This window comes from Mesorhizobium sp. ZC-5 (genome assembly GCF_025753855.1).
GTDB lineage: Bacteria > Pseudomonadota > Alphaproteobacteria > Rhizobiales > Rhizobiaceae > Neomesorhizobium.
The window spans coordinates 56,052-111,522 of sequence record NZ_JAOWPT010000012.1 but is presented as its reverse complement, the minus strand read 5'-3'; the positions used below and the strand labels follow the sequence as shown (position 1 = coordinate 111,522).

The 55,471-nt window shown below is 63.2% G+C and carries 55 protein-coding genes (2 of these 55 only partly in view); 32 read left to right on the top strand and 23 right to left on the bottom strand.

Annotated elements, in window-relative coordinates:
* A protein-coding gene (locus OHD58_RS24530; RefSeq protein ID WP_263806239.1) for a winged helix-turn-helix transcriptional regulator crosses the window boundary here: on the bottom strand, positions 1-333 show its beginning. Its footprint begins 348 nt before the window's first position; 333 of the gene's 681 nt are visible here — the first part of the coding sequence; the start codon lies at positions 331-333; the stop codon falls past the left edge of the window.
* A 70-nt stretch (positions 334-403) separates the two neighbouring features.
* Here OHD58_RS24530 and OHD58_RS24525 point away from each other — a divergent pair, with 70 nt between their 5' ends.
* On the top strand, positions 404-811 hold the full coding sequence (locus tag OHD58_RS24525) for a VOC family protein (RefSeq protein ID WP_263806238.1): 408 nt from the start codon (positions 404-406) through the stop codon (positions 809-811).
* 179 nt (positions 812-990) lie between these two features.
* Here the strand turns inward: OHD58_RS24525 and rpoD are convergent, their stop codons facing one another.
* From rpoD to OHD58_RS24510, 3 genes are all read right to left on the bottom strand, one after another.
* Positions 991-3,021 (bottom strand): RNA polymerase sigma factor RpoD, encoded by a 2,031-nt coding sequence (gene rpoD / locus OHD58_RS24520; protein ID WP_263806237.1) that lies wholly within the window; start codon positions 3,019-3,021, stop codon positions 991-993.
* 308 nt (positions 3,022-3,329) lie between these two features.
* Positions 3,330-5,246 carry a DNA primase gene (gene dnaG, locus OHD58_RS24515; RefSeq protein WP_263806236.1) on the bottom strand — a complete coding sequence of 639 codons (1,917 nt, stop codon included), beginning with the start codon at positions 5,244-5,246 and terminating at the stop codon, positions 3,330-3,332.
* Between the two features lie 137 nt (positions 5,247-5,383).
* A complete protein-coding gene (locus OHD58_RS24510; protein ID WP_263806235.1) occupies positions 5,384-5,788 on the bottom strand; it encodes an RcnB family protein in 405 nt (134 codons plus the stop codon).
* A 412-nt stretch (positions 5,789-6,200) separates the two neighbouring features.
* On the opposite strand from OHD58_RS24510, the gene OHD58_RS24505 reads away from it, so the two are divergent.
* On the top strand, positions 6,201-7,865 hold the full coding sequence (locus tag OHD58_RS24505) for a Na/Pi cotransporter family protein (protein WP_263806234.1): 1,665 nt from the start codon (positions 6,201-6,203) through the stop codon (positions 7,863-7,865).
* 64 nt (positions 7,866-7,929) lie between these two features.
* Here the strand turns inward: OHD58_RS24505 and OHD58_RS24500 are convergent, their stop codons facing one another.
* A complete protein-coding gene (locus tag OHD58_RS24500) occupies positions 7,930-9,480 on the bottom strand; it encodes a DUF1254 domain-containing protein (RefSeq protein WP_263806233.1) in 1,551 nt (516 codons plus the stop codon).
* 409 nt (positions 9,481-9,889) lie between these two features.
* Here OHD58_RS24500 and OHD58_RS24495 point away from each other — a divergent pair, with 409 nt between their 5' ends.
* The 3 genes from OHD58_RS24495 (at position 9,890) to OHD58_RS24485 (ending at position 13,807) form a co-directional block, all read left to right on the top strand.
* A complete protein-coding gene (locus tag OHD58_RS24495) occupies positions 9,890-10,672 on the top strand; it encodes an AraC family transcriptional regulator (RefSeq protein ID WP_263806231.1) in 783 nt (260 codons plus the stop codon).
* Between the two features lie 172 nt (positions 10,673-10,844).
* Positions 10,845-12,467, top strand: a complete 1,623-nt coding sequence (locus tag OHD58_RS24490; protein WP_263806230.1) for an ABC-F family ATP-binding cassette domain-containing protein — start codon at positions 10,845-10,847, stop codon at positions 12,465-12,467.
* Between the two features lie 152 nt (positions 12,468-12,619).
* On the top strand, positions 12,620-13,807 hold the full coding sequence (locus OHD58_RS24485; RefSeq protein WP_263806228.1) for an MFS transporter: 1,188 nt from the start codon (positions 12,620-12,622) through the stop codon (positions 13,805-13,807).
* Between the two features lie 3 nt (positions 13,808-13,810).
* On the opposite strand, the gene OHD58_RS24480 is transcribed toward OHD58_RS24485, so the two are convergent.
* Both OHD58_RS24480 and OHD58_RS24475 read right to left on the bottom strand, forming a co-directional pair.
* Positions 13,811-14,371, bottom strand: a complete 561-nt coding sequence (locus tag OHD58_RS24480; protein WP_263806227.1) for a GNAT family N-acetyltransferase — start codon at positions 14,369-14,371, stop codon at positions 13,811-13,813.
* Between the two features lie 149 nt (positions 14,372-14,520).
* Positions 14,521-15,123 (bottom strand): TetR/AcrR family transcriptional regulator, encoded by a 603-nt coding sequence (locus OHD58_RS24475; protein WP_263806225.1) that lies wholly within the window; start codon positions 15,121-15,123, stop codon positions 14,521-14,523.
* Between the two features lie 101 nt (positions 15,124-15,224).
* On the opposite strand from OHD58_RS24475, the gene OHD58_RS24470 reads away from it, so the two are divergent.
* The gene (locus OHD58_RS24470; protein WP_263806223.1) at positions 15,225-15,608 is read left to right on the top strand and encodes a hypothetical protein; all 384 of its coding nucleotides are present in this window, start codon (positions 15,225-15,227) and stop codon (positions 15,606-15,608) included.
* Between the two features lie 83 nt (positions 15,609-15,691).
* Here the strand turns inward: OHD58_RS24470 and OHD58_RS24465 are convergent, their stop codons facing one another.
* Complete coding sequence (locus OHD58_RS24465) at positions 15,692-16,141, bottom strand: GatB/YqeY domain-containing protein (RefSeq protein ID WP_263806221.1); 450 nt, start codon at positions 16,139-16,141, stop codon at positions 15,692-15,694.
* Positions 16,142-16,215: 74 nt separating this feature from the next.
* Between OHD58_RS24465 and OHD58_RS24460 the strand changes: the two genes are divergently transcribed.
* The 3 genes from OHD58_RS24460 (at position 16,216) to OHD58_RS24450 (ending at position 18,523) form a co-directional block, all read left to right on the top strand.
* The gene (locus OHD58_RS24460; RefSeq protein ID WP_263806219.1) at positions 16,216-16,731 is read left to right on the top strand and encodes a hypothetical protein; all 516 of its coding nucleotides are present in this window, start codon (positions 16,216-16,218) and stop codon (positions 16,729-16,731) included.
* A 146-nt stretch (positions 16,732-16,877) separates the two neighbouring features.
* The gene (carA, locus tag OHD58_RS24455) at positions 16,878-18,077 is read left to right on the top strand and encodes a glutamine-hydrolyzing carbamoyl-phosphate synthase small subunit (RefSeq protein ID WP_263806218.1); all 1,200 of its coding nucleotides are present in this window, start codon (positions 16,878-16,880) and stop codon (positions 18,075-18,077) included.
* Between the two features lie 107 nt (positions 18,078-18,184).
* Positions 18,185-18,523 carry an ArsR/SmtB family transcription factor gene (locus tag OHD58_RS24450; RefSeq protein WP_263806217.1) on the top strand — a complete coding sequence of 113 codons (339 nt, stop codon included), beginning with the start codon at positions 18,185-18,187 and terminating at the stop codon, positions 18,521-18,523.
* 18 nt (positions 18,524-18,541) lie between these two features.
* Here the strand turns inward: OHD58_RS24450 and OHD58_RS24445 are convergent, their stop codons facing one another.
* Positions 18,542-19,801: a TCR/Tet family MFS transporter gene (locus tag OHD58_RS24445; RefSeq protein ID WP_263806216.1), complete on the bottom strand. Its 1,260-nt coding sequence runs from the start codon at positions 19,799-19,801 to the stop codon at positions 18,542-18,544.
* A gap of 183 nt (positions 19,802-19,984) precedes the next feature.
* Positions 19,985-20,902: a neutral zinc metallopeptidase gene (locus tag OHD58_RS24440; RefSeq protein WP_263806215.1), complete on the bottom strand. Its 918-nt coding sequence runs from the start codon at positions 20,900-20,902 to the stop codon at positions 19,985-19,987.
* Between the two features lie 209 nt (positions 20,903-21,111).
* On the opposite strand from OHD58_RS24440, the gene OHD58_RS24435 reads away from it, so the two are divergent.
* The 7 genes from OHD58_RS24435 to hisC all read left to right on the top strand — a co-directional run bounded on the left by OHD58_RS24435 (position 21,112) and on the right by hisC (position 26,767).
* Entirely contained in the window at positions 21,112-21,435 is a 324-nt protein-coding gene (locus OHD58_RS24435; RefSeq protein ID WP_263806214.1) for an ArsR/SmtB family transcription factor, read from the top strand.
* Positions 21,432-21,842 carry an SRPBCC family protein gene (locus OHD58_RS24430; RefSeq protein ID WP_263806213.1) on the top strand — a complete coding sequence of 137 codons (411 nt, stop codon included), beginning with the start codon at positions 21,432-21,434 and terminating at the stop codon, positions 21,840-21,842. The genes OHD58_RS24435 and OHD58_RS24430 overlap by 4 nt, the downstream gene beginning before the upstream one ends.
* 69 nt (positions 21,843-21,911) lie before the next feature.
* Positions 21,912-22,301, top strand: coding sequence for a VOC family protein (locus tag OHD58_RS24425; RefSeq protein ID WP_263806211.1), 390 nt, complete (start codon positions 21,912-21,914; stop codon positions 22,299-22,301).
* A gap of 46 nt (positions 22,302-22,347) precedes the next feature.
* Entirely contained in the window at positions 22,348-22,713 is a 366-nt protein-coding gene (locus tag OHD58_RS24420; RefSeq protein WP_263806210.1) for a DoxX family protein, read from the top strand.
* Positions 22,714-22,724: 11 nt separating this feature from the next.
* Positions 22,725-23,255 (top strand): DUF1801 domain-containing protein, encoded by a 531-nt coding sequence (locus tag OHD58_RS24415; RefSeq protein WP_263806209.1) that lies wholly within the window; start codon positions 22,725-22,727, stop codon positions 23,253-23,255.
* Positions 23,256-23,480: 225 nt separating this feature from the next.
* Positions 23,481-25,424 carry an RES domain-containing protein gene (locus tag OHD58_RS24410; protein ID WP_263806208.1) on the top strand — a complete coding sequence of 648 codons (1,944 nt, stop codon included), beginning with the start codon at positions 23,481-23,483 and terminating at the stop codon, positions 25,422-25,424.
* Positions 25,425-25,714: 290 nt separating this feature from the next.
* Positions 25,715-26,767, top strand: a complete 1,053-nt coding sequence (gene hisC, locus OHD58_RS24405; RefSeq protein WP_263806207.1) for a histidinol-phosphate transaminase — start codon at positions 25,715-25,717, stop codon at positions 26,765-26,767.
* Between the two features lie 20 nt (positions 26,768-26,787).
* Here the strand turns inward: hisC and OHD58_RS24400 are convergent, their stop codons facing one another.
* Entirely contained in the window at positions 26,788-27,660 is an 873-nt protein-coding gene (locus OHD58_RS24400; RefSeq protein ID WP_263806206.1) for an oxidoreductase, read from the bottom strand.
* A gap of 81 nt (positions 27,661-27,741) precedes the next feature.
* Between OHD58_RS24400 and OHD58_RS24395 the strand changes: the two genes are divergently transcribed.
* Positions 27,742-28,662: a LysR family transcriptional regulator gene (locus OHD58_RS24395; protein WP_412177288.1), complete on the top strand. Its 921-nt coding sequence runs from the start codon at positions 27,742-27,744 to the stop codon at positions 28,660-28,662.
* Between the two features lie 35 nt (positions 28,663-28,697).
* A complete protein-coding gene (locus OHD58_RS24390; RefSeq protein ID WP_412177286.1) occupies positions 28,698-29,096 on the top strand; it encodes a DUF1801 domain-containing protein in 399 nt (132 codons plus the stop codon).
* Between the two features lies 1 nt (position 29,097).
* Here the strand turns inward: OHD58_RS24390 and OHD58_RS24385 are convergent, their stop codons facing one another.
* The 5 genes from OHD58_RS24385 to OHD58_RS24365 form a co-directional block, all read right to left on the bottom strand.
* On the bottom strand, positions 29,098-31,761 hold the full coding sequence (locus tag OHD58_RS24385; protein ID WP_263806204.1) for an EAL domain-containing protein: 2,664 nt from the start codon (positions 31,759-31,761) through the stop codon (positions 29,098-29,100).
* A 121-nt stretch (positions 31,762-31,882) separates the two neighbouring features.
* Complete coding sequence (locus tag OHD58_RS24380; protein ID WP_263806343.1) at positions 31,883-32,068, bottom strand: hypothetical protein; 186 nt, start codon at positions 32,066-32,068, stop codon at positions 31,883-31,885.
* A gap of 76 nt (positions 32,069-32,144) precedes the next feature.
* Positions 32,145-32,978, bottom strand: coding sequence for an AraC family transcriptional regulator (locus OHD58_RS24375; RefSeq protein WP_263806203.1), 834 nt, complete (start codon positions 32,976-32,978; stop codon positions 32,145-32,147).
* A 156-nt stretch (positions 32,979-33,134) separates the two neighbouring features.
* Entirely contained in the window at positions 33,135-34,349 is a 1,215-nt protein-coding gene (locus tag OHD58_RS24370) for an MFS transporter (RefSeq protein WP_263806201.1), read from the bottom strand.
* A 113-nt stretch (positions 34,350-34,462) separates the two neighbouring features.
* Complete coding sequence (locus tag OHD58_RS24365) at positions 34,463-34,873, bottom strand: DUF2000 family protein (protein ID WP_263806200.1); 411 nt, start codon at positions 34,871-34,873, stop codon at positions 34,463-34,465.
* Between OHD58_RS24365 and OHD58_RS24360 the strand changes: the two genes are divergently transcribed.
* The 7 genes from OHD58_RS24360 to OHD58_RS24330 all read left to right on the top strand — a co-directional run bounded on the left by OHD58_RS24360 (position 34,848) and on the right by OHD58_RS24330 (position 42,018).
* The gene (locus tag OHD58_RS24360) at positions 34,848-35,726 is read left to right on the top strand and encodes an AraC family transcriptional regulator (protein ID WP_263806199.1); all 879 of its coding nucleotides are present in this window, start codon (positions 34,848-34,850) and stop codon (positions 35,724-35,726) included. The genes OHD58_RS24365 and OHD58_RS24360 overlap by 26 nt on opposite strands.
* 290 nt (positions 35,727-36,016) lie before the next feature.
* The gene (locus tag OHD58_RS24355) at positions 36,017-37,546 is read left to right on the top strand and encodes an ABC-F family ATP-binding cassette domain-containing protein (protein ID WP_263806198.1); all 1,530 of its coding nucleotides are present in this window, start codon (positions 36,017-36,019) and stop codon (positions 37,544-37,546) included.
* A gap of 71 nt (positions 37,547-37,617) precedes the next feature.
* Positions 37,618-38,601, top strand: a complete 984-nt coding sequence (locus OHD58_RS24350; RefSeq protein ID WP_263806197.1) for a hypothetical protein — start codon at positions 37,618-37,620, stop codon at positions 38,599-38,601.
* Complete coding sequence (locus OHD58_RS24345; protein WP_263806196.1) at positions 38,601-39,257, top strand: NADAR family protein; 657 nt, start codon at positions 38,601-38,603, stop codon at positions 39,255-39,257. Before OHD58_RS24350 ends, OHD58_RS24345 begins: the two co-directional genes overlap by 1 nt.
* A gap of 124 nt (positions 39,258-39,381) precedes the next feature.
* The gene (locus tag OHD58_RS24340; protein ID WP_263806195.1) at positions 39,382-40,269 is read left to right on the top strand and encodes an AraC family transcriptional regulator; all 888 of its coding nucleotides are present in this window, start codon (positions 39,382-39,384) and stop codon (positions 40,267-40,269) included.
* Between the two features lie 10 nt (positions 40,270-40,279).
* Positions 40,280-41,149: a protein-L-isoaspartate O-methyltransferase family protein gene (locus OHD58_RS24335; protein WP_263806194.1), complete on the top strand. Its 870-nt coding sequence runs from the start codon at positions 40,280-40,282 to the stop codon at positions 41,147-41,149.
* Positions 41,150-41,244: 95 nt separating this feature from the next.
* Complete coding sequence (locus OHD58_RS24330; protein ID WP_263806193.1) at positions 41,245-42,018, top strand: metallophosphoesterase family protein; 774 nt, start codon at positions 41,245-41,247, stop codon at positions 42,016-42,018.
* Positions 42,019-42,025: 7 nt separating this feature from the next.
* On the opposite strand, the gene OHD58_RS24325 is transcribed toward OHD58_RS24330, so the two are convergent.
* Entirely contained in the window at positions 42,026-43,204 is a 1,179-nt protein-coding gene (locus OHD58_RS24325; protein ID WP_263806191.1) for an MFS transporter, read from the bottom strand.
* 283 nt (positions 43,205-43,487) lie between these two features.
* Positions 43,488-44,099 carry a CGNR zinc finger domain-containing protein gene (locus tag OHD58_RS24320; protein WP_263806189.1) on the bottom strand — a complete coding sequence of 204 codons (612 nt, stop codon included), beginning with the start codon at positions 44,097-44,099 and terminating at the stop codon, positions 43,488-43,490.
* A 325-nt stretch (positions 44,100-44,424) separates the two neighbouring features.
* Here OHD58_RS24320 and OHD58_RS24315 point away from each other — a divergent pair, with 325 nt between their 5' ends.
* From OHD58_RS24315 to OHD58_RS24305, 3 genes are read left to right on the top strand one after another with little or no spacing between them, the layout of a single operon-like run.
* Positions 44,425-45,264, top strand: a complete 840-nt coding sequence (locus OHD58_RS24315) for an alpha/beta fold hydrolase (protein WP_263806188.1) — start codon at positions 44,425-44,427, stop codon at positions 45,262-45,264.
* A 14-nt stretch (positions 45,265-45,278) separates the two neighbouring features.
* Positions 45,279-45,491, top strand: coding sequence for a hypothetical protein (locus OHD58_RS24310; protein WP_263806186.1), 213 nt, complete (start codon positions 45,279-45,281; stop codon positions 45,489-45,491).
* Positions 45,484-46,059, top strand: a complete 576-nt coding sequence (locus OHD58_RS24305; protein WP_263806184.1) for a TMEM175 family protein — start codon at positions 45,484-45,486, stop codon at positions 46,057-46,059. Before OHD58_RS24310 ends, OHD58_RS24305 begins: the two co-directional genes overlap by 8 nt.
* Before the next feature lie 40 nt (positions 46,060-46,099).
* Here the strand turns inward: OHD58_RS24305 and OHD58_RS24300 are convergent, their stop codons facing one another.
* Complete coding sequence (locus tag OHD58_RS24300; protein ID WP_263806182.1) at positions 46,100-46,717, bottom strand: TetR/AcrR family transcriptional regulator; 618 nt, start codon at positions 46,715-46,717, stop codon at positions 46,100-46,102.
* Positions 46,718-46,822: 105 nt separating this feature from the next.
* Between OHD58_RS24300 and OHD58_RS24295 the strand changes: the two genes are divergently transcribed.
* The gene (locus tag OHD58_RS24295) at positions 46,823-47,833 is read left to right on the top strand and encodes an NADP-dependent oxidoreductase (RefSeq protein ID WP_263806181.1); all 1,011 of its coding nucleotides are present in this window, start codon (positions 46,823-46,825) and stop codon (positions 47,831-47,833) included.
* Here OHD58_RS24295 and OHD58_RS24290 read toward each other — a convergent pair.
* Entirely contained in the window at positions 47,830-47,997 is a 168-nt protein-coding gene (locus OHD58_RS24290) for a hypothetical protein (protein ID WP_263806179.1), read from the bottom strand. The two genes, OHD58_RS24295 and OHD58_RS24290, sit on opposite strands and share 4 nt — an antisense overlap.
* Positions 47,998-48,177: 180 nt before the next feature.
* Between OHD58_RS24290 and OHD58_RS24285 the strand changes: the two genes are divergently transcribed.
* Both OHD58_RS24285 and OHD58_RS24280 read left to right on the top strand, forming a co-directional pair.
* Positions 48,178-48,402, top strand: coding sequence for a hypothetical protein (locus tag OHD58_RS24285; protein ID WP_263806178.1), 225 nt, complete (start codon positions 48,178-48,180; stop codon positions 48,400-48,402).
* Between the two features lie 362 nt (positions 48,403-48,764).
* On the top strand, positions 48,765-49,427 hold the full coding sequence (locus tag OHD58_RS24280) for a dihydrofolate reductase family protein (RefSeq protein WP_263806177.1): 663 nt from the start codon (positions 48,765-48,767) through the stop codon (positions 49,425-49,427).
* Positions 49,428-49,674: 247 nt separating this feature from the next.
* Here OHD58_RS24280 and OHD58_RS24275 read toward each other — a convergent pair whose 3' ends face one another.
* Positions 49,675-50,289 carry a hypothetical protein gene (locus OHD58_RS24275; protein WP_263806176.1) on the bottom strand — a complete coding sequence of 205 codons (615 nt, stop codon included), beginning with the start codon at positions 50,287-50,289 and terminating at the stop codon, positions 49,675-49,677.
* Positions 50,290-50,535: 246 nt separating this feature from the next.
* Here OHD58_RS24275 and carB point away from each other — a divergent pair, with 246 nt between their 5' ends.
* Positions 50,536-54,024 carry a carbamoyl-phosphate synthase large subunit gene (gene carB / locus OHD58_RS24270; protein ID WP_263806175.1) on the top strand — a complete coding sequence of 1,163 codons (3,489 nt, stop codon included), beginning with the start codon at positions 50,536-50,538 and terminating at the stop codon, positions 54,022-54,024.
* Between the two features lie 667 nt (positions 54,025-54,691).
* Here carB and OHD58_RS24265 read toward each other — a convergent pair.
* Positions 54,692-55,444: a hypothetical protein gene (locus OHD58_RS24265; RefSeq protein ID WP_263806174.1), complete on the bottom strand. Its 753-nt coding sequence runs from the start codon at positions 55,442-55,444 to the stop codon at positions 54,692-54,694.
* Positions 55,441-55,471, bottom strand: partial view of a winged helix-turn-helix domain-containing protein gene (locus OHD58_RS24260; protein ID WP_263806173.1) — the end only. It continues 578 nt past the right edge of the window; the window shows 31 of its 609 coding nt (coding positions 579-609); its start codon lies off the right edge, out of view; it ends in the stop codon at positions 55,441-55,443. Before OHD58_RS24260 ends, OHD58_RS24265 begins: the two co-directional genes overlap by 4 nt.

Here is a 55,471-nt window from a genome sequence, read left to right as displayed (position 1 = left end):
CGAGCGCACAGCCCATTTGCCCAGGGACAGCAGGATAGGCTCGGCCTCCAGACCCCATTCGGTCAATTCGTAGACCTGGACGGAAGCGGGCGGCGGCAGCTTTCGCCTGCGTACCACGCCCGCACCTTCCAGCCCTTCGAGCCGCTGCGTCAGGACATTGGCGCTGATGGCGGGCAAGCTGGCGCGGAGATCGCCAAAGCGGCGCGGGCCGAGCATGAGTTCGCGCATGACGAGCAGCGCCCATCGTTCGCCCAGAAGGTCGAGCGCGTGAGCCGTTGCGCAAGCGTCTTCATAACTGCGCGGCGATTTTCCGGTTATTTTTTCTAACTTCATAGTTGTCAACTATAACTTTGTATGCGAAGCTTTGCAAGTCGATGAGGGAAATCAGCCAAAGGAGAATGCCATGAAAGTGCTCGCCAATATCGATTTCGACGGAGAGTGCCGCGAGGCTTTTACGAACTACGCCGCGATTCTGGGCGGCAAGATACGCGCAATGATCAGCCACCGCGACGCGCCCGACATGGGGCCTCCGGTGCCGGAGGAGAAAATGGACCGCATCCTCCATGCCTGGATCGACATCGGTAACCAGGCCCTGATGGGTCAGGACATGCAGGATTTCGACGGCCGCAAGGGCATGAGCGTGATGGTGCAAGCCGACTCCGCCGGCGAAGCCCAGCGTATTTTCGGCGAACTCGGCAAGGGCGGCGAGATCGGCATCCCCTTCGGCGAGCAGCCATGGTCCAAGGGATTCGGGACGGTCACCGACCGCTGGGGCGTGTCTTGGGTGATCGATACCGCAGAAGAGGCATAGCGCAAAGTTAGCGAATGACCCGAGAAGGCCCGGCCCGTGCCGGGTCTTCATTTACCCTGCTTGACCTGTCGGGCCGCATGGTGATCGGTGGATTCGAGTCGGTGCATCAGGCTGAAGCGCCGCTCCACCTGGAGGCCGCAACCAACAAAAAACCCGGCAACTTGCCGGGTTTTTGTTTGTTAGCTGTCCAGGAAGCTCCTGAGCTTGCGGCTGCGGCTCGGGTGCTTGAGTTTCCGCAGCGCCTTGGCTTCGATCTGGCGGATACGTTCGCGGGTGACCGAGAACTGCTGGCCGACTTCTTCCAGCGTATGGTCGGTGTTCATGCCGATGCCGAAGCGCATGCGCAGCACGCGCTCTTCGCGCGGGGTGAGCGAGGCGAGAACCCGCGTCGTGGTCTCGCGCAGGTTCGCCTGGATCGCCGCGTCGATCGGCAGGATGGCGTTCTTGTCCTCGATGAAGTCGCCGAGATGCGAATCCTCCTCGTCGCCGACCGGCGTTTCGAGCGAGATCGGCTCCTTGGCGATCTTCAAGACCTTGCGCACTTTTTCCAGCGGCATGGCGAGCTTTTCGGCCAGTTCCTCCGGCGTCGGTTCGCGGCCGATCTCGTGCAGCATCTGGCGCGAGGTCCGCACGATCTTGTTGATCGTCTCGATCATGTGGACCGGAATGCGGATGGTGCGCGCCTGGTCGGCGATCGAGCGGGTGATCGCCTGCCGGATCCACCATGTCGCGTAGGTGGAGAACTTGTAGCCGCGGCGATACTCGAACTTGTCGACCGCCTTCATCAGGCCGATGTTGCCTTCCTGGATCAGGTCGAGGAACTGCAGGCCTCGGTTGGTGTATTTCTTGGCGATGGAGATGACGAGCCGCAGATTGGCCTCGACCATTTCCTTCTTGGCGATCGCGGCTTCGCGCTCGCCCTTCTGCACCTGGTTGACGATCTTGCGGAATTCCAGGATCGAGATCGCCGTTTCGGTGGCGAGGTTCTGAATCTCGGAGCGGATATCCTTGATCGCTTCCTTCTCGTTCCTGGTGAACTCCTTCCAGCCGCGGCTGGTAAGATTGGCGATCGACTTCATCCAGTTCGGATCGAGTTCGGACCCTTGGTATTCCCTCAGGAACTCCTCGCGGCGCACGCCGTAGCTTTCGGCGAGCCGCAGCAGCCGGCCTTCATTCTGCACCAGCCGCTTGTTGATGTCATAGAGCTGCTCGACCAGTGCCTCGATGCGGTTCTGGTTGAGCGACAGCGACTTCACCGCCTTGATAAGCTGGTCCTTCAGCTCCTTCAGGCGGCGGTCCTGGCTGGGCGACAACGTGCCCGCGGCGGCAAGCCGGTTCTCGACCTGCTGGTCCTGCAGCTTCCTGAGCTTCTTGTAGATGTCGGCGATGGAATCCAGCGTCTCCATCACTTGCGGGCGAAGCTCTGCTTCCATCGCCGCAAGCGAAAGGCTCGCCTCGTCCTCGTCGTCCTCTTCCTCTTCGGCGCGCGATTCGCCGCCGACATTGGTGATGTCGTCGTCCTCGCGCGGCCCGCTCGAACGGCGGCCACGCTCGTCGAGCTTCGGCTTCTCGGCTTCCTCGACGCGCTCCACCACCGGCGCCTGCTTGGCTTCCGGCCCGGCATAGGTGGTTTCGAGATCGATGATCTCGCGCAGCAGGATTTTCGCTTCGTTCAGTTCGTCGCGCCAGATGATGATGGCCTGGAAGGTCAGCGGGCTTTCGCAGAGGCCCGCGATCATCGTCTCGCGGCCGGCCTCGATACGCTTGGCGATGGCGATTTCGCCTTCACGCGACAGCAGTTCGACCGAGCCCATCTCGCGCAGATACATGCGCACCGGATCGTCCGTGCGATCGGTCGGCTCTTTTTTGGTCGTGGTGGCGGCAACCGCGGTGCCGGTCTGCTCGGCAAGCTCGTTGGCGTCTTCCTCGGCGTCGGCGGCCGTAGGTTCACCTTCGGTCTCTTCGCCGGTCTCGTCGTCCTCGACGACGTTGATGCCCATGTCGGACAGCATCGCATTGATGTCTTCGATGCGGTCGGGGTCGGTTTCATCCGAAGGAAGCACCGCGTTCAACTCGTCGATGGTCACATAGCCGCGCTTCTTGGCGGCCTTGATCATCTTCTTGACAGCATCATCGGAAAGGTCGAGCAACGGGCCATCGGTTGTGGCTTCGCGTTCAGTCTCGACCTCTTCCTTTTCCTTTGTCGCCATTCGTAACTTTCTCCAAGGGCCGGAGTTTCGAGCGGAGCCGGTGCTCCTGGTCAGTCAGGCAAGCCAAGCGAATTCATATGTACCTGCGCCATCAGACGCGAGTACTCGCCGTGCGTTAAAGCCCGATTAACCCTGATATCTGTGGCGGGCTCCCCACCCGTCCAGTATTCAGGCTCCGTCCCGTCATTGTTGGGTGCGGGCAGTCCCGCAGGTTAACCTTTTCGAATCGTCCTGATTCCGTCATTCCGACGGAAGGTCAAGCGGCTCTCGCACGATTCGCAACAAAAAAGCGAATCAATTGCTCAGAATCACCGACTTGCCCGTCCGGAGGGTATGCCGAAGCCTTCGATCAGCGCTTCCGTGGCCTGCGCGTCGCGAAACTGCGCCTGTATTTCCAGCATGTGACGGTAATTTTCGTCTGTCGGGTCGGTTGCCAGTGCCACTTCAGCCGCTTTCAGCTCCTTATGTAGAGTGCGCGCGCTGCGGTGCAAGTGGAGCGCCTGGGCGAAAGCCTCGCGCGCGTCCTCGAGTGCTGCGTCTTCCAGTGCCGGCCACATGCGAGCGCGGCGGATCAGCGTCACCGCCCGCTCCCACACCTCCAGCAGGCCCGCAGTCTCCAGCGCCTGAACCACCGCCGAGCGGTCGTGCGCAAGGTCGTGCGCCAGGGCGTCGATCAGCGCTGCGTGCAATTGCCGCAAGTCGGGATGCACCAGATCGAGGCTTTCGACGACGTCGAAATTCTCGTCCATCAGCGCCGGATGGTTGACCAGCGCGACCATGATCACGGTTTCGCGCAACGGCATGATGCCGCCGGCGCGCTTCACCAGTGCCGAGCGGGCCAGGCTGTCGGACACCGCCAGCCGGCCTGCGGCCACACCCGGCCTGCCGCCACGGCCCGGGCGCTGATCGCGGTCGCCCTGTCGCTGCGGACGGCTCCGCGTCGTGCCGAAGAAGGCGAGCACCCGTTCACGCATCTCCTGCTGGTAATGGTAGCGCACGCTCTCGTCGCGGATGCGGCTCACCAGTTCGCGCAGCGTCTTTTCCAGTTCGGCGCGCTTTTCCGGCGTGTCGAAGACACCGCCGGAGGTTTCGCGCAGCCACAGGAGATCGGCCAGCGGCCGCGCCTCGGCCAGCACCTGCCGGAACGCTTCCGGGCCTGACTCCTTCACCAGATCGTCGGGGTCCTTGCCTTCGGGCAAAAGCGCGAAGCGCACGGTGCGGCCGGCCTGGATCAGCGGCAGCGCCATGTCGGCGGCACGCCAGGCGGCTTTCAGCCCGGCCTTGTCGCCGTCGAAGCAGAGCACCGGCTCGCCGGTCATCCGCCACAGCAGTTCCAGTTGGTTCTCGGTCAGCGCCGTGCCGAGCGGCGCCACGGCGTTCTCGAAGCCGGCCTGCGCCAGCGCGATGACGTCCATGTAGCCCTCGACGGCAATCACCGTGCCGTCCTTCTGCTGCGCCTTGCGGGCGCGCACGAAATTGTAGAGCACATTGCCCTTGTGGAAGAGCTCGGTCTCGGGCGAGTTCATGTATTTGGCGAGCGCGTCCGCCGCCAGCGCACGACCGCCGAAGGCGATGATGCGGCCGCGCGAATCCGGGATCGGGTACATGATGCGGTCGCGGAACCAGTCGTAGGAGACCGGAATGTCATCGCCGTGGCGGACCAGCCCGCACGCCTCGATATCGGCTTTCGGCACACCCTTGCCGGCGAGAAATTCCTTCAGTGCATTGCGGCTCTCAGGCGCGTAGCCCAGCCGGAAGGCCTGCTGCGTCGCCGGCGTCAGCCCGCGCTCGCGCAGGTAGGAGCGCGCCTTGGCGCCGGCCGCCGACTGCAACTGCTCCTGGAAGAATTTTGTCGCCAGTTCCATCACGTCGTGCAGTGTGGCGCGTTCCTTCTCGCGCCGTTCCGCCTGTTCGTCGCGGGCCGGCATTGGAACTCCAGCCATGCCGGCGATCTTCTCCACCGCCTCGGGAAAACCCATGCCGTCGAGTTCGGTCAGGAACTTGAAGTGATCGCCCGAAACGCCGCAGCCGAAGCAGTGGTAGCGGCCTTTTTTGTCCTCGCAGTGGAACGACGGCGACTTCTCGCCGTGGAACGGGCAGCAGGCCCAGTAGTCGCCGCGCGAGGTGTTGGTCTTGCGCTTGTCCCACGAGACGCGCGCGCCGATCACCGATGAAATCGGCACGCGGTCGCGTATCTCGTCGAGAAAGGAGGGCGGAAAGCGCATGAATGAAGCTCGTTTGCCTTCCATATAAACATGCGCGGCAGTGGAGACGACACCTAATGCGGAGAGTGCCCGGTTTTCACAGGCAAACAAAAAAGGCGGCCCTCGCGAGCCGCCTCCGTTCCTTCCCGCCGGGCCGCTTAGCGGGCGGCGATCATGCCGGCGATGACGCCCGAGGCGAAGCTGACCAGCAGGTAGTCGTTGCCGACGCGGATCCATTCCTGGCCGCGACCCGGACGGTGCAGGCCGTAGTGGCGGTAGTCGCGAACCGGGCGATGCTGCCGCCAGCCTGGATACTTCTGGCCGCGCTTCCAGTGCGACTTGTGCACCACGACCTTCTTGTGCACGACCCGCTTGTTGACGCCGTACCGCTTCTTGACGACGTGCTTCTTCACCACCACGCGCTCCTTGACGACGTGTTTCTGGGCGACGAGTTGCACATTGGCCTGCGGCGCAAGCGGTGCGTTGAGCGGCGCCGCCTTAGCCTGCATGGCCGGGACGGCAAGCATGGAAAACGCAATTGCGCTGAGGACGAGACGTTTCATCGGGGTTTACTCCTTGGTTGTCGATGCCCATGAAGTAGCGCCCGGCCCATGAACCGAAACTGAATGGTGCCATTACATTTTTGTAATGCTTTCATACGTTTACAGAGGTTAATTCACAGCCGGGGTGCGGGCCGGGAAGTTCGCTGCCGGCGGTCGCATCATCCCCGGGCCACTCCTTCCCACCGCACCTGGTCCTGTCGCCACCAGTCCCAATTCACTTTGACTTCCGATCCAATTCCGACACACTGCGTCGGCATGAAACGCTTATGACGCATGGACGAAAATTATTATCCGGCTAAGATAAAACGCATGGAAAAATGGCTTTGATTCGCTTCTGGCATACCGTTGCCGGGGATGGCGCCGCGGCGCTGGTCTCGGCATGCGGCGCTTATGATCCTTCCGGAACCCGCGGATGAGCGGCTCGGTCGTCCTGCTGCATCTGGCCGGGGCTGTCGCTTTGCTCCTGTGGGCGACGCGCATGGTGCGCACCGGCGTCGAGCGCGCTTATGGCGATGTGCTGCGCCAGAAACTGCGCGCCACGATGCGCAACCCGGTGATGGCGGTGCTGACCGGGGCGGCGCTGTCCATCGCGCTGCAAAGTTCGACCGCCGTGACGCTGCTCGTCGGTTCCTTCGCCGGGTCCGGCATCGTCAGCGGCATTTCCGGGCAGCTTGCGGTGCGTGGCGCCGAGATCGGCTCGGCGCTGGTGGTCAAGCTTTTGTCCTTCGACCTCAGCCTGCTGGTGCCGATCTGCCTGGCCGCCGGAACGGTGATGTTCATGGCCACCGAGCGGCGCGCCTGGCGCCAGTTCGGCCGCATCCTGGTCGGCGTCGGCCTGCTGATCCTGTCGCTCGAGATGATCGGCGAGGCCTCCGAGCCGCTGCGCGAAAGTCGCCTGCTTCCCGTCATCGTCGATTATTTCTCCACCGACCCGGTCACCGCGTACCTGCTCGCCGCGCTGGTCACCTGGCTTTTCCACTCCAGCATCGCCGCCGTGCTGCTGCTGGTTACCCTTGCCGGCCGTGGCTTCATCCCGCCGGAACTTGGCGTCGTGCTGGTGCTCGGCGTCAATCTCGGCAGCTCCGTCATAGCGCCGCTGCTGACGCGCCATGCCGAGCCTGGCGTGCGCGTCGTGCCGATCGGCAACCTCCTGATGCGCGGCGCCGGTTCCCTGATCCTGATGATCGCCTTCCATTGGCTGAAGCCGCCGGTCGCCTACCTTGGCGCCACGGTGCCAGACCAGATCATCAACGCGCACATCCTGTTCAATTGCCTCATCCTCGTCGCCGGCATCCCGCTTGCCGGCCTCGTCTATCGCGCGTCCGAAAAGATCGTGGCGCTCGGCACGCCGGCCAAGCCGGCCGAGTCGCTCGCCAACGCCGAACTCAGCGCCCTCAACGAAAGCGCGCTCGACACGCCAGGCCAGGCGCTCGCCAACGCCACCCGCGAAGTGGTGCGCGTCTGCGAAACCGTCGAGATCATGCTGAAGCGCATCATCGAGCTTTACGAGAAGGCCGACGCCGACAAGATCGCGGCACTTGCGGCGTTGGACGATCGCGTCGACAGGAAACACGCGGCGATCAAGCTCTATCTGGCCAAGGTCAGCGCCCGCCAGCTCACCGAGGCCGAGGCGCTGCGCCATCAGGAACTGATCGGCGCCTGCGTCAAGCTGGAACAGGTCGGCGACATCATCGTGCGCAACATGCTGGCGCATGTGCAGAAGAAGCTCGACCGCGGCCTGGAGTTCACCGAGGAGGGCTGGCGCGAACTCGCCAGCTTCCATTCTTCGGTGCTGACCAATGCGCGGCTCGCCTTCAACGTGCTGGTCTCGCGCGATCCCGAAACCGCTCGCCAGCTGGTCGAGGAAAAAGACCGGCTGCGGGCACTGGAAAAGGAAGCGAGCCAGAGCCATTTCCAGCGGCTGCGCGAGGGTACCGCAAAAAGCGTCGAGACCAGTTCCATCCACCTCGACACCATCCGCGACCTCAAGCAGATCAACTCCCTGCTCGCCTCCATCGCCTATCCGGTGCTCGAGGAACAGGGCCTTTTGCGCGGATCGCGGCTGAAGGCGAGCTGAGCGCATTCCGAAATCGCATGGGCGCGGGTTCGCAATGAACTCCCGCGCCCCTACGCTCCGACCGTTACGGCACCAGTGTTATCTCGCCCGGCCGCCAGGTCTTTTCGAACCATGGCTCCAACGGGCCGTAGAGCCGGAAGATCGCGAACCAGCTCTTGCCGGGGCGGGTTTCGATCCAGTTGGCTTCCTTTCCTTCCGGCGCCTTCGGTCCGAAATAGAGGTCGACCGATCCATCGGCGTTAACGGCCATGTCGGTGTTGCGCTTGCTGTTCTTGCTCGGGAACGGCTGGCCCGTTTGCAGCTCGGAACGGGTCTGCGGATCATAGACTACGACTGACCAGAAGTCCTTGGCCGGAACGTTTGCAGGCACGTTGAGCTGATAGGTCTTGGCGCCGTCGAGCGCGTTGCTGCTCTGGTCCAGATAGGTCATCGCGTATTGGGAGCCCTTGCCGGGAATCTTCATCGCCATCGCGGGCGTGTTGACCGTGGCCAGGTAGAAGAAGTTGGTGCGTGCGTCCTTGCCGCGCCCGGAAACGCCGTCGACATCCAGCCATCTGTAGTCGGCGCCAACGAAGCCGGTCTTCCACTGGGAGCCCTCGTATATTTCGGCGCGAGGATCACGATTGCGGAACCCGATCGCGCGCGCGGTTGCGTTTGCGACCGCGACGGCTTCGGTTAGCGTCTTCGTCATCCTCTCGTCGGGCGCAAATGGCGCGCCCTTGCGGATGCCTATAGCCGCGGCGAGGCCAAGCAGTTCGGGGTCGAAAAGATCGACAGGCTCCTTCTGAATGACGTGATCCAGCTCCTTGTAGAACTCGAAATTGTTGGCGTGGATCGTGTTGTAGGGCACTTTCGAGCCGTTGAAGAACTCCATCGCCGGCGGGTTGTCTTTCTTGCCGAGCGAATAAACTTTCAGGCCCTCGCGGAACATTTTGGAGGCAGCGTCCGGCTTGCCGTCGACGAGGAAGCCGCGAAGCACCAGGAGATTCACGTAAGACGGCGAGCGGGCGATGAAGTACTCGCCGCCGTCTTTCACGTCCTTCGGCAATTCGCCGGTGTAGTCGGCGGGAACGATGAGGTATTTGCCGCCCTTGCCCTGGTCCGGGCCTGGGCTGCCCATATCGACGACGAAGCGGAAGAACGCGTCATCCACCGTGCCCGGACCCGAGCCCGGTGGAACCTCGACGACCGTCGGGCCGTCGGTTTCGAGATCCAACATAGCGAGGCAGTAGACAGTGTCGGTGTTTCCAGTGAGAAGCAGCGGGTTCGAATCCAGCAACTGGTCGAAGATGACAGCCTGGTTGCTCTTCTTCGCACCCAATTCGGCGTTGCCCAGACGAGCCGCTTCGATCGAGGCAGCCGGGACGAAGTTGAGGAAAACCTCGACCCCACGCAGGAAATCGAGATTGTCGTAGACCAGCTGCGCGGTTTCGACGGTCGGAATGCCGTCGACGAAATTCAACGTGCCGAGCCGGGTCTCGACCTTGTCGGGCGTCATGATCTGGTCGGGTATCTTCTGGTTGAAGCCGGGTGTGTTCTGCGCGTGCGCCGTCGCGATCGCGAGCACGCTGACGAAGGCCGTCGAGATGATAAATCGTTTGTCGAAAAGGTTCATGGCTGCGTTCCCTGGTGCGTGCCCTTCCGTAGCGGCATGGAGAGATGGATACGCGCCGGCCGAAAGGGTCGCTATCGGAATCCTGCAAGAGCGCACGCGCCTCGCAAGGCCTCGCGGGAACAACTATTGTCGAGTGGCCGTCGATTTCTGCGAAGCCATTTGATACTGTTGCCGCGGTCGTTGCGCTGGAGGGGTGCCGTGACGAGTTTACAGGGGAACTACGGCCGCCAGGTGGAAATTCTCGCCGCCTTCGAGTCCCGCTATTCGGACTTCGACATGATGGCCGACAGCGTGATCGCTTGGGACCAGAAATACGATCACATCGGCCGCGGTCCTTTCGAGGGCCGTTTGAGCCAGGTGGTGCTGAACACCCTTCAGGGTCGGTCGCGTCCGATGGAAGCCCGGCATCATGCAGCGTGGCAGCGCGCCGACGCACTCCTGGGTCATCGCTTTTCCGACCGCCGCCGAAGGATCGCTACATGTGCGCGGACAGCAGGTCGGCCAGGGCCAGCCGATCCTGGTCGGGCCATGCGAGGACATTGCGTTCATCGCCAACGGGTCGACCGAGCTCGCGCTTGCTGCCATTCCCGTCGGACAGATCGAGCATTGGATGCAGGTCCGCAGAGGTGCGCCCGGGCTTGACCGGAAATATCTCAACCGGCCGTGGGCGATCCGCAAGCGCGAGGTTGTCCAGCGAGGATTCAAACTGGCGAAGCTGTTGAAGGCGCTGATGAGCAGAGCCGACGGCGATGCCTCGCCGGACATGCTCGCGGCGATCGAAAGCCAGGTTGTCGACGTCGTCCTGGGGATTGTGCCGGCAACCGATGTGGCTGAACCCCTCCACAGGCGTGCGCGCGTCGCCATGAAACTGCGCGACATTCTGATGGGCAGTGTCGAGACGCCGCCGAACATAAGCGCCATGTGCGAAGCGCTCGGCGTGAGGGAGCGGACACTTTTTCTGACCTGCACCGAGGCGTTCGGCCGGCCACCCAAGGCGTTGCTGCTGGAACTGCGTCTCAACGCCGTGCGCCGCGCGCTCGCTCATCCCTCGGGCGAACGGACCGTGACGGGCGTCGCGTCGCGCTTCGGTTTCTGGCATTTCGGCGAGTTCTCGGCCGAGTACAAGCGCCAATTCGGCGAACTGCCGTCCGCGACCCTGTCGAAGGCGCTCGGAACGTCTCTCCGGAACTAGCGGAAGCCTGTGGGGGCTCTGCGGCGGCTTCCTGAGCCATCCGGACCGGCTTGGGATGCGAAGATCGAGGCATTTCCGCTTGCGTCGGTATAGGACGATGATTTAGGGGACCCACTCTTTCGCGACCGCCGGTCGTGTCGCAGCCCCCAAAAATCTCCCAAGTTGAAAAAGCATGATCCGTCTCGAAAATATCGGCAAGCAGAACGGCAAGCAGATCGTCTTCATCGAGGCTTCGGCGACGATCCAGCGCGGCGAGAAGGTCGGCCTCGTCGGCCCCAACGGCGCCGGCAAGACCACGCTCTTCCGCATGATCACCGGCGAGGAACAGCCCGACGAGGGCCAGGTCTCGATCGATCGCGGCGTCACAATCGGCTATTTCAGCCAGGATGTCGGCGACATGTCCGGCCGTAGCGCGGTCGCCGAGGTCATGGACGGCATCGGCCCGGTGAGCGCGCTCGCGGCTGAAATGGCCGACCTCGAAGCCGCCATGGGCGATCCGGACCAGGCCGACCGGATGGACGACATCATCGCCCGCTATGGCGAGGTGCAGCACAAGTTCGACGAGTTGGACGGCTACGCGCTGGACGGCCGCGCCCGCGAGGTGCTCGACGGGCTGGGTTTCAGCCAGGAAATGATGGGCGGCGATGTCGGCAAGCTCTCGGGCGGCTGGAAGATGCGTGTGGCGCTGGCGAAGATCCTGCTGATGCGGCCCGACTTCATGCTGCTCGACGAGCCGTCGAACCATCTCGACCTCGAAAGCCTGATCTGGCTTGAAAACTTCCTCAAGGGTTTCGACGGCGCGATCCTGATGACCTCGCACGACCGCGAGTTCATGAACCGCATCGTCGGCAAGATCGTCGAGATCGACGCCGGCGCGCTCACCTCTTATTCGGGCGACTACGAATTCTACCGCCAGCAGCGCGCCATCGCCGAAGTGCAGCAGCAGGCGCAGTTCGAGCGCCAGCAGGCGATGCTCGCCAAGGAGATCGCCTTCATCGAGCGGTTCAAGGCGCGCGCCAGCCACGCCGCGCAGGTGCAGAGCCGCGTCAAGAAGCTGGACAAGATCGACAAGGTCGAGCCGCCGAAGCGCCAGCAGACGGTGCGCTTCGAGTTCCAGCCGGCCCCCCGCTCGGGCGAGGACGTCGCCACGCTGAAAGGCGTCCACAAGAGTTATGGCACGCGCCGCATCTATGATGCGCTCGACTTCCAGATCCGCCGGCGCGAGCGCTGGTGCGTCATGGGCGTCAACGGCGCGGGCAAGTCCACCCTGCTGAAGTTGGTCGCCGGAGCCGCGGAACCCGACGACGGCACCGTTGCGCGCGGCCCCAGTGTCAAGATGGGCTATTTCGCGCAGCACGCCATGGAACTGCTCGACGGCGAACGCACCGTGCTGCAGTCGCTCGAGGATTCGTTCCCGCAGGCAGGCCAGGCGCCCTTGCGCGCGCTCGCCGGCTGCTTCGGCTTCTCCGGCGACGAGATCGAGAAGAAATGCCGCGTGCTCTCGGGCGGCGAGAAGGCGCGGCTGGTGATGGCCAAGATGCTGTTCGACCCGCCGAATTTCCTCGTGCTGGACGAGCCGACCAACCATCTCGACATCGCCACCAAGCAGATGCTGATCGAGGCGCTGTCGCGCTACGAGGGCGCCATGCTGTTCGTCAGCCACGACCGGCATTTCCTTGCAGCACTCTCGAACCGCGTGCTGGAACTCACGGAAGACGGCATGCAGGCGTATGGCGGCGGCTATACGGAATATGTCGAGCGCACCGGTCAGGAAGCTCCCGGCCTGCGCAGCTGATCATTCATTTCGGTGGGCGCCCTGGCTGCACCGCCCGTGTGAGCAGCATCCTTCCCTGCAGAAAAACTAAAGCCTGGCCCAAGATTTATGGATTGCCCGGCAGCGGCGTGCATGGTCTGTGGCCAGTCTGCCACCATCCGGCTCGAAAGATCATGTCGCTTCCGCTGATAGCCTTGTTCATTGCCGCTTTCGCCTTCGGCACCACGGAGTTCGTCATCGCCGGCGTGCTGCCGCAGGTGGCGGAAGGGCTGGGCGTCAGCGTGCCGACCGCCGGCTACCTTGTTTCCGGCTACGCCCTCGGCATCGCCATCGGCGGGCCGTTGCTGACGCTCGCCACCGCGAGAGTGCCGCGCAAGACGCTGCTGCTCTGCCTGATGGTGGTGTTCTGCGCCGGCCAGGCCGCCTGCGCGCTGGCGCCCGATTTCGCGGCCATGCTGTCGATCCGCATCGCCGTCGCGGTCGCGCACGGCGCCTATTTCGGCGTTGCCATGGTGGTGGCGGTCTCCCTGGTGCGCGAAGACCAGCGCGGCATGGCGGTTGCGCTCATCCTGGCTGGCCTCACCGTTTCCGGCATCGTCGGCGTTCCGGCCGGCACCGCGATCGGCAATGTCTGGGGCTGGCGCGCGACCTTCTGGGCGATGTTCGTGCTGGGCATCGTCGCAGCACTGGCGATGATCGCCTTGTTGCCGCGCACCGCCGGCAGTTCCAGGCCGCCGGCCGGATTGCGGAGCGAGGTGCGGGTCTTGGGCCGCCAGCAGGTGTGGACGTCGCTTATCCTGATGCTGATGCTGATGCTCTGCCAGTTCGTGCCTTACACCTATATCGCGCCGCTGTTGCAGCAGGTGACCGGTCTCGACGCGGCGTTCGTGCCGTGGGTGTTGCTGCTCAACGGCATCGGCGCCACGCTCGGCGTCTTCATCGGCGGCAAGCTCTCCGACCACAGGCTGATGCCGTCGCTCATCACCATGCTGGCCTTGCAAGGCGTGGTGCTGGCAACGATCTACCTGGTCAGCCCCTACCCGCTGCCCATGGTGGCGGCGCTGACGCTGTGGGGCGGCCTCAACTTCGCGGTCGGCACGCCGATCCAGACCCGTATCCTGAGCTGGACCGCCGACGCTCCGAATCTCGCGTCCTCGCTCATTCCGTCCGGCTTCAACGTCGGCATCGCGCTTGCCGCCTTCGTCGGCGCGATGATGCTCAACGCCGGCTATTCCTACCGCAGCCTGCCGCTGCTCGGGGTCGCCGCGATGGTCGTCGCGACAGTCGTCGCGCTTTCGTCCTGGATCGCCGAGCAGCGCCGCGGCCTCACCCCGCCCCAGCCTGTGGGTGCGGCGGAATAAGCGTCAGAGCGTAATCCGGAACCGCAGGCTTTCGCCGCCGCCATAAACCGGCAGCTTGTGAAAGCGTTCGACCAGAACGCCGGCATTGGCGGTGACCACCTTCTGCGACGGCAGGTTGTCGGCCTCGGTGGTGATCTCGACATAATCCAGTCCCACCGCCCTCGCCTCCGGCAGCAGCAGGCCGAGCGCCCTTGTTGCGTAGCCGAGCCGGTGTTTCCATGGCACCACGGTGTAGCCGATATGGCCGAGCACGTGCGGCGGCAGTTCCGACGTGCCGTTCTGCCAGCGCAGCTGGATCGAACCGCTGAATTCGCCGTCCCACATCCAGCGGATGAAACCCGGCAGCCGCGGCACCTGCGTGCCGTCCGGCAGCGTGATCGGCTTGCCGCTCGCCTGCGGATCGTCGAGGCTGTCTACGAACGCGGCCGCATCATCGGCGATCGCATCCCGATGCTCCCGCGCGATCTCCGCGCTGCGGATGCTCGCGGGCGACCAACCGCGCTGGAGGGCGTCGACATAGGACGGCAGGTATTCGGCGGCGGGTTTGACGAGCTGCATCGGCATGAATTCGAGCGAGGGTTACGGGTGGGCTTTTTGCTAAAACCGTCATCGTGGACAATATCCAGAAGCGGGAAGCGAACGAGCCAGGTCGACCCGCCGGACCGTCATTGCAGCAGGCCTTTCACCAAGGCCGCCGGCTTTGCCGATATCCGTCAGCTCTCCAACCCTTCGAGCAGCGTGAGGAGAGCGGCGTCCAGGGGATTCGGTCCGACCTTTTCGAGCCGAAACAAACCTTCCATGGTCAACATCGTGATGCCATGGACTTGCGCCCAACAGGCTCCCGCGCGACCCCGCACTTCGCGCTTGCGCAGCACGCCCTCGGCCTCGCCCCGCTCCAGCAATGCGATCACCACGCCAAGCGGCGCGAGCGCCCTTTCGCTCAAATGCACGTCGGCTGCGTTGCCGGCCTCCGCGCTGAACATAAGCCGGTAGAGACCCGGATTTGACGTTCCAAACCGAACATAGGCCCGGCTGACGGCGAGAAATTCGTCGCGCCAGGAATTTGCCCCCCTTGGCTTCGCCGTTGCCATCGCCTTATGCAGTCTGTCGAATCCCAGTAGCGCCATTTCGGAAAGCAGGGCGGCTTTGTCCGGAAAGTGCTTGTAAGGAGCCGCATGGCTGACGCCGGCGCGGCGGGCTACCTCCCTCAGAGTGAACTGCCAGCCCTTCTCCTCGAGCAGCATTGCCATGGCGGTCTCGATGATCGCGTGCCTCAGATTTCCGTGATGATACGGGCGATCGGTGGCTTCCTGCATGTTGCCTCACAAAGTTGTCATCAGAAACATTGTTGACATCGCCTACTTCCAAGCCTATGTCAATGCGCGGAAGTTAACACTGTCAACATTGGAACAAGGCCATGAAATACTTCAATCGGAGCGCCACGGCGCGCAACTTCATCGGTGGTCTCGCGGCCATCTATCTGACCACAACTCCCCTGCATGCCGGCGAACTGTCGGCCATGGCGGGCGAAAGCATTGACCTCGGCCGTTTTCACGGCGTCGTCTACTTTACCAGCGAAAATGACGGCTTTCGGGTAGTCGCGACGATCGCGGACGGAGAGGCCGGCTTGCCGATGCGCTTCTCGGCCACACTCGCCGACAATCACACGACCACGATATCCGTGCCGGGCGAATTGGGCGAAGCTGCCCACAGCCTCGAAATCTCACGCTCCGGCGACAAGCTTACCGTCAAGGAGGTCGGCTTCGCCTCCAGCCCCGAAATGCAGGCCACTGCCGAATAAGGGCCTGGTCAGGTCCGTTTCAGAATCGCAGACGCCGACATGGAGTTCTACCCATGTTGGCGCCGGCGTTATCCCGGAACGCCCTACTGCAGCAGGCTTTTCACCACGCCGCTGGCCTTGCCGAAATCCATCTGGCCGACATATTTTTCCCTGAGCGCCGCCATCACGCGGCCCATGTCCCTGACACCGGCAGCACCCGTCTCGGCGATGACGTCGCGGATCGCCTGCTGGGTCGCGGCGTCGTCCATCTGGGTCGGCAGGAAGCCGCGGATGATCTCGATCTCGGACCGCTCCTTGGCCGCGAGTTCCGGGCGGTTGCCGTCGTCGAAAGCCTTTGCCGATTCCTCGCGCTGCTTCACCATCTTGGCCAGGATCTGCATCACCTCGTCGTCGGTGGCGGCAGGCTTGCCGGTGCCGCGATTGGCAATGTCGCGATCCTGGATCGCCGCGTTGACGAGCCGCAACGTGCCGCTGCGTTCCCGGTCGCCGCTCTTCAGCGCCGTCTTGAGGGCATCGGTGATCTTGTCGCGCATCGGTTTTGTCCTGAATGGTGCGTTCCTGCAGGTCCTGATAAACCACTGCCGGCAAACCTCAAAGAGGGCACGGCATGTACGTCCTGAAGCGCGGCATCAAGAAAGACCCTCAGAGACGCTGGAACCTGCCCGACCGCATTTTCTTTGGTTACGGCGCCTGCCATATCCTCGCGGGCGCCTTCCTCGAACGCCCGCCCCTCGCCGGCTTCCACGCCGAGCGCATCGTTCCAGGCGAAGGCTTCTCCGGGAACCATATCTATGTCACCGACGGCGCCGTCGCCTTCGACTATCACGGCTACTCCAGCCGCGAGCGGCTGCTGGAGCATCATCGAAAGGGATGGTCGGGTCTCCATGAGGGATGGAATTGCGCTATAGAGCGCGTCGATTTCCATTTGCTGGACACGACCGAACTGAACCGGCGAAAGATGCTGGGGCCTGACCAATACCTGCATGATCCCGTCGCGCGCGCACTCCGGTTCATCGAGCGCATGGACCACGCGGAAGCCGCGGCGAGAGCACTGCGAACGACCTTGGTGGCCGAATTCCATGGAGGCTGGAAAGCCGAGTTCAAATCGGCCGCCGCCGATTGACCGTTCCGGCGGCTTACCCTATGTGGAGGCCTTGCATGAACTGGATTCTGCTTGTGCACGGAGGTCGCGAAATGCCGTCCCGTGCCTTTTGCCGCGCACCCGCCAGCGGGAAACGTTCACGCACGCACGTTTGATGGAGAGCCGCCATGGCCGCGACGACTGCCCCCTGGACGACCGAAATCCCCACCGCCCTGCTCGTGCTGGCTGACGGCACCGTCATCGAGGGGCGCGGACTGGGCGCTGCCGGCACCGCAGTTGCCGAGGTGTGCTTCAACACCGCGCTCACCGGCTACCAGGAAATACTCACCGATCCCTCCTACGCCGGCCAGATCGTCACCTTCACCTTTCCGCACATCGGCAATGTCGGCACCAACGACGAGGATATCGAGGACCTGACCCCGGCGGCTCGCGCCGGCGCCGTCGGCGCCGTGTTCAAGGCCGACGTCACCAACCCGTCGAACTATCGCGCCGCCGGCCACCTCGACCAGTGGCTGAAGCGGCGCGGCATCGTCGCCATGTCGGGCATCGACACCCGCGCGCTGACCGCGCTGATCCGCGAGAAGGGCATGCCGAACGCCGTCATCGCTCACGCGCCCGACGGCAAGTTCGACATCGACGACCTGAAACGCCAGGCCAGGGCCTGGACGGGCCTTGTCGGCCTCGACCTCGCCAAGGAGGTCACCTCCGGCCAGAGCTCGACCTGGCATGAGACGCCGTGGGTCTGGGACGAAGGCTATGGAACCCAGGGCGAGCCCACCATGCAGGTGGTGGCGATCGACTACGGGGTGAAGCGCAACATCCTGCGGCTTTTGACCGGGCTCGGCGCCGAGGTCACCATCGTGCCGGCGACAACGGCCGCCGAAGACATCGTCGCCATGAAGCCGGATGGTGTCTTCCTGTCGAACGGCCCCGGCGACCCGGCCGCCACCGGCGAATATGCCGTGCCGGTGATCCAGGACCTCTTGAAGACAGGCCTGCCGATGTTCGGCATCTGCCTCGGCCACCAGATGCTGGCGCTCGCCGTCGGCGGCAAGACCGAGAAGATGCACCAGGGCCACCACGGCGCCAACCACCCGGTCAAGGATCACACCACCGGCAAGGTCGAGATCGTCTCGATGAACCACGGCTTCGCGGTCGACTCCAAGTCGCTGCCCGACGGTGTTGAAGAGACTCACGTTTCGCTGTTCGACGGCTCGAACTGCGGCATCGCCCTGACGGGCAAGCCGGTGTTCTCGGTCCAGCACCACCCGGAAGCCTCGCCCGGCCCGCAGGATTCGCACTATCTCTTCCGCCGCTTCGTCAATTTGATCCGCGAAAAGAAGGGCGAGCCGGCACTGGCGGAATGACTGCCTGCGGAAAAGTTTGCCGCTGGCGCGCCCCTTCTTAGTTCAAATTTTGCTGAACAATGGCGCCGGCCATTGATCCGGCTTTCGAATTTCCATAGATCGGGAGCATGAAATTGCTGCATCCCGATCCCGGGCAGATCGAGTTACCGCTGGTGCTTGCAGCGCTCAGCGATCCCACCCGCCTGTCGATCATCCGCCAACTTGCCGAGGACGGCGAATCCATGTGCCGGCGGCTCGACTTCGCTTCGAAATCCAATCTGAGCTACCATTTCGCCAAGCTGCGCGAGGCGGGTATAACCCGCACGAGGATCGAAGGCACCGCCCGTTACATCTCGCTCCGGCGCGACGACCTTGACGCTCGCTTCCCCGGCCTGCTGGATTCGGTCATCACGGCCGCCGCTGCCTATCCAAGGATCATGGAAGCCGAGCCGGTCAACGGTAAATGACGCCACAACCGGCCACGCTCAGTGCATCGCCTCCGGCGCATGCATGCGTTCGACCTCCTTGGGCGTCGGCCGGGCGACCATGGTGACGAAGACCACCAGCGACAGCACCAGGAAGACGCCACCCAGCAGATAGGGCGCGCCCCCGAAGACCACCGGCGCGGCCGGCCCTGTGAACCAGGAGAAGATCGCCGTGTAGAGCAGCGGCGTGATAATCGACGTGAGCGAGAAGATCGACGTCATCGCCCCCTGCAACTCGCCTTGCGCCGACGGCGGCACCTTGGCGGCGGCAAGGCTGCGCAGCGGCGGATCGGCCAGCGCCTCCAGGCAGCCGGCAACGATGACCGCATAGATCATCCAGCCCTGCCAGGCGAAGGCATAGCCAAATGCGCTGGCTGCCGTGAAGGTCAGTCCGATGGCCGCGGTTCGCCACTCGCCGATCCCCGGGATGACCCGCGGCAGCACCACCGCCATGACGATGGCGCCGCACAGGCCGAATGCGCCAAGCGAAAAGCCGATCTGCTGCTCGCTCCAGCCATAGCGGTAGCTGCTCACGAACGACCAGACCGCCGGATACATCATGTGGCCGAGCGTCATCAGGAAGAATACCGCCAGTATGCTGCCGATGCCCGGGTAGTTGCGCATCTGCTTCAGCGAGCCGAGCGGATTGGCGCGGCGCCAGTCGAAGGCGCGTCGGTGATGTTTTTCCAGCGTTTCCGGCAGCAGGAAATAACCGACGACGAAGTTCAGGAACGCCAGGCCCGCGGCGAAATAGAACGGCACCCGCGGCCCGAAAGTGCCGAGCAGCCCGCCCAGGACCGGGCCGATGACGAAGCCGATGCCGAAGGCGATGCCCAGCAGGCCGAAATTCTTGGCCCGGTTCTCGTCGGTGCTGACGTCGGCGATGAAGGCCGACGCGGTGGAGTAGCTGGCGCCGCTGATGCCGGCCAGGATGCGGCCGATGAACAGCATCGGGTACGACCACGCGATCGCGCAGATCAGGTTGTCGATCGCGAAGGTGAACACCGACGCCAAAAGGACGGGCCGGCGGCCGAAGCGGTCGGACAGGCCGCCGATAACGGGCGCGAACACGAATTGCATCGCCGCGTAGGCGAAAAACAGCCAGCCGCCCTCGATCGCAGCGCCGCTGATGCTGACGCCGCTCAGTTCCTGCAGATAAGCCGGCAGCACCGGCATGATGATGCCGAAGCCTATGACGTCGAGCAGCAGCGTCGTGAAAACGAGCGCAAGGCCCCGTTTGGCGGTTTTTTCGTCGACCATGGAAAAACTCTGGTTGTTGCGGCCGCCCGGGGCAAAGCGGAAGTCGCTTATAGACGAGTCATCCCACAGGAACAATGCATGAACGCCGCAAAGCGGTTGTACCAGCGCCTATCCGCAATTTCGGACACTTGCCACGAGAGCTGCGCCCGCCGCGGGCAGCACAGCTCCGCGGTGTGCGCGGCCTCAGATCGGGTTGTTGAACGTATCGCAGTCCGACAGCTTGCCGCTCTTGAAGCCCCGCGCGAACCAGGTCTGGCGCTGCTCAGAGGTGCCGTGATTGAAGCTTTCCGGCACCACATAACCTTGCGTGCGCCGCTGCAGCGTGTCGTCGCCGATCTGTTGCGCCGCGTTCAGCGCTTCCTCGATGTCGCCCTCCTCAAGGATGCCCTTCTGCGCGGTGAAGTGACCCCACACGCCGGCAAAGCAGTCCGCCTGCAACTCGACGCGCATCGACATCTGGTTGGCTTCGCCCTCGCTCATCGACTGCCGCATCTGGTTGAACTTGGGCAGCACGCCGATCAGGTTCTGCACGTGATGGCCTACCTCGTGGGCGATCACGTAAGCCTGCGCGAAGTCGCCCGAGGCGCCGAACTGCCGGTCGAGTTGGTCGAAGAAGGAGGTGTCGAGATAGACCTTCTGGTCGCCCGGGCAATAGAACGGCCCGGATGCCGAAGACGCAAAGCCGCAGGCCGACCGGATCTGTCCGGAAAACATCGTCAGCGTCGGTTCCTTGTAGGTTTCGCCCTCGGCCTGGAAGACGCCTTTCCAGACGTCCTCGGTCTCGGCCAGCACCGTCGAGACGAACTGCTTCATCTCGTCCGAGGCAGGCGCATTCGTCTCCGTCACGTTGCCGCCGCCGCCCGGAGCCTGCGCGGAGGGGTCGCCGCCGGCGAGTATCTGCATCGGGTCGATGCCGCAGGCCTTCAGCACGAAGAACAGGACGACCAGGATGATGATGCCGGACAGCCCGCCACCGCCGCGCACACCAGGCCCTATGCGGATGCGGCCCGGTCCGCCGCGCCCGAAACCGCCGGGAAGCCCGCCGCCTTGTCCGCGCGCGTCCTCGACATTGTCACTTTGACGGCGGCCTCTCCAAAGCATCGTGAACCTCTTGGCGCGGTTTTCCGGGTCCGCCGGGCTGAACCACTCAATCCGGCGGACCGAAACCAATAACTAGCCCAACGGTTGCATCAAGTCACAGGGTTTTTCGACGGGCCGCTGCGTTGGCAAAACCGTTCCGCATGCCCGCTTGACCAATCCATATCCCGTCGGTTATACGTCAATCAATAGCCAGCGGGTTATCAATCCGAATGCCGAATACTCACGACGCGCTCTTCAGAACACTCGCCGATCCGACCAGGCGGGCTCTCTTCGAGCGATTGTGCCGCGAAGGCGAGCAGACGGTCGGCGCGCTGACGGCGCGGGCCGGGGTCTCGCAACCGGCCGTGTCGAAGCATCTCGGCGTTCTCAAGCAGGCCGGGCTGGTGCGCGACCGCCACGCAGGCCGCCAGACGCACTACAGCGCGCAGCTCGGTGCGCTGGCTCCGCTGGTCGACTGGACAAAAGAAATGGCCGGGTTTTGGGAAACCCGGTTCGACGACCTCGAAAACCTGCTGAACAGAATGGACCAATGAACGAAACGCCGCCCGAAACCCTCTCCGTCATCGTCGAACGGGAGATACCGCATCCGCCGGAAAAGATCTGGCGCGCGCTCACGCAATCACACCTGATCGAGGAGTGGATGATGAGGAACGACTTCAAGCCGGAGACGGGAAGCCGCTTCAATTTCAGCGCAAACTGGGGCGGCGTCGACGGTCAGGTCCAGACGGTCGAGCAGAACAAAACGCTGAGCTACACATGGGACACCAAGGATTTGAAGAGTGTCATCACCTGGACGCTCACCCCAACGAGCACGGGGACCCATCTGCGCATGGAACAGTCCGGGTTCCGGCCTGATCAGCGGTCTTTCTACCGGGGCGCCACGGCCGGGTGGCCGCAGTTCCTTGCCGCCCTGGAGCAGGTGCTGGCCCGGATGGACTGAGGCCGGCGCAATTCAAGGCGGTGCCCTGCCGGGGCGGACCGCGAACATCAGAAAATGGAGTGAGTACCGATGAAGATCAAACTGACCAGCGTCTATGTGGACGACCAGGACAAGGCCCTGCGCTTCTACACCGAAGTGCTGGGCCTCGCCAAAAAAACCGATGTCAGCCAGGGGCAATACCGCTGGCTCACCGTGGCCTCGGCGGAAGACCCGGACGGACCGCAGCTGCAGCTTGCGCTCGACGACAACCCGGCGGCCAAGGCCTACCAGCAGGCCATGTTCAGCCAAGGCCAGCCTACGCTCATGCTCCACACAGACGACGTCAGGCGCGACCACGAGCGCATGAAAACGGCCGGCGCCGAGTTCGCCATGCCGCCGACCGACGTGACCGGCGCGACCATCGCGCAGGTCAACGACGGCTGCGGCAACCTCGTCCAGATCATCCAGCCGGCCTGGTAGGCGGGCGCTTCAGCGCCGATCGGCCAAATCAACCAGGGACGTCACCATGAACATTGTCTTGTGGGTTCTCCAAAGCCTTCTCGCCGCGCATACCGCCATAGGCGCGGTCTGGAAGTTTTCCAATTCCGAGCAAACCGTGCCTTCGCTGAGCGCAATTCCCCACGCCGTCTGGCTGGGCATGAGCGTCGTTGAACTGCTTTGCGCCGTGGCCCTGGTCCTCCCGGCGCTCTATAAGCCGATGGGTTTCGCGGTCCCGATCGCAGCGGCCATCATAGCCGCGGAAATGCTGCTCTTTTGCGTGTTGCATATCTTTTCCGGCGACCCGAACTACGGTCCCATGATTTATTGGCTCGTCGTGGCTGCCATATGCGCGTTCATCGCCTACGGCAGGCTTGTGCTGAAACCTCTTTAGGAGCCGTTGAAATGGCCGGTAAGACCAGTCCAGGGAAGGCCGAGCGCCCATCGCGCGCCGTCCACAAACAACCCGCCCCTGCCAGGCAGAAGGGAGGCAAAGGCAAGCAGTCCACGACATCCGGGAGCAAGGAGGGCAAAGCACAGCCGGTCCTCCTGTCCGGCGGCAACCCGCAGATCACCAAGGGCTACGGCGACGCCCCGGTGCAGGCCTACATCGCGGCCATGCCGGGCTGGAAAAGCGAGGTCGGGCGCCGCCTCGACGCGCTGATCGAGCGCGCCGTGCCCGGCGTGCGCAAGGCGGTCAAGTGGAACTCGCCTTTCTATGGCGTCGAGGACGACCTCTGGTTCCTCAGCCTGCATTGCTTCACGAAATACGTGAAGGTGACCTTCTTCCGCGGCACGTCGCTTGATCCCGTCCCGCCGGGCACATCAAAGCATCCGGAAGTGCGCTACCTCGATATCCACGAGGGCCAACTCGACGAAGCCCGGTTCGCCGCCTGGGTGAAGCAGGCGAGCAAACTGCCTGGCGAGAAGATGTGAGCGGGTGCGTGAGCGGCGTGGCGCGAATAGGCGCCATAATCAGCCCGTAAGCCAAGAAAGGCCGCTGCCTGTCATACTTCCTGAATTAACAGCCAAAAAAGTGGCGTGCAAAGCAGCGATTGATTAGTTTTCATTCGGGATCGTCACCATCTGAACGCGGTTTGCATTGGTGCACCACTGGCGTGATATAGATGGTGCTGTCTTCTTTCTGCGGCGGGGGGCCGGGTGAATATCTGCTACAAGTGCATCGGTGACACTGCCCTCAGCGCCGAGATGCGCTCGGAAGGCAACCGTGCAGTTTGCGAATTTTGTAGCAGACGTCGCAAGTCCATCACTCTTAATGATCTTGCCTGCCGCGTCCGCGAAGTCATAGACGAGCACTACCAGCATCACCAGGATGAGTGGGGTGCAGATGATGGCCAGCCCGTAGTCTACCTTATCGCCGACCTGCTCAATTGCGAGAAAGAGGTCGCGGAAGCCGTTCGCGATAAAATCTCTGACGATACCGCGTGGGAGGCCCATGAAGGGGGATACTCAGATCCATTTGGCAGTGAGGCTTGCTATATCGAAAAGGCTGCCGACATCTATGATTTCCAAGAAACATGGGAGTTCTTCATTCGCGAAATCCGAACACGAGCGCGGTATTTCAGTAAGGAAGGACAGAGCGCGCTAGAGCAAATTTTTGGCGATCTCACTGAGCTTAAGACGTGGTCCGGTGAGCCTGTCATCAAAATGATCAGTTCCGGTACGGACGAGGCGTTCCTTTACCGAGGGCGCATCGCCTTTTCTGAGGCTGAACTCGAAGAGATGCTGAGATCGCCAGTCAGGGAACTAGGACCACCGCCGTCGAGATTCGCAAGACCGGGGCGGATGAACGCCAAGGGCATCTCAATGTTCTACGGCGCTCAGGAGAAGGACACATGTATTGCGGAAGTCCGAGCGCCGGTAGGAAGTCACGTTGTCATAGGCCGCTTCGAGATAATACGAGAACTACGGCTCCTTGATCTTGATAAGCTAAACAGCATCTATGCGCAGATCAGCGTCTTCGATGCTCGCTATCGCACCGTCGTCGGACGCATCCGATTCTTCCGACGGTTGGTGGAAGAGATCAGCAAGCCGATCATGCCGCGCGATGAGGAAGATGAGTACCTTATCACACAGACCGTCGCGGAATTTCTGGCGACCAACGTCACGCCCACGCTGGATGGCATCCTCTTCTCCTCTGCACAAATGGGAGGTGATGGACGTAACGCAGTGCTCTTCCATCATGCCAGCGGTGTGGAGCCCTACTCGCTGCCAACTGGAACGAAAATTACAGCCAACATGGGTTGGATCACAGACGAGGACGCAGACGACAGCATTGCGATCTGGGAAACGACACCGCGTCCTCCTTTGGTAGTCGCTAAGAAGAAGGAAAGAAAGAAGCGGCCCTCAGTGTTCGACTTTGGCTCATCAATCATTGACCGGGAAACATATTCAGAGATCGAGGACCTCGTTCCTCCCAATCCGCGCTTAAGACTTCTCGTGAGCGACATAGAAGTCGTACGAATCCGGGGGGTGCGTTATGACGCTATCCAGCGCCGCGTAAATAGATACCGAAGTGCCGAAGGCGACGATGAAATCTTAGGCATTCCAGACACATTCACGTATTTCGCGTACGGCTCCAACATGAGTACAGATCGGCTTCGTTATCGAATTTCACGTTGCCGGGCGAAGGGTATCGCATCGTTGGTCGGGCACGAACTCCGGTTCCACAAAGCCAGCAAGGACGGCTCCGCAAAATGCGACGCTTTTGAAACCAGCGATCTCGCCTCGGTCGTGGTCGGCGTGCTTTTTGACGTACCTCTTTCCGATAAGACTGTCTTGGATAAGGCCGAGGGCCTTGGCAGCGGTTACGATGACGCCAAGGTAACCGTTATCGATGCTGATGGGCTTCCTGTCGAAGCGATCACGTATGTTGCCAGCCCGAAATCCATCACCACCGGCCTCAAGCCCTACGACTGGTACAAGGACTTCGTTGTACAAGGCGCGGTCGAACACGATCTGCCGGAAGCGTACGTGAACCGCTACATCCGTTCAGTTGCAGCTATCGCCGATCCCGATCAAGACCGTACTCAAAAGCGCGTCGCTGAGGTCGCAAAGGAACCCAAGTTCAGGTCAGACCTGTGAGGTGGCAGCATGATAACCGAGTCGTTCCGCCGACAACAAACCACGAAGAGGCTACAAGAAGACCGGTTCGACGGAAGCAACCACAGGCCCTCCCTCCCAACTTATCGATGCGAGGATCAGGAAGCCGGCGACTGGCGGGGCGAGACGCTCGCCCGGGTCAAGGAAGCCGACGTGCAAGAAGCAGGCCAGCAAATTGCCCGGCGAGAAGATGTGAGCGGTGCGTGAGCGGACTTTCGTCGTCGGCCCGGCATATCTTACTGTGACCGGATCCGCCGTTTGAGTCCCGCATCATGAGCCGCTTCTGGAGTTCCGTTGTCCATGGCCTGACGCCCTACGTGCCCGGCGAGCAGCCCAGGCTGGATGGCCTCGTCAAGCTCAACACCAACGAGAACCCTTACGCACCGTCGCCCCGCGTTCTTGCCGCGATCGCCTCTGCTACGGATCGCCTGCGCCTCTACCCCGATCCCCGCGCGACCGCGCTGCGCGAGGCGATCGCGGCCCGCTACGATGTCGCGCCGGAGGAGGTGTTCGTCGGCAATGGCTCGGACGAGGTTCTGGCCCATATCTTCCAGGCGCTGCTGAAGCATGATGCGCCGTTGCTGTTCCCCGACATCACCTACAGTTTCTACCCGGTCTACTGCGGCCTGTACGCAATCCGCTACGAAGAGGTGCCGCTCGATGCCGCGATGCGGGTGCGGATCGCCGACTTCCAGCGGCCATGCAGCGCCATCCTCCTGCCCAATCCGAACGCCCCCACCGGGATTGCGCTTCCGCGCGAGGCGATCGAGGCGCTGGTGACCGAACATCCGGACCAGCTGGTGGTTGTCGACGAGGCTTACGTCGACTTCGGCGCCGAGAGCGCCGTGTCGCTGGTCGCGCGCCACGACAATTTGCTGATCGTCCAGACCCTCTCCAAGTCGCGGGCGCTCGCCGGACTGCGCGTGGGCTTCGCCATCGGCCAACGGCCTTTGATCGAGGCCCTGGAACGGGTGAAGGACAGCTTCAACTCCTACCCTCTCGATTGCCTGGCCATCGCGGGCGCGGTCGCGGCCATGGAGGACGATGCATGGTTTGAGGAAACGCGCGCACGCATCATTGCGAACCGCCAATCGCTGGTCCAGTCCCTCTCCGAGCTGGGCTTCGAGGTTCTGCCATCCATGGCGAACTTCGTCTTCGCGCACCATGCCAGCCACCGCGGCGCTGATCTCGCCGCCCGACTTCGCGAGCACGGCGTTCTGGTGCGGCATTTTCAGAAGCCTCGGATCGAAGACTTCCTGCGCATCACGGTCGGGACGGAGGATCAGTGCAAGCGCTTGATTGCGGTGGCGCGTGATTTGATCTGATCCCCGCGCCTGTTTCTCCGTCAATGCAGGCTGGCGATGGCGTCCAGCCTGGTCTTGTGCGCCGCCGCGAGCGTCAGTCCCGCGGCCGAAACGTTCTCGTGCAGGTGCGCACGCCGGGAGGTTCCGGGAATGAGCAGGATGTTCGGACTGCGCTGCAACAGCCATGCGAGGGCGACAACCTGCGGCGATTTCCCGATTGCGCCAGCGACCGCGTTCAACTCCTCGGTCTGCAGCGGCGTGAAGCCGCCCAGCGGGAAATATGGCACATAGGCGATGCCGTCCCCGGCCAGCGCCCCGATCATCGCGTCGTCGTGGCGGTGGATCAGATTGTACTGGTTCTGCACGCAGACGACCGGGGCAATATCGCGCGCGACGCGCAACTGCGCCATGTCGACCGTGCTGATGCCGATATGGTCGAGCAGTCCCTCCTCCTGCATCCGCCGCATCGCACGCATCGGCTCGGCGATGTCGTCCTCGGGGCCACCCATGCGCAGATTGACGATCGCCATCCGCTCGAGGCCGAGCCTTTCGAGATTGTCTTCGACGGATCGGCGTAGGAAATCGGCACTGCGGTCGAGGATCCAGTCGCCTTTGTCGTCGCGCCGCGCGCCGATCTTGGTGACGAACGTCAGATGCCTGGGATAAGGGAACAGCGCCTCGCGGATCAGGCGGTTCGTGACATACGGACCGTAGTAGTCGCTCGTATCGATGTGGTCGATGCCGAGCGCCAAAGCCTCGCGCAAGACGGCGCGGGCCTCGTCCGGATCCCGGGGTTCGCCGAACACATGCGGGCCGGCCAGTTGCATGGCGCCATAACCCATCCGGTTCACCGAGATCGAGGTACCGGGGAAGGTGAAACGGCCGGCTGCGGCCGCGGGGATCTGATTGTTCATGCGTGGATGTCTCCTTTCCGCTCAATATGGCTGATCGGCTGAACCTTGATAAGCGCGGTCATCGCGAATAGCTTGTTCGCCGTGCCGAACAATCACGCCTTTCCCTCGTTGGACGATCTGTCGGTCTTTCTTGCCGTGTCGACGGCGGTCTCCAGGCATGGCGGATTCCGCACCGCGGCGCGGTGGCTCGGGGTGGCCCCCTCAACGGTCAGCGAAACAATCTCGCGGCTGGAACGACGGCTCGGCGTGCCGCTTTTGCTCCGAACGACACGCAGCGTGCAGCTGACTGAGGCCGGCCGAGCGCTCGCCGAGCGGCTTGGGCCGGTCATGTCGGAGGCGCGCGCGGCCCTGGATGACGCGGCGAGCTCGCAGTCCAAGGTGCGCGGGCGTCTCAAGCTGAACGTGCCGGGCGCGGTGATGGTCGATATCCTTCCGCCACTGATCGACGGGTTTCTCGCGAAGCATCCCGAGGTCCGGATCGAAGTGATGGTCGATGACCGGCTCGTCGATATCACCGCGGCGGGCTGCGATGCGGGCATTCGCTACGGCGAGCATCTGGCGCAGGACATGATCGCGGTGCCGATCGGTCCGCGCCGGCAGTGGGCAGGGGTTGCCGCCGCGCCGAGCTACCTCGGCAGGCGCGGCGTGCCGACGCATCCGCGCGACGTGCTGGAACACGATTGTATCCGCATGCGCTTCGCAAGCGGCGCGCTGACCGGATGGGAATTCGAGAAGGAGGGAGAAACGCTTGTCGTCGACCCTCCCGCGCATCTGATCATCGCCACCGCGACACCGGCCGCGGCGCTCGACCTGGCCGTCGCCGGGCATGGATTGATCTATACCTTCGGCAACTGGCTGGAGCCGCTTCTGGAGCGCGGAACGCTCATGCCCGTGCTGGCGGACTGGCGGCTGCCGTTCGACGGCCCCCGCCTCTACTTCTCCAGCCGCTTCATGCCGACGCCGCTTCGCGCCTTCATCGATTTCATCGCCGAACAACGCTAACAAGCTGACACAGCAACCTGATCCGGGAACGTACCATGAAGAAAAGCAATTCAACGGAAGCAACCACCGGCGCCTCGCCCTCCCAGTTGATCGATGCGCGGATCAAGGAGCTGGGCGACTGGCGGGGCGAGACGCTCGCCCGGGTCCGAAAGCTCATCAGTGAGGCCGACCCGCAGGTGGTCGAGACGTGGAAGTGGCGCGGCGTTCCGGTGTGGGAGCATGCCGGCATCATCTGCACCGGCGAGACCTACAAGGCCGTCGTGAAGCTGACCTTCGCCAGGGGCGCGGCACTCCCGGACCCCTCGGGCCTCTTCAACTCCAGCCTCGAAGGCAACACCCGCCGCGCCATCGATATCCGCGAGGGTGACACGATCGACGAAAAGGCGCTGAAGGCGCTCATTGCCGCCGCCGCAGCGCTCAACGCATCGAAGTGATTTAAGAGGCGGCGCGCCATTTGCGGGTGCGGACGAATTCCCTGAAATCAGCCGCGTTCATCGGGGCGGCAAAGGCATAACCCTGCAAGGTGTCGCAGCCCAGTTCCTTCAGGATGCGGGCATGCTCCATGGTCTCGACGCCTTCGGCGGTGACCTCGATGCCGAGCGACTTGCCGATATCGATGATGGATTCGACCAGCCGCCGCTGGGCGGGCGACGTGGTGATGGGTGATACCAGCTGGCGGTCGATCTTCAGCCGGCGCGGCTTGAGCTTCAGCAGGCTGACGATCGACGCGTAGCCGGTGCCGAAATCGTCGATCTCGATGTCGATGCCGAGTTCCTTGATCTGGTTGATGTTCCAGGTCACCAGCTCGTCGTTCTCGTCGAGGAAGATGGATTCGACGAGCTCGAACGACAGCACCCCGGGCTTGATGCCCATGTCCCGGAGGCTGCCGATCAGTTCTTCGTCCTGAAGCCGGCGCGCCGACACGTTGACCGAAACGTGCGGTATGACAAGGCCGTCGCGGGACCATTCCGCGTGGTGTGCGAGGGTCTGTTCCAAGACTATCCGGTCGATGGTGGAGACGACGTTCAATTCCTCGGCTGTGTGCAGGAAGACATCCGGCGTCAGCATCCCCTGCACCGGATGCCGCCATCTGACCAGCGCTTCGACGCCGACGATATCCAGCGTGTTGGCATCGAACTGCGGCTGGTAGTAGGCCAGGAACTCGTCCCATTCGAGGCCGTGGAGGATTTCGTCGGCCATCTTCTTGGTGACGATGATTTCCTGCTGCAGCGCCTCGGTGAAGAATTCATGCCGGTTGCGGCCGCGGCTCTTGGCCCGGTAGAGCGCGATGTCGGCATTCACCAGCAGGCGCTTCGGGTCCAGTTCGCCGGTTTCGCTGGCGATGCCGACGCTGACGCCGAAACGGCATTCGTAGGACTGATAGGCAACCGGACGCCGCATGTGGCGGATGATCCGGTCGGCAAGCATCGCCATCTGCTCGGGATCGCCTTCCGAGGGGCAGAACACCACAAACTCGTCGCCGCCGATGCGGGCGACGAAATCACCTTCGCGGACATTTGTCTTGAGCACGTTCGCCGCATGCACCAGCATCGCATCGCCCGCGGCATGGCCCAGCGTGTCGTTGATCTGCTTGAAGCGGTCGAGGTCGATATGCAGCAGCGCGATGCTATCCTTGCCTGTGGGCACGAAGCGCTCCAGTACGGCATCGAGATAACGCCGGTTGGGCAGGCCGGTCAGTGAATCGTGCATCGCCACATATTCGATGCGTGCCCTGATCTTTTCGAGCTCCGCATATCGGCGTTCGGCAAGATCCCTGGCTCGTTCAAGATCCTTGCGCAATGTGACGTCGGCGGTCACATCCCATTCGGCGCCGATCATCTTGGGCGGTTCGTTGCGATCGCGGAAGATGGTTGCCCGGGTCCGGATATACCGGAGCGTCCCGTTGGGCAGCAGCAGCCTGTATTCGGACGAATAGGGGCCATGGCCCGCGACCGCCGCATCGAAATCCTTCTGCGCCTGTTCGGCATCTTCGGGATGGATCGCCCCAATCCAGTCGTCAAATCCCCGCGGCTCGCCGTCCTCGGGCTTTCCATAGAGTTCGTTGACGCGGTCGTCCCATAGCAGCTCATTGTTGTCCAGGTTGTGCTCCCACACCCCGATCTGCGACGCTTCGAGCGCGAGTTCCAGCCTTTGCGAAAGCTGCCGCAGCTCTTTTTCGCTCCGCCGCAGTTGCCGGTAGTGCTTCTGCCGCTCCTCGACCAGGCGCCCGGCGACCAGGATCGGGATCACCACCAGCGCACCGGCAACGACCATGAAAAGCCTGAACAGCCAGATGTTGCGCCCAGCCAGATCCCAGCCGCCCTTGGGGATGGCGGCAAGCTGCCAGGAACCGGTTGGAAACATCACGCCGGCTGTCACCGGATCGTTGTCCAGAACAGCCCGGCTCCCGAAGAACTGAGGCCCGGCCGCTCCACGGCCGTCCTTGCCGACGATGGCCACCTCGACGGACGAGTCCGGATCGCGCAACCCGGCGTCGCGATAAAGCCTTTCAGCGTCGATGACGGCAGAAACGATTCCCCAGAACGTCTTGCTCCCGCCGGGCGAATTCACGAAGACAGGAAAGCGCGCGACCAACCCCTGGCCGCCTTGCGCCAGGTCGATCGGGCCTGCCAGGACCAGCTCTCCGCTGTCCCTTGCCTTCAGCGCGGCATCGCGTTGCGCCTTGTTCTTCCGATAGTCGAGACCGATCGCCTTTTCGTTGCCGGCCAAAGGATGCATCAGCGAAATGACCAGATTGGGAGCGCCGGCGATATTGCGCAGCTGGTTGTCGGCACCGAAGAGGGTCGAGGCGAGTTGCTCGAAGCGCTCCTGGCTCATTTCGGGCTCTGTGGACAGCGTGGCGACCAGCCCGCGCACCAGCTGGATGTTGCCGTTGACGATGCCTTCGAGATTGGAGCGGATCAGGTTCGTCTGCGCAAGAACCTCAGCCCGCGACGCCTGCCGCGAAAGGAGCCGGTTCTGGTGGTCGGCGAAAAAGCACAAGACCACGATGACGACGAACGCTATGGCCGCAGGAATATTGGTCGTCGCGAAAACGGCCCGCCGCACATTCCTGTATTTGGCGCCAGAATGCTTCAAGAACCCGTCACCGTCGCAAAATCGATCCGCTCGATTTGCCGCGTAGATTAAGGATGACTGCTTAAATTAGGCTTTCCGGTGTTCCTTGTAATTTTGGCATATTTCGCCGTTGCTATTACCGTCAGCGTTGTTTTGTGCCCGCGCTCTTGCCGTCGGAACTTTTCGAGCGCTCCTCGAAACGCTTCGCGCCCTTGGCCAGGTCGCTGCCCTTGGAGGCTTCGATCTTCCGCTCTTCCTTGCCGGCGCTTCTCTTCAGCGATGCGCCGGCGGCCTTGCCCTTGGCGGTGACCGCCGATTTTTCCTTCATGGCCATGTTGTTCCTCCATACGGCCGTCCGGGCCGTCCCCGTCAACGCATGGCGAACGGCGATGTTCCGCCCGTCGTCAGGCTCTGAGCGGTATCCAGATTTCGACGACGCCCTTGCCGGTTTGCGGATCGAAACGGTCGTCGTAGCGTTCGAAATTCGGGGCGTCGGCCACCTCGTATCCGGACTGCGGCAGCCATTTGCTCCAGATGGCCGAGACAGTCCTGCCGATCGCCGAGATGTGTTCGCGATGGTCGAACACCGCATATTTCTGCGGCGGAACCCTGATTGTGCTGAAACCTTCGGGCACGTCGCCGAAGCTCGAAACCTCGACGCCGGCGATGTATTCGAAGCTGTCGTCGTGGTCGAAATTGCAGCACAGCCCGTAGGAGACCGACCCGATCTGGCCCGGAATGTTGCCGATATGCGGGCCGAAACGCTGCCACTGGGCAGGAATGCCCTGGTTCGTGTCGCAGGTGTAGCGCACGCCGATGCCGGTGATCAGCAGCGGCTTGCCGTCTTCGAAACGCGGCTCTTCGAGATCGATGACGAGCGAATTGTCCATCTTGATTGGCTCCATGAGGTTGACGATGTCGAGCGAGCCTTGCGCGCGAAGCTGTTCGGGCGTCACCCCGAACTGATCGCGGAAGGCGCGGGTGAAGGCTTCGTGGGATCCGTATCCGGCGTCGAGCGCCACGGCGAGAATGTCCGGCGCGCCGGCGGCCAGCGTTCGCGCCGCCTCCGAGAGCCTGCGACCGCGCACGTAGCGCATCACCGAGTGGCCCGTCGCGGCGCCGAAGGCGCGTGCCATGTGGAACCGCGACACCCCGGCGACCGCCGCGATGTTCTCGAGCGAGATTTCCTTGTCGAAACCCTGCTCCACGAACCAGATGGCTCTTTCTACCGGGTCCATGCGATCCTCATCCTGCCGGTTCAACGGCCCGCTTGGCTGAACGTCCGCACACTCTAGAGCATGCTTTTAGGGCGCATTTGATCGCGATTGCTGCGCGGCGCACAAATAAAAAGCGCCCGGCTTTCGCCGGGCGCTTTCATGTCCAATGACCGGTCGTCAGGCCGTCGCGCGACGCGCCTGGCGCGTGTTGGGCAGGAATATGGTCAACAGCCCGAGCAGCGGCATGAACGAACACACCGCATAGACGAAGTCGATGCCCTTGGCGTCGGCGACGACGCCGAGCACCGCGGCCGCGATGCCGCCCATGCCGAAGGCGAAGCCGAAGAAGATGCCGGCCACCATGCCGACCCTGCCCGGCACCAGTTCCTGGGCAAAAACCACGATCGCAGGAAACGCCGAGGCCATGACGAGGCCGATGACGAACGACAGGATGATGGTCCAGTTGAGATCGGCATAAGGCAGCACGAGCGTGAACGGCAGCACGCCGAGGATGGAGAACCAGATCACCGTCTTGGCGCCGAAGCGGTCGCCGAACGGTCCGCCGACGATGGTGCCGACGGCAGCGCCGCCGAGAAACACGAACAGCAGGATCTGCGACATCTGCACCGTCACCCCGAATTTCTCGATGACGTAGAAGGTGTAGAAGCTGGAGATACTCGCCATGTAAATGTTCTTGGAAAAGGTCAGCAGCGCCAGCACGACCAGCGCGATCACCACCGTGCGGCGCGGCAGCGTCAGCACCGGCGCGGCTGCCGGACGCGCGGCATTGGCCTTGCGGTGGTTGCTGTACCAGGTGCCGACTTTCCACAGCACGATCATGCCGACCAGCGCCGCCACGGAGAACCAGGCGACGCTCGACTGGCCGCGCGGCACCACGATGAACGCCGCCAGCAGCGGTCCCATGGCCTGGCCGAAATTGCCGCCCACCTGGAACAGCGACTGCGCCAGCCCGTAGCGTCCGCCGGATGCAAGCCGCGCGACGCGCGACGATTCCGGGTGGAACACCGCCGAACCCAGTCCGACCAGGGCCGCGCCGACGAGCAGAAAGACATACTGCCCGGCAAATGCCAGGAAGATCAGCCCGATCAGCGTCGAGCCCATGCCGACCGGCAGCGAATAGGGCAGCGGCCGCCTGTCGGTGTAGATGCCGATCACCGGCTGCAGCAGCGACGCCGTCACCTGGAAGGTCATCGTCAAAAGGCCGATCTGCCAGAAATCCAGCCCGTAGTCCGCCTTCAGCATCGGATAGATCGCCGACAGCAGCGACTGCATGATGTCGTTGAGCAGATGGCAGAAACTCACCGCCAGGATGACGGCATAGGCGGTGGTCTCGGCCGGTATTCTTCCGGCGCTGGCGGTCGTGTCGGTCAATTGAAACTCCGTGCGGCGTGGATGCGCCGGGCAGCCTTATACGCCCCTTGTCACGGTGCTTCTTTCGTGGTTTGGCCCATCATTTACGCGAGTGGGCCATCAGCTTTAGGATTCTATGGGTGCAGCTTGAGCGGTTTGGTGATCTTGTCGGCGACCCGCCGGTCGCACCTGAATGCCAGCCCGACCAGGTCGAGGTCGGCTTGCGCCACCGCCGCGACCGCCGCCCGGTTGTCGATATCGTTGCCGGTGGCGAACAATTCCCTGGTGTAGATGTGCAGCGTGACGTTGCGCTCCAGCGCGCGGCGGTAGGCGGCTTTCAGGTCGTCCGCCGACCCGGTGAACACCACGATCGGCTGGCGGATCAGCGGGCCGTAACCGGTGCCCGACGCATCGCGGTAGGGCTCGCCGGCGAGTTCTGGCTCGGCACCCGCCAGCCCGCCCGCCAGGAAGGCGGTGACATTGAGCTTTTGCCATGTTGCGATATCGTCGCGAACGGCGATGACGATTTTTGTGTCGAAGATCATGAATGCTCCAATACCCCATGCCTCCGCCGCCGGTCTTGAACGATCGTGCGTGCCGGCTGCCGGCGACTGGATCCGGCAGGCGCCGCCGAGCCCGGGCCTCGAGCGCATCGACGCCGGCTTCACCGGCCACGCCTACGACCCTCACCGCCACGACACCTACGCCATCGGCTACACGCTGAACGGCGTGCAATGCTTCCGCTACCGTGGCGCCGATGCCGTCAGCACCGCCGGCAACGTGCTCGTCATCCATCCCGACGAGGTGCATGACGGCCATGCCGGAACCGAGGCCGGCTTCCGTTACCGCATGCTCTATGTCGAGCCGCTTCTGGTCCAGGAGGCGCTCGGCGAGCGCCGGCGCAGCCTGCCCTTCGTCAGGACGCCGGTATTCACCGACCCGCATCTGGTCTCCTGCCTGATCGCCGCGCTCGATGATTTCGACCGGCCGCTGGACGAACTGCTCGCCGATCAGGTCGTCGCCGCGCTTTCCGAGGGCCTGGCACGGCGGGAAGGCGGCGCGCCGAAACCGTCACGAATGCCCGAGGCTGCACTTCGCCGGGCACGCGACTACCTCGAGGACAATGCCGCCCGCACCGTCGGCTCGGAAGAACTGGAGAAAATAAGCGGCCTCGAGCGCTATCAGCTGGCGCGCCAGTTCCGCCTGTTCTTCGGCACCAGCCCCTACCGCTATCTGGTGATGCGCAGGCTGGCGCGTGCCCGCGCCCTGATCGCCGGCGGCACGGACCTTGCCACGGCGGCCTTCGACGCCGGCTTCGCCGACCAGAGCCACCTCACCCGCCATTTCAAGCAGGCGTTCGGCATCACACCCGGCCGCTGGGCGCGTCTGCTTGTCTGACCGCGATGCGCGATCCGACTTGCCTTCGGGACCTGCCTCGTTGTATTGCGCTGGTTCTGTCCCGAACATCTTGAAAGGAGGGCTGCGTGTTTTTTAGACCAGATCACCACCGTCAGCGCGGCCCTGTCCCTGCCCTGCGAGCTTGCTTGCAGGGCTGACCGAAACGGTCCCAGGGCATTTTCCCTGTTCCATTTTTGGTTTGCCCTTCGTGGTGTCGCTGAGCCTTGGCTCGCAAACACCGTCAAAGTGCATCGAACCGGAGTGAGCTCCGGGCAGACCAGAGAACGAACATGGCCCTGATCAGCCTCAAGAACCTCGGCGTCACCATGAGTGCGCCGCTCTTTTCCAACCTCAACCTCGTCGTCGGCTCCGGCGACCGTCTCGGCATCGTCGCCGCCAACGGACGCGGCAAGTCGACCTTGCTCCGATCCCTCGCCGGCGACTTCGAGCCGACCACCGGCGACATTACCCGCACGCGCGGCCTGCGCATCGGCCATGTCGAACAGGCGGTGCCTGCCGCCCTTCTGGAGCGCACTTTCCACCAGGCGGTCGCCGACGCCTTGCCGCCGGACCAGGCCGACAGCGAGATGTGGCGCGTCGATGTCGTGCTGGATTCGCTCGATGTTCCCGAGGCGATGCGCGAGCGGCCGGTCAACAGGTTGAGCGGCGGCTGGCAGCGGCTGGCGCTGATCGCCCGCGTCTGGGTCACCGATCCCGACGTGCTGTTGCTCGACGAGCCGACCAACCATCTCGACCTCGCCAAGATCAGCCAGCTGGAAACTTGGCTGAATGCACTGCCGCGCGACGTGCCGGTGGTGGTCGCCAGCCACGACCGCGCCTTTCTCGACGCCACCACCAACCGCACCCTGTTCCTGCGCCCGGAAAACTCGCCGGTGTTTTCGCTGCCCTATTCGCGCGCCCGCGACGCGCTGGACGAGGTCGACGCCTCGGCTGAGCGCAAGTTCCAGCGCGACATGAAGGTGGCGCAGCAATTGCGCCGCCAGGCGGCCAAGCTCAACAACATCGGCATCAACTCCGGCAGCGACCTGCTCACCGTCAAGACCAAGCAGCTCAGGGAGCGAGCCGAACGCCTCGAGGATGCCGCGCTGCCGGCGCACCGCGAAAAATCGTCGGGCGCCATCAAGCTCGCCAATCGCGGCACCCACGCCAAGGTGCTGATCACGCTCGACGACGTTTCCGTTGAGACGCCGGACGGCACGCTGCTGTTCCGGACCGGCAAGCGCCCCATCTGTCAGGGCGACCGCATCGTGCTTCTGGGCAGGAACGGTGTCGGCAAGTCGCGCTTCATCGAACTGATCCGCCGCGCCATCGCCGAACCCGAAACGGTGACCGCCCCCGTCAGGGTGACGCCGTCCGTGGTGCTCGGCTACAGCGACCAGGCGCTGTCGGGCATGCGTGCCGACGACACGCCGCTGGCGATGCTTTCGCGAAAATTCGAGGTCGGCGACCAGCGGGCGCGTTCGCTGCTTGCCGGCGCGGGCGTCAGCATCGAGATGCAGGAGCGGAAAATCGGCGCGCTGTCGGGCGGCCAGAAGGCACGGCTGATGATGCTGGCGCTGAGGCTCGCCAACCCTAACTTCTATCTCCTCGACGAGCCGACCAACCACCTCGACATCGAGGGCCAGGAAGCGCTGGAGGCGGAACTTTTGGCGCATCAGGCCAGTTGCCTGCTCGCCTCGCACGACCGCTCTTTCATAAGGGCGGTCGGCAACCGCTTCTGGCTGATCGACAAGCGCAAGCTGACCGAAGTCGACAGTCCGGAGGCGTTTTTCCGGGCGGTTGCGGAGGATGGCGAATGAAGAAGCAGCCTTGAGATTACATGCGTTCGATCTCGTGCTAGTAGCATAGCGGGGCTTGAGGGTGAAAAACTATGTCTGAAAGAGATCGCTTGTTGCAGTCGCTTGCAACCATTACCGCTGACTATCGTTCCGGGGAACTTCTAGCTCCCACACCGCTGCACATCGATCGTTGGATTCAACAATTTCCGGGGCCGGTCCAGCAACCCATGCTCGCGGAGCTTGAGCATGTTTTTAGCAAGACGTATTTCACGAAAGCAAACATCCTACGATTTCTGCGCAGTCTCGTATCGAACGCCAAGCTCGCAGGCGACGATCCCTGCGCCTTTTGGCGCGGTGTAAAATTTCTGAAAATTCAAGGCGGCGGTAACAGCCAGAAGGAGATGTTGCAGTTATTCAGCGAAGTCCTTCACAACCACTGCGGTTTCAGTGTTGACGAATGTGGTGAGAACCCGGCGGCTTACCTTTATTTGGATGATGTCGTTTTCTCCGGTGGCCGTATTCGAGCAGATTTGATGGGTTGGATCAACCAAACTGCCCCCGCTGCGGCAATGGTTCACGTGGTTACAATTGGCGAACACAGGTCGGGTACATGGTACGCGAACAAACAGATTAAGGAGGCTGCAACTGCAGCAAATAAGAATATCCAGATCAAATGGTGGCGAGCGGTAGAAATTGAGGACCGAAAGTCACACACCAACGTATCGGATGTGCTGCGTCCCACGGCAATACCAAATGATGCGGCGACACAAGCTTATGTACAAGGCCTCGGCTATCCGCCGGTCTTACGCACGGCCGGCAATGTAGGGGGAAAGCAGTTCTTTTCATCTGAACAAGGTCGAAGCCTGTTGGAGCAAGAATTTCTGAAAATAGGTGTGCATATTCGCTCCGTCTGTCCGAATCTCGGCATTTATCAGCGCCCTTTGGGCAACGTGGTCCTCAAAACGACAGGTTTTGGGTCAATGATCGTAACGTTCCGAAATTGCCCCAACAATGCGCCTCTAGCGCTTTGGGCGGGAGATCCTTGGTATCCGCTATTTCGGAGAAAGACCAACTGATGGCAGAGGTGAGGACTTATTGGCGGACACAGGCTGTTGTGTTCCGTAAAACGAATGAGAAATTTGGCGGCCTCTCGAATATGGCAGCTGGCTACCCTCTTGAAATCAACGGCATCCGCATTCACACGGCCGAAGCACTTTATCAGGCATGCCGATTCCCGCACCTGCCCGATGTGCAGAACAAGATCATTCGGGAAATCAGCCCAATGACGGCCAAAATGCGTTCAAAGCCCTATCGCAAGTACTCACGGTCTGACTGGGAGCATGTTCGTGTTCCAGTCATGAAGTGGTGCCTGAGGGTGAAACTGGCCCAAAACTGGGAGAATTTCGGCCAGCTACTATTGGCAACGGACAACCTCCCCATCGTAGAGGATTCTCGCAAGGATGAATACTGGGGTGCAAAGGCTGCTGACGATGGCGCTTTGCACGGTAACAACGTTCTTGGTCGGTTGCTTATGGAACTTCGGGAAAAGCTGAAAAAAAAGCCTTCTGAGCTGATTGAGGTTCAACCCCTCCCAGTTGATGATTTTCTACTTTTCGGGCGCACCATTCCCCCCATAATGGTGGGTATCCCGAAAAATTCGATGACTCAGGCGTGCGGCGAAAAAAAACTTGCGCCGGCACAAGCATCATTTTTTGAGCAGGATCATCACTAGGTCGCAGACTCACAGGATCATCACTAGTCAGACGCACCCACCAGCCGCCAACAACCCCCCGCTTGCCTTCGCCCGTTTTCCATGGTTTTCTCCACACCTTCGCAAGTGGGCCATGAAACAGCAGATGACTAAACGGTTCTGGGGTGAAGGGGCGATCGGCTCCGACCTCGTTCGCCTGCACGAGCACCGGCTGCGCTGGCTGGAGGAAGCCGGCGGCGAAGTGGTGGCGCTGCCCAGCGAATACCCTGATGGCTATCGCGTGCCGACCCACCGCCACAGCCGCTCGCAGCTGCTGCATGCGCTGACCGGCGTGGTCATGGTCAGCACCGGCAAGGGCCGCTGGATGGTGCCGCCAGAGCACGCGATCTGGCTGCCGGCCGGCGTCGACCATTCGGTGGAGATGCTGGGTGACGTCGCCATGCGGTCGATCTACGTCAAGCCGGACGCGCTCGAAGGCCTGCCGCGCGACCTGCGCGTCGTCACCGTCACCGGCCTGATGCGCAGCCTGATCGTCGAGGCGGTGACCTTGCAGCCCAACCCCGATCCCGGCACCCGCGCCGGGCTGGTCATGGGTCTTCTGCTGCACGAGATTCCCAATTTGACGCCGCGGCCGCTCGGGCTGCCGTTTCCGGCCGAACCGCGGCTGGCGGCGCTCTGCCGCAGTTTTGTCGCGGCGCCCTCGCCGCGCGCCACCATCGACGGCTGGGCCGAGACGCTCGGCATGAGCCGCCGCACCTTCACGCGCATGTTCCACCGCGAGACGGGGCTCAGCCTGTCGACCTGGCGCCAGCAGGCCTGCCTGTTCGCCGCCCTCCCCCGGCTGGCCGACGGCGAACCGATCACCGGCGTTGCGCTCGATCTCGGCTACGAAAGCGTTCCCGCCTTCACCACCATGTTCAAGCGCATGCTGGGCGAACCGCCGCGCAGCTATCTGCGGGCCAAGCGTACCGTCCCCGTGCCGGCAGCGGCATTCGCGCCGGCCGCCGGACAACCGCGGGCCACGGGAGTTTGAGGAACCGGCCATGGCGACGCTGCCCGAAGTCAGACGGTTCTACGCGCAGTTGATGGCCGCCGCGAGCGGCTCCACCGATCCGCGTCTCGAGCGGATCTTCGAGCTCGTCCCGCGCGAGGCGTTCCTGCCGCCGGGCCCGTGGCACATCCGGCATAACCACCTCAGCCTCGAAACGCCGAGCGCCGACCCAGCCTTCCTCTACCAGAACATCATGGTTCCCCTCGATGCGGAGAAGGGCATCAACAACGGCGAGCCGTTCCTGCATGCCGCCTGGATCGGCAAGGCAGCACCCCGGGCCGGCGAAATCGTCACCCATATCGGTGCCGGGACCGGCTACTACACCGCCATCCTCGCCATGCTGGTGCTGCCGGACGGCCGCGTCCATGCCTTCGAGATCGAGAGGAAACTTGCCGCCCAGGCGAAGCTCAATCTCGAGCCGTTCGAAAATGCCAAAGTGACGGCGGCCGATGCCGTCGCCCGGAAACTGCCGGCATCGGACCTGATCTACGTCAATGCCGGCGTCGTCGCCCCGCCCGTGCAGTGGCTCGCCGCGCTACGTCCAAACGGCCGCCTGGTCTTCCCGTGGCGGCCGTCGGAAAAAGTCGCCCTCGCCGTCCTGGTGACGCGCACCGCCGCCGGGTTCTCCTGCGAGCCGTTCATGCGGTCATGGTTCATCCCGTGCGTCGGCGCTTCGGTGGCCGGGCCGGACGACCGGCCGCCAAGCACGTCACAGGCCAGGCGCACCCGCTCCATCTGGCTGCGGTCGGAAAAAGCCCCCGACGACACCGCCACGGCGGTGTTTGGGGACGTGTGGTTCTCGTCGGCGGCTGTTCCGCTACCGGGCAGCGCGGAATTGCGACGCCGCCCGGACCGAAAGTAAGCCCGGCTTGGCGGCTCCGCTGATTGCCATTGGGCCATCCGGTTTGAGCGCGGTGGCAGGCTGCGGGCGGCTGCGCGATCGGTGAAGATGACACCATGCGCATCGCTGTCATTGCCGATATCCACGGAAACATTCTCGCGCTCGACGCCGTGCTCGACGATTTGAAGCGGCGCGGCGGAGCCGACCTTGTCGTCAATCTCGGCGATTGCGTTTCGGGCCCGCTCTGGCCGGCCGAAACCATGCAGCGCCTCGAAGCGCTGGAAGCGCCGACCGTGCGCGGCAACCACGACCGCCGTGTTCCCCTCGATCCGCTCGGCGAGATGGGGCCGTCCGACCGTTTCGCCTATGACCGGCTGACCGAAAAGCAGCGCGGCTGGCTCGAGGCATTGCCGCTCACTGCGGAGATCATCCCCTCCGTGCTCGCCTTCCATGCCCGCCCTGACCACGACGAGCGCTACCTGACCGAGGTCATCGACACCGGCCGCCTCGTCCGCGCGCCGATGGCGGTTATCGAAAAGCGCTTGGCGGTGCTTGATCCGCAATATCGGTTGCTGCTGTTCGGCCACAGCCACCAGCCGGAATTGCTGCGGCTGGCCGATGGCCGCATTCTGTTCAATCCCGGCAGCGTCGGCTGCCCCGCCTATTTCGACGACGCCGCACCGGCGCATGTTTCCGAACAGGGGTCGCCGCATGCCCGTTACGGGCTGGTCGACCTCGATGCTTCGAACGCTCCCGTGCGGATCGATTCCCTCGCCGTCGCCTACGACAACGAAACTGCGGCCAGGCGCGCCGAGGAATCCGGCCGGCCGTTGTGGGCGCACGGTCTGCGCACCGGCTTCATGCCGGACGGCACGCTCGCCGGCGTTTAGCTCTCCGCTACTCGGCCGCCGCCGCAACCACCGCCGGGCCACGGCGCGACGCCCATATCACGGCGAGCGCCAGCAGCGGGAAGATCGCCGCGACGAGGCCGAGATCCGACGGCGTCGCGAATTCCAGCACCCGTCCGCCGACCACCGTGCCGAACGCGATGCCGAAATACAGCGCCGACGCGTTGAGGCCGAGCGTCAGGTGCGCCAGCCCGGGCGCATAGCCGACGATGCGGCTTGCCTGCGCCGGTGGAAACGCCCAGCCGATGATGCCCCACGGCACCATGATCCCAAGCAGCAACGGCCCCGACCACGCCTGTGGCAGCAGCTTGAGGCCGAAGGCGATGGCGAGCGACACCGCCACCGACATCAGCAGCGACAACACCACGACGCGCGTCGCCCCGAGCCTGTCGGCAAGGTAGCCGCTGCCGAGGTTGCCGATCACCGCGCCGACGCCGAAGCAGAGCAGCATGCCGGGCAGCGCCAGCGCCGGCAGGCCGGCGCCGTCGATGGCCAGCGGCGCCAGGTAGGAGATGATGATGAAGCCGCCGGTCAGGTAGAGCAGCGTGGTGGCGAGTGCCGGCAGGATGCCGGGACGCCCGACGGTGGCCAACCGTTCGGACAACGTCAATTTTACCCCGCGCAGGCCATGCGGCAGCCGCACCCAGAGGATCGCCGCGCAGGCGATGCCGAGCAGCGCGATAGCCAGGAAGGTGCCTCGCCAACCCCAGAAGGTGGCAATCAGCGAGCCGAGCGGCGCGCCGAGCGCTACCGCGAAGGTGGTGCCGCCGACCACCACGGAAATGGCGCGCGCCCGGTGCTCCGGTCCCGCCAGCGACACAGCGGTCGCCTGCGCAGTCGCCGCGAAAAGGCCGGCCGACATGCCCATGACGATCTGCGCGGCCAGGAGCGCGGTGAACGACGCGCTCGCCGCCGCGATGAGATTGCCGGCGACGAAGGTCAGCATCGCTGCTGTCAGCACGCGGCGCCGGTCGATCTCACCCGCCAGCGCCGACAGCACCGGCGCGCCGACCGCATAGGCGAGCGAAAAGGTCATCATCAGGTAGCCGGCCATCGGTACCGTGGTATGGGTGTCGGCCGCGATCGACGGCAACAGGCTGGCGAAGACGAAGCCGACGGTGCTCATCGCAAACGAGCCGACCGCCAGCCAGACAAGACGCTTGTCCATGGGGTTATCCTAAGTTCAAAATCTTTTGAACTATTGAACCTCTCCCTGCGTAAAGTCAACACATCGCGGCGAGGCTGCTGTCAGCCTTGTGTCAGGAGTGTCTGGGATCGGTACGCGGAGGGGGAAAGCTTGGCGCGAACAGACAGTTTAACCGCTTGCGCCAGAAAGCGGGCCAGCGCTCACACCGACCGCATTGGCCGATCTGGGGCCGAAACGTGTGAACTACATAGCCTCTCGGCGGAAACGCGCGGCTAATGGACCAGGAAACAAGCGTCGTCACGCTCTACAGCGCGCCGCGCTGACGCGAGCGATGTGCCGTGACCTTCGCACGATTGCCGCACACCGACATGCTGCACCAGCGGCGCGCATGGCCACGTGTGTGGTCGGCGAAGAGCAAGGTGCAGTTCTCGCCTTGGCAGGCTTTTACTTGGGTGAAATCCTCTCCGGCAACGACCCGTGCGATCGCCTCGCCGATCGGGATCAGGAGCGACTCCGGCGAGCGCCAGCGCCGAGCCGTCTCCAGCGCCAGATGATCGGCATGCGCGACGATACGATGATAGGTCTCGTCGCGTTCCAGCAGGCGATTGATGGGCGTCAGTCCTTCAAGGGCGTCTGCGCTTAACGGCTGACCCATGTGGCGTTTCACGAAGTCCCGGAACCATTCGCGGAGATCACGCGCCTGGTTCGCCACGCGGTCCAACTCGCCCGGCATCGCGCGCGCCGCGATCTCCGCGAGCTGCGCCCGGGGTACCAGTTCGGCCTGTTGCAACCAATCGATCAGCCCGCGGCCATCGCGGATCCAGTCGACCGGCGCATCGACCGGGGTTGCGATGGAATTCAGGAAGTCGAGCCCGCGGGCGTCGGCCAGGAAAAGAGGGGGCATTCTCAGATGCATGGGTGTGCGATCCGTCGCTGATCCAGCGCAGATGTAACCACTAAAATCGCCATTGACAAGTTACATGGCCATCTGTAACCGTATAAATACCATTTAAGCGGTTTCAGAGTTGTCGAGAAGGGAAATGACCGGAAAATTACGGGGCCACTCATCCACGGTAGTTTTGGCGAGAGAATCGCATGATTCGGCGCCATTGCGGGTTCTCGTGCGGAATTCAGCTTTCGATCGGGCTCTCTTGCCGTTCGATCTGGCTTCGAGAATGTAACCTGACTAAATAGAAGTAGCAGTTACGATTTGTGAAGAGCATCACATAGGAGCGACTATCATGACCAAGGTCACCTACCGCATTGCCGATGTGGACGGTCTCAGCATCTTCTACCGCGAAGCCGGCATCGCCGGCCGACCCAAGCTGCTGCTGCTGCACGGTTTCCCGACGTCCAGTCACATGTTCCGCGACCTCATTCCACTCCTGGCGGATCGCTTCCACATCGTGGCGCCGGATCTGCCGGGTTTCGGACAGTCCGATGATCCCAAAGCCAACAGCTTCGATTCCATCGCGGACACGATCGAACGCTTCACCGAGATGATCGGCTTCGAACGCTTCATCGTCTACGTTTTCGACTATGGGGCGCCCACCGGCTTCCGGCTGGCGATCCGCCATCCGGAACGCATCGCCGGCATCATTTCCCAGAACGGCAATGCCTATGTCGAGGGACTGAGCGATGGCTGGAACCCGATCCGCGCCTATTGGCAGGATGCGTCACCCGCCAATCGTGAGGCGCTGCGCGCGATACTGGCGCCCGAGACCACCCGTTGGCAGTATACGCATGGCGTCGCCGATCCTTCGGCCGTGTCGCCGGATGGCTACACGCTTGACGATCACTATCTCGGCCGTCCAGGCGCGGACGTAGTCCAACTCGACCTGTTCGGCGACTACAAGAGCAATGTCGCGCTCTATCCGGCCTTCCAGGACTATTTTCGCGCCCACAAACCACGTTTCCTGGCGGCGTGGGGTCGCAACGATCCGTTCTTCCTGCCGCCGGGCGCCGAGGCATTCAAGCGCGATATCCCCGAGGCGCGGGTAACCTTCTTCGATACCGGCCATTTCGCCCTGGAGACCCATGCTGCCGAGATCGCCGCGGAAATCAGGGATTTTTTCGCGTGAAAATGGAGGTGGAGATGAAGGATACTGAACAGACGCTCGCCGAGATACTCGAGATCATCAGGAGCAATCCGGGCATCCGGCCTTCCGAGATCGATCGGTTGATGAACCGGACGGAATCGGACTCGCTGCGCGCGACACTGATCAGGCGGGGTCTCGTCCGCAAGGTCAAGGACGGCCAGGCGACGCATCTCTATGCAACCGACGTTCCGGGAGGCGCCGATGCTTAGGAAAGCGACCCCGGAACGGGTGAAGCTGTTTTCGGATGGCGTGTTCGCCGTTCTGATCACGGTGCTGGTGCTGGAACTGCGGCCGCCCGAAACCCCTACCTACACGGCGCTGCTGGCGTCGTGGCCCCATTGGCTCAGCTATGCGGTTAGCTACCTGTTCATCGCGATCGTCTGGATCAATCACCACTATCTGTTGCGCTACGCGAGCGAGGCCACGCCGCGTCTCTTGTGGACCAATTTCGCCCATCTTTTCGCGATGTCGCTGCTACCGTTGTCGACCGAGTGGATGGCGACGTCCGCGCTGAAGCCACAGCCGGTCTCATTATACGCGGCGGTCTTCTTCCTGGTGAATGCGACCTATGTTGCGCTCGTTCGGGAACTGATCGACGGCAACCCCGAAACGCCGCCCGAGGTCCGACAGGCGATGCGTCGGCGGTCGTGGATCACGTTGGCGTTGTTCGGTATCGCCGCGGTGATTGCGTTGTGGAGCCCTCTTGCCGGGTTAGGGATCTGCATTGCCTGCCTCGCAGTCTATTTGAGGCCTCATCCGCTTCGGAACGCGGATTGAGGGGCGACGGCAAGGTCGTTCACGACCGGCGCAAAGAACGTCACCCCTCCCGGACCCGGTACCGTTCCAGCGTTCCGCTAAAAATCCGCGAAAGCGCCTCAACCGCCTCGCCGGGCGAGACGCGCCCGGCCGCGGCGTCCTGCGCCAGTGCTTCGGCGGCACCCAGGAAACCCAGGAACATGGCGTCGTCGTTCTGAGGCAGCTTGACGAAGCGGCCGAATATCCTGCGGTACTCGGCGACATAGCCTTCGCGCAGCGAGCGGCGGAAATCCGCCGTCTCCTCCGTCGCCGAGAGTGCGGCGAAGGCCGCGCCCATTTCCGGTCCCATGCCGAGCACGCAGTTCACATAGGCCGCGGCCATCACCGCAATCGCGTCGGCCAGCGTCTCGTCGCCCTTGCCCAGCACCTCGCCGCGCGCTTCCTTCTGCCGCTGATCGTAGTCGCTGCAGAGCGCGATCAAAAGCCCGGCGCGGGTACCGAAATGCTCGTAGGCGATGGGTTTGCTGACGCCGGCGCATTCGGCGACATGGCCGAGCGTCAGGGCGTCGGTCCCCTTCTCGCGGATGATCGTCTGCGCCGTCTCAAGCAGTTGCTCGCGCCGCTCTGCTTTGGGCAGTTTTTTCGTCGCTGCCCCAGCCATCTCGACCATCTGGCCCATTCGCTCTCTCCGGCGCCGCCTTGACATCGTCGTCGCGACGCATATTACTAATGGTAAGTTACTATCAGTAAGCTACCATCCTTAATATCAATATAGGAGCTTTTCGTGACCATTGCAGCCCGGGAAATCCACCTGAAGAGCCGCCCAACCGGCGTGCCGGGTCCGGAAAACTTCGAATTCACCGAACGCGTCCTGCCCGTGCCCGCCGAAGGCCAGCTTCTTGTCCGCACGCTGTGGATGTCGGTCGACCCTTATATGCGCGGCCGCATGGTCGACCGTCCGAGCTACATCGAGCCGTTCCAGGTCGGCCAGCCACTCGAGGGCGACGCCGTCAGCGTCGTCGAGCAATCCCGCGACGACCGCTTCAAGCCCGGCGATTTCGTCAAGCATTTTTACGGCTGGCGCGAGCGCGTGGTTATCGACGCGGCAACCGCCACGAAGGTCGATCCGGCCATCGCGCCGCTCCAGGCCTGGCTCGGCCCGCTCGGGGTGCCGGGGCTGACTGCCTATGCCGGGCTCGTCCATGTCGCGAAACTGAAGGAGGGCGACACGGTGTTCGTCTCGGCCGCCGCCGGCGCGGTCGGCTCGATGGCCGTGCAGATCGCGAAAATCAAGGGCGCTCGTGTCATCGGCTCGGTCGGCTCCGACGACAAGGCGCGCTGGGTCAGGGACGAACTCGGCGCCGACGCCGTCATCAACTACAGGACCGCCGGCGATCTGGCGAAGGCGCTGGCCGAGGCGGCACCGGAAGGCATCGACGTCTATTTCGACAATGTCGGCGGCGACCACCTCGATGCCGCGCTTGCCGTCGCCAACAGATATGCACGCTTCGCCATCTGCGGAATGATCGCGCAGTACAATGACGAGACGCCGCCGCCCGGCCCGCGCAACCTTGCCGCCCTCATCGTCAAGCGCATCGCCATGCAGGGCTACATCATCCTCGACTATCCCGATCTCACCAACGAGACCCGCGAGATGGCAGGCTGGCTTGCCGAAGGCAGGATCAAGTCGCGCGATACGGTCGTCGAAGGCCTGGAGAACGCGCCGAAGGCATTCATCGGCCTGTTCTCCGGCGACAACACCGGCAAGATGCTGGTCAGGCTGGCGGAGGGCTAACGCTTCCGGTTCAGCTGCCGGGCTTCACGGAGGAGCGACGACCAGTTCATCCCCAGCAGCGCGATGAGTTCGCGAGCCTGTTCCTCAGTGATGCTTGTTTCCCTGACGAGGCGTTGGACCACCGGGCCGTTCGTCGCATCCTGCTTGCTGGGGTCGTCGGCCATCGGAAGCACCTCCGAGGGAAATAACGTGGCAAGCCATCACGAGTTTCATGCCGTACTACGTCTTTGTGAATAGACTCCTCCACCGGAAGGCATAGGGTGAGCTGTCGCCCGCTATCGAACGGCACGGGGGCGATTGAAAGAGTCGATCACGCTTTCGCCCAACGCAAAGGGAGACGCGCGATGACACTGTGGGGCATAGCAGACGCCGAACAACTGGCGGCGCTCACCAGGCTTCTGGACGAATATTCGAAGGAAATCGGCATTGCCGGCGACAAGGCGGCACGCGACCGCTTGGCTGCTCGCATCATGGGCTTGTTCAACGAGGGCATCACAAAGCCCGAGGAGATCAGGCGCAATTTGGATTCGAGTCCGGACGGCTGGCTGGTTGAACGGATCGCTTCCTGAGCCATAACCTCCGGGGACCTGCTCAAGATCCCCCTCTCCGTCTCGGGCTTCGCCCTCGACACCTCTCCCCACATTCGTGGGGCGAGGAAATGCGACGCTTCCTCCCCCTCGAGCGCAGGCAATCGCATATGCCAATCTGGCGGCTCGCGCTTGAGCGCTGGATGCGCTGCCGCAAAGTCTCCCTCCCCCTTGTGGGGAGGGGTTAGGGGGTAATTCCACATACGACCGGGGGCGAGGGTCGGGCCGGCACATTGCCAAGGCCAGAAAATTCGCGCGCCATTGTCGAAACCGCATCGCTTCGTTCGTCGTTGCAATGACCCGGTGATTTGCCGGGATGTAAAAAGCGAGAATGGAGACCTCCCATGCGAAAGATCATTGTTGCGACATTCGTCAGCCTCGACGGCGTCATGCAGGCGCCGGGCGGTCCCGAGGAGGATCCGACGGGCGGCTTCAGGTTCGGCGGCTGGGTGGCTCCGCACTTCGACGAGGCATCGGGCGCCGCGATGGACGAGATTTTCAGCCGACCCTACGATCTGCTGCTCGGCCGCAAGACCTACGACATCTTCGCCGCCCACTGGCCCTTCGCCGAGGGTGGACCCGATGCGCCGATCGCCGAAGCATTCAACCGGATCGACAAATACGTCGCCTCGCGCTCGAAGCGGGACCTGACGTGGAACAACAGCCACTGGCTCGGCGAGGACACCGTCGGCGCATTGAAGAAACTGAAGGCCGGAGACGGCCCCGACCTTCTGGTCCAGGGCTCAAGCAACCTGCTCCAGACCCTGTGGAAGCATCGCCTGGTCGACGAGTTCAACGTGCTGGTCTTCCCGGTGCTGCTCGGCAAAGGCAAGCGCCTGTTCGGCGACGAAGTGGCGCCGGCCGGCCTCAAGCTGGTGAAGTCGCAATCCTATCCGACCGGCGTGATCGTGACGAAATACGTCCCCGACGGAGAGGTCAAGACGGGGTCGTTCGCGCTGGCCGAGCCGAGCGAAGCGGAACTGGAACGGCGGAAGAACCTGAGCTGAGCGAAGTTCGCACTTTCTCCGCGAATAGGCGGGCATAAGCCCCCTCCACCGCCTCCGGCGGTCCCCCTCCCCACAAGGGGGAGGAACCGCCGCTATAGCTTGGGCCAAGGTCGTCCATGTTTCGTGCAAGACGGTAATCCGGAAAAGTCCCCTCCCCTTGTGGGGAGGGGTGGGGTAATTCATATGTGGCGGCCTTGCCGAGGTTGGTTGCAACCAACACTCGCGATCATCCAACGCTATCTGGCGTCTACCGCCTCTGCTCGGTCCCCTCCCCCTTGGTGAATCTCCCGACCACCGACCGCATCGCGGCCCACATCTCCGCGTCGTCGAGTTCCTGGTGCTTGGCGTATTTCATGTAATGGAACGAGATCGCGCCGACATCGTGCCACCAGTCCGGTGGCCGTTCGAGCACCAGCCGGATGCGCTTCCTGTCCGTGCCGCCGTCAAACGTCGTTCCACGCACATCGACCCTGGCATAGAACGTGTGCAGTGGTTTTTCGTCCTTGCCGATCAGCACGGCCGCGGCACCGAAACTGTCGCCGTCGATCATTTCCGCACTTGAGAACTCGACCGTAAGCACGCCTCGCCCGGCAGCGTCGACATTGAGCCAGGCAAGCCCCTGCTGCCGCCTTGCATAGCGCCACCGGAACGAGAACCGCTCCGGCGCCTGCGCCATCTGCCGCGCCACATTGTAGGGCGGCGGCAGCGAGGCGAACCGCACCAGGTCGCCAGTCGCCCGCTCGATCACCACAATCAGGTTTCCCGGATCGTCACTGTCGGGGTAGAGCATGTAGGCACGCGCGTGCCCGGCCTGCAGCAACGCAGGCACCAGCGCTGCAAGGATGGCAACAGCGTGCAGCATACTTCCCTCCCGATCCATGATTATAGGCTTTCGCCGACCGGCGAACAGGGTGGCTGTTTTCCGGGTGGATGCCGGCAAAAACGCCTGCGCAATCATCAACGGTTTTCCCGCATTTTCGGGGTTACATAGCGCCACACTCTTCCCTATAAGGCCCTCCTAGCCTGATACCAGAATCGCGAGCACAACCGGCCGGGTCTTCCCGTCCCGGCTTTTCGTGCAAGCCGCCCGCCGAACGGAATTCTCGACATGCCAAAACGCACCGACATCAAGTCGATCCTGATCATCGGGGCCGGCCCCATCGTCATCGGCCAGGCCTGCGAGTTCGACTATTCCGGCACCCAGGCCTGCAAGGCGCTGAAGGCCGAGGGTTTTCGCATCATCCTGGTCAATTCCAACCCGGCCACCATCATGACCGACCCGGAACTGGCCGACGCCACCTACATCGAGCCGATCACGCCGGAGGTGGTGGCCAAGATCATCGCCCGCGAGCGGCCCGACGCGCTGCTGCCCACCATGGGCGGCCAGACCGCGCTCAACACGGCATTGTCGCTGCGCCGCATGGGCGTCTTGGAGCGCTACAATGTCGAGATGATCGGCGCCGACGCGGCAGCCATCGACAAGGCCGAGGACCGCGCGCTGTTTCGCGAGGCGATGAAGAAGATCGGCCTGGAAACGCCGAAATCGATGCTCGCCAATGCCACCCAGGTCAAGGAAGAGGACCGCCGCAAGCACGAGGCCGAGCGCGCCAGCCTCAAGGCCGAAAACCCCGCCGACCTCGATACGGCGCTCGATGCGCTGGAGACCCGCTGGAACCTCGGCGAGGGCGACCGCAAGCAGCGCTACATGAGCCACGCGATGGCGATCGCCGCGCAGGCGCTCGACGTCGTCGGCCTGCCGGCGATCATCCGCCCGTCCTTCACGCTCGGCGGCACCGGCGGCGGCATCGCCTACAACCGCGCCGAATTCTACGACATCGTCTCCTCCGGCCTCGACGCCTCCCCCACCACCGAAGTGCTGATCGAGGAATCGGTGCTCGGCTGGAAGGAATACGAGATGGAGGTGGTGCGCGACCGCGCCGACAACTGCATCATCATCTGCTCGATCGAGAACATCGACCCGATGGGCGTGCACACGGGCGACTCGATCACCGTGGCACCGGCGCTGACGCTGACCGATAAAGAGTACCAGATCATGCGCAACGCCTCGATCGCGGTGCTGCGCGAGATCGGCGTCGAGACCGGCGGCTCCAACGTGCAGTTCGCCGTCAACCCCGCCGACGGCCGGCTTGTCGTGATAGAGATGAACCCGCGCGTCTCGCGTTCCTCCGCGCTCGCCTCCAAGGCGACCGGCTTCCCGATCGCCAAGATCGCCGCCAAGCTCGCCGTCGGCTACACGCTGGACGAGCTGGAGAACGACATCACCGGCGGCGCCACCCCCGCCTCCTTCGAACCGTCCATCGACTATGTCGTGACAAAAATCCCGCGCTTCGCGTTCGAAAAGTTCCCCGGCGCCGAGCCGGTGCTCACCACCGCGATGAAGTCGGTCGGCGAGGTGATGGCGATCGGTCGCACCTTCCAGGAATCGCTGCAGAAAGCCCTGCGCGGGCTGGAAACCGGCCTCACCGGCCTCGACGAGATCGAGATCCCCGGCCTTTCCTCCGCCGGCGGCCCCGACGACCGCAACGCCATCCGCGCCGCACTCGGCACGCCGACGCCGGACCGGCTGCGCATGGTGGCGCAGGCGATCCGCATGGGCACCTCGCTCGATGAGGTCCACCAGATGTGCCACATCGACCCGTGGTTCCTCGAACAGATCGCCGGCATCCTCGCTATGGAGGACCGCATCCGCGAGCACGGCCTGCCGCAGGACGCCGAAAACCTGCGCATGCTGAAGGCCATGGGCTTCTCCGACGCCCGCCTCGCCTCGCTGACGAAGACCGAGCCGCAAACGATCCAGAAGCAGCGCGAAAAACTCGGCGTCCACCCCGTCTACAAGCGCATCGACACCTGCGCCGCCGAGTTCGCTTCCCCCACCGCCTACATGTACTCCACCTACGAGGTGCCCTTCGCCGGCGCGTTCGCCGACGAAGCCAAGGTCTCAGACCGCAAGAAAATCGTCATCCTCGGCGGCGGCCCGAACCGCATCGGCCAGGGCATCGAGTTCGACTATTGCTGCTGCCACGCCTGCTTCGCGCTCGCCGAGGCCGGTTATGAATCGATCATGATCAACTGCAACCCGGAGACCGTTTCGACCGACTACGACACTTCAGACCGGCTCTATTTCGAGCCGCTGACCGCCGAGGACGTGCTGGAGATCCTGCGCGCCGAGCAGGCGTCCGGCGAACTGGTCGGCGTCATCGTCCAGTTCGGCGGCCAGACGCCGCTGAAGCTCGCCGAAAGCCTCGAGGCCGCCGGCATCCCGATCCTCGGCACCTCGCCCGACATGATCGACCTCGCCGAGGACCGCGACCGCTTCCAGAAGCTCCTCATCAAGCTCAACCTGCTGCAGCCCAAGAACGGCATCGCCTGGTCGGTCGAGCAGGCCCGCACCGTCGCCTCCGAGCTCGGCTTCCCGCTGGTGGTGCGCCCCTCCTATGTGCTCGGCGGCCGCGCCATGCAGATCATCCACGACGAGGCGATGCTGCAGACCTATCTGCTCGACACCGTGCCCGGCCTGGTGCCGGAGGACATCAAGCAGAAATACCCCAACGACAAGACCGGCCAGATCAACACGCTGCTCGGCAAAAACCCGCTGCTCTTCGACACCTACCTGTCGGGCGCCATCGAGGTCGACGTCGATTGCCTGTGCGACGGCAGGAACACCTATGTCGCCGGCATCATGGAGCACATCGAGGAGGCCGGCATCCATTCGGGCGACAGCGCCTGCTCGCTGCCGGTCCACACGCTTTCCGCCGACACCGTCGCCGAGCTGGAGCGCCAGACGGCAGCGCTGGCAAAGGCGCTGAACGTCGGCGGCCTGATGAACGTGCAGTTCGCCATCCAGGACGGCGCCATCTTCATCCTCGAGGTCAACCCCCGCGCCTCGCGCACCGTGCCCTTCGTGGCGAAAACCGTCGGCAAGCCGATCGCCAAGGTGGCGGCGCGCATCATGGCCGGCGAGAGCCTCGACGCCGCCTTCGCCGCCTATGGCGGCCGGCCGGACAAGCCGAAGCGCCCGCACATCGCGGTCAAGGAGGCGGTGTTCCCCTTCGCCCGCTTCCCCGGCGTCGACATCCTGCTCGGCCCCGAGATGAAGTCGACCGGCGAGGTGATGGGCCTCGACTACGACTACGCGCTGGCCTTCGCCAAGAGCCAGCTGGGAGCGGGCGTGGATCTCCCCCGCACGGGCACCCTGTTCGTCTCCGTCCGCGACGAGGACAAGCAGGGTGTGCTGCCGGCCGTGCAGCGGCTCGCCGCGCTCGGCTTCAAGGTGCTCGCCACCGGCGGCACCCAGCGCTTCCTCGCCGAACACGGCATCGACGCGCAGAAGATAAACAAGGTGCTGGAAGGCCGCCCCCACATCGAGGACGCCATCCGCAACCGCCAGGTGCAGATCGTCTTCAACACCACGGACGGCCAGAAGGCGCTGTCGGACTCCAAATCGCTGCGCCGCGCCACGCTGATGCAGAAGGTGCCGTATTACACGACGCTCGCCGGCATGGCGGCGGTGGCGGAAGCCATCGCCGCGCTGAAGGCCGGCAGCCTGGAAGTGCGGCCGCTGCAGGAGTATTTTTAAGCGCCTTTTTCACCTCCCCCTTGAGGGGAGGTCGGCGGGCAAAGCCCGCCGGGTGGGGGTCTTCTCAGATGCCGCCATCGAGCAGAAAAGCGATGCCGCCGAAGCTGCGCCCCTCTCCCCGTTCACGGGGAGAAAGGAAAGACGCGCCGGGTGGGGGTGGTTCCGCTGGCGCAAGCATCGCGATTAGCCATCTCCCCACCTGTGGGGAGATGGCCGGCAGGCCAGAGGGGGGCGCTGTCCCGCCGAGCTTGCCGCCTGAAGCGCCGTCGCGTGGGTCGCTGCGGCAGCGCGCGGCGCCTACGCTGCTTTCCTCTCCCCGTTCACGGGGAGAGGATGCCGGCAGGCAGGTGAGGGGCAGCGCCAAGACCTGAATAGTTCGCTCCGCCCCTTATCCGACCCTTCGGGGCCACCTATTCCCTTTAAACGGAGAGAAGGGAGAAACGCGCCGGGTAGGGCGCGACGAAAGCGCGAGGCACCGAAGCTGCTTCTCTCTCCCTGTTTACGGAGAGAGATTCCGGCAGTGAGGGGCAGCGCCAGCCTCTGCACCACGCTCTAGGGCGCCGCCGCCGTCGCCGAAGCCGCCGCGGCGCTGAAGACCGGGCATTGGAGGTCGGGCAGCTAAAGCGATATTCTTGCAAGGCGCTTAGCTGCTGCCGCGAACAGTGCCTTAAGTAAGAAAAAGAATTACATTATTTACCAAATCACTAATCGTATCATCGGCTTGATGCTGATTTATTATCACACGCGAAGGATGTGCCGCAATATTCCTCCGGGATAGCTTATCTTTTAGAATCTGGACAGTGTTCTTGTCTAAAAGACGCGCAACTCGACAAGATTCGATAAGTTCATATTCCTTCAAATCATCTAAGTCCTCAATGTTATTTATAACAATGCTTTTCTTTGGAAATTTCGTTCCTATTGCCGCGTTCAGGGCAACAATGCGCGATGCATCTTTAAAGAGCCACCGAACTAGGTGGTCGTAGGCTAGGTTCCAAGTCATCACTATTGCCGCTCGATACGCCCTCACCCGATAGCAATTCAGCGCCTCTGTGAGAAACGCCCGCTCCGCGAGGTCCGGCACTTTTTGTGGCAACTCGGACAGCGTTTGCGTAACAACTGCCACGACGGGATCAACCCCAAACCGCCTATCGAGATCACGGCGTAGGCCACCTGCTAACCGATACCCACCTTTCTCCCGTACAAGCTGGGGTGGCTTCTTCGCGACCAAACGAGGAAGATAAACGCTCATGTCAGGCGGGTCGAGGCCAACATCCCGGAAACACTTGCGCATGTAGGAACCGTCAAAAAAGGGGCGCCCTTCATGGGTTTCTACAAACCATGAGAGTATCAACAGTTGATCGACTGCTGACTTACGATAAAATCCATTCGTGGACGAAGAAAAATCTTGTATTGCGCTCAACCGCCGGACCTAAGTTTCTGGACCTTG

What these genes read in the sequence shown, in the direction of transcription:
- OHD58_RS24525 (WP_263806238.1), top strand. Translation starts at nt 404, where the DNA reads ATGAAAGTGCTCGCCAATATCGATTTCGACGGAGAGTGCCGCGAGGCT.
- rpoD (WP_263806237.1), bottom strand. Translation starts at nt 3,021, where the DNA reads ATGGCGACAAAGGAAAAGGAAGAGGTCGAGACTGAACGCGAAGCCACA.
- dnaG (WP_263806236.1), bottom strand. Translation starts at nt 5,246, where the DNA reads ATGCGCTTTCCGCCCTCCTTTCTCGACGAGATACGCGACCGCGTGCCG.
- OHD58_RS24510 (WP_263806235.1), bottom strand. Translation starts at nt 5,788, where the DNA reads ATGAAACGTCTCGTCCTCAGCGCAATTGCGTTTTCCATGCTTGCCGTC.
- OHD58_RS24505 (WP_263806234.1), top strand. Translation starts at nt 6,201, where the DNA reads ATGAGCGGCTCGGTCGTCCTGCTGCATCTGGCCGGGGCTGTCGCTTTG.
- OHD58_RS24500 (WP_263806233.1), bottom strand. Translation starts at nt 9,480, where the DNA reads ATGAACCTTTTCGACAAACGATTTATCATCTCGACGGCCTTCGTCAGC.
- OHD58_RS24495 (WP_263806231.1), top strand. Translation starts at nt 9,890, where the DNA reads ATGCAGCGTGGCAGCGCGCCGACGCACTCCTGGGTCATCGCTTTTCCG.
- OHD58_RS24490 (WP_263806230.1), top strand. Translation starts at nt 10,845, where the DNA reads ATGATCCGTCTCGAAAATATCGGCAAGCAGAACGGCAAGCAGATCGTC.
- OHD58_RS24485 (WP_263806228.1), top strand. Translation starts at nt 12,620, where the DNA reads ATGTCGCTTCCGCTGATAGCCTTGTTCATTGCCGCTTTCGCCTTCGGC.
- OHD58_RS24480 (WP_263806227.1), bottom strand. Translation starts at nt 14,371, where the DNA reads ATGCCGATGCAGCTCGTCAAACCCGCCGCCGAATACCTGCCGTCCTAT.
- OHD58_RS24475 (WP_263806225.1), bottom strand. Translation starts at nt 15,123, where the DNA reads ATGCAGGAAGCCACCGATCGCCCGTATCATCACGGAAATCTGAGGCAC.
- OHD58_RS24470 (WP_263806223.1), top strand. Translation starts at nt 15,225, where the DNA reads ATGAAATACTTCAATCGGAGCGCCACGGCGCGCAACTTCATCGGTGGT.
- OHD58_RS24465 (WP_263806221.1), bottom strand. Translation starts at nt 16,141, where the DNA reads ATGCGCGACAAGATCACCGATGCCCTCAAGACGGCGCTGAAGAGCGGC.
- OHD58_RS24460 (WP_263806219.1), top strand. Translation starts at nt 16,216, where the DNA reads ATGTACGTCCTGAAGCGCGGCATCAAGAAAGACCCTCAGAGACGCTGG.
- carA (WP_263806218.1), top strand. Translation starts at nt 16,878, where the DNA reads ATGGCCGCGACGACTGCCCCCTGGACGACCGAAATCCCCACCGCCCTG.
- OHD58_RS24450 (WP_263806217.1), top strand. Translation starts at nt 18,185, where the DNA reads ATGAAATTGCTGCATCCCGATCCCGGGCAGATCGAGTTACCGCTGGTG.
- OHD58_RS24445 (WP_263806216.1), bottom strand. Translation starts at nt 19,801, where the DNA reads ATGGTCGACGAAAAAACCGCCAAACGGGGCCTTGCGCTCGTTTTCACG.
- OHD58_RS24440 (WP_263806215.1), bottom strand. Translation starts at nt 20,902, where the DNA reads ATGCTTTGGAGAGGCCGCCGTCAAAGTGACAATGTCGAGGACGCGCGC.
- OHD58_RS24435 (WP_263806214.1), top strand. Translation starts at nt 21,112, where the DNA reads ATGCCGAATACTCACGACGCGCTCTTCAGAACACTCGCCGATCCGACC.
- OHD58_RS24430 (WP_263806213.1), top strand. Translation starts at nt 21,432, where the DNA reads ATGAACGAAACGCCGCCCGAAACCCTCTCCGTCATCGTCGAACGGGAG.
- OHD58_RS24425 (WP_263806211.1), top strand. Translation starts at nt 21,912, where the DNA reads ATGAAGATCAAACTGACCAGCGTCTATGTGGACGACCAGGACAAGGCC.
- OHD58_RS24420 (WP_263806210.1), top strand. Translation starts at nt 22,348, where the DNA reads ATGAACATTGTCTTGTGGGTTCTCCAAAGCCTTCTCGCCGCGCATACC.
- OHD58_RS24415 (WP_263806209.1), top strand. Translation starts at nt 22,725, where the DNA reads ATGGCCGGTAAGACCAGTCCAGGGAAGGCCGAGCGCCCATCGCGCGCC.
- hisC (WP_263806207.1), top strand. Translation starts at nt 25,715, where the DNA reads ATGAGCCGCTTCTGGAGTTCCGTTGTCCATGGCCTGACGCCCTACGTG.
- OHD58_RS24400 (WP_263806206.1), bottom strand. Translation starts at nt 27,660, where the DNA reads ATGAACAATCAGATCCCCGCGGCCGCAGCCGGCCGTTTCACCTTCCCC.
- OHD58_RS24390 (WP_412177286.1), top strand. Translation starts at nt 28,698, where the DNA reads ATGAAGAAAAGCAATTCAACGGAAGCAACCACCGGCGCCTCGCCCTCC.
- OHD58_RS24380 (WP_263806343.1), bottom strand. Translation starts at nt 32,068, where the DNA reads ATGAAGGAAAAATCGGCGGTCACCGCCAAGGGCAAGGCCGCCGGCGCA.
- OHD58_RS24375 (WP_263806203.1), bottom strand. Translation starts at nt 32,978, where the DNA reads ATGGACCCGGTAGAAAGAGCCATCTGGTTCGTGGAGCAGGGTTTCGAC.
- OHD58_RS24360 (WP_263806199.1), top strand. Translation starts at nt 34,848, where the DNA reads ATGACGATTTTTGTGTCGAAGATCATGAATGCTCCAATACCCCATGCC.
- OHD58_RS24365 (WP_263806200.1), bottom strand. Translation starts at nt 34,873, where the DNA reads ATGATCTTCGACACAAAAATCGTCATCGCCGTTCGCGACGATATCGCA.
- OHD58_RS24355 (WP_263806198.1), top strand. Translation starts at nt 36,017, where the DNA reads ATGGCCCTGATCAGCCTCAAGAACCTCGGCGTCACCATGAGTGCGCCG.
- OHD58_RS24350 (WP_263806197.1), top strand. Translation starts at nt 37,618, where the DNA reads ATGTCTGAAAGAGATCGCTTGTTGCAGTCGCTTGCAACCATTACCGCT.
- OHD58_RS24345 (WP_263806196.1), top strand. Translation starts at nt 38,601, where the DNA reads ATGGCAGAGGTGAGGACTTATTGGCGGACACAGGCTGTTGTGTTCCGT.
- OHD58_RS24340 (WP_263806195.1), top strand. Translation starts at nt 39,382, where the DNA reads ATGACTAAACGGTTCTGGGGTGAAGGGGCGATCGGCTCCGACCTCGTT.
- OHD58_RS24335 (WP_263806194.1), top strand. Translation starts at nt 40,280, where the DNA reads ATGGCGACGCTGCCCGAAGTCAGACGGTTCTACGCGCAGTTGATGGCC.
- OHD58_RS24330 (WP_263806193.1), top strand. Translation starts at nt 41,245, where the DNA reads ATGCGCATCGCTGTCATTGCCGATATCCACGGAAACATTCTCGCGCTC.
- OHD58_RS24325 (WP_263806191.1), bottom strand. Translation starts at nt 43,204, where the DNA reads ATGGACAAGCGTCTTGTCTGGCTGGCGGTCGGCTCGTTTGCGATGAGC.
- OHD58_RS24320 (WP_263806189.1), bottom strand. Translation starts at nt 44,099, where the DNA reads ATGCATCTGAGAATGCCCCCTCTTTTCCTGGCCGACGCCCGCGGGCTC.
- OHD58_RS24315 (WP_263806188.1), top strand. Translation starts at nt 44,425, where the DNA reads ATGACCAAGGTCACCTACCGCATTGCCGATGTGGACGGTCTCAGCATC.
- OHD58_RS24310 (WP_263806186.1), top strand. Translation starts at nt 45,279, where the DNA reads ATGAAGGATACTGAACAGACGCTCGCCGAGATACTCGAGATCATCAGG.
- OHD58_RS24305 (WP_263806184.1), top strand. Translation starts at nt 45,484, where the DNA reads ATGCTTAGGAAAGCGACCCCGGAACGGGTGAAGCTGTTTTCGGATGGC.
- OHD58_RS24300 (WP_263806182.1), bottom strand. Translation starts at nt 46,717, where the DNA reads ATGGGCCAGATGGTCGAGATGGCTGGGGCAGCGACGAAAAAACTGCCC.
- OHD58_RS24290 (WP_263806179.1), bottom strand. Translation starts at nt 47,997, where the DNA reads ATGGCCGACGACCCCAGCAAGCAGGATGCGACGAACGGCCCGGTGGTC.
- OHD58_RS24285 (WP_263806178.1), top strand. Translation starts at nt 48,178, where the DNA reads ATGACACTGTGGGGCATAGCAGACGCCGAACAACTGGCGGCGCTCACC.
- OHD58_RS24280 (WP_263806177.1), top strand. Translation starts at nt 48,765, where the DNA reads ATGCGAAAGATCATTGTTGCGACATTCGTCAGCCTCGACGGCGTCATG.
- OHD58_RS24275 (WP_263806176.1), bottom strand. Translation starts at nt 50,289, where the DNA reads ATGCTGCACGCTGTTGCCATCCTTGCAGCGCTGGTGCCTGCGTTGCTG.
- carB (WP_263806175.1), top strand. Translation starts at nt 50,536, where the DNA reads ATGCCAAAACGCACCGACATCAAGTCGATCCTGATCATCGGGGCCGGC.